At 65.4% G+C, this 47,632-nt stretch carries 40 protein-coding genes, 1 tRNA gene and 3 rRNA genes (1 of these 44 cut by a window edge); 31 read left to right on the plus strand and 13 right to left on the minus strand.

Annotated features, from left to right (window positions below):
* From atpB to AWC17_RS14860, 9 genes are all read left to right on the plus strand, one after another.
* Positions 1-345, plus strand: the final stretch of a protein-coding gene (atpB, locus tag AWC17_RS14820) for a F0F1 ATP synthase subunit A (RefSeq protein ID WP_046182640.1). 411 nt of this gene lie to the left of the window's left edge; 345 of the gene's 756 nt are visible here — the last part of the coding sequence; its start codon lies beyond the left edge, outside the window; it ends in the stop codon at positions 343-345.
* 84 nt (positions 346-429) lie between these two features.
* Positions 430-678, plus strand: coding sequence for a F0F1 ATP synthase subunit C (locus tag AWC17_RS14825; RefSeq protein ID WP_024636915.1), 249 nt, complete (start codon positions 430-432; stop codon positions 676-678).
* Positions 679-687: 9 nt separating this feature from the next.
* Complete coding sequence (locus AWC17_RS14830) at positions 688-1,218, plus strand: F0F1 ATP synthase subunit B (RefSeq protein ID WP_046182641.1); 531 nt, start codon at positions 688-690, stop codon at positions 1,216-1,218.
* 7 nt (positions 1,219-1,225) lie between these two features.
* Positions 1,226-2,566 (plus strand): F0F1 ATP synthase subunit B/delta, encoded by a 1,341-nt coding sequence (locus AWC17_RS14835; RefSeq protein ID WP_046182642.1) that lies wholly within the window; start codon positions 1,226-1,228, stop codon positions 2,564-2,566.
* Between the two features lie 58 nt (positions 2,567-2,624).
* A complete protein-coding gene (atpA, locus tag AWC17_RS14840) occupies positions 2,625-4,283 on the plus strand; it encodes a F0F1 ATP synthase subunit alpha (protein WP_046182643.1) in 1,659 nt (552 codons plus the stop codon).
* 6 nt (positions 4,284-4,289) lie between these two features.
* Complete coding sequence (locus AWC17_RS14845) at positions 4,290-5,201, plus strand: F0F1 ATP synthase subunit gamma (RefSeq protein WP_046182644.1); 912 nt, start codon at positions 4,290-4,292, stop codon at positions 5,199-5,201.
* Between the two features lie 21 nt (positions 5,202-5,222).
* Positions 5,223-6,689: a F0F1 ATP synthase subunit beta gene (gene atpD / locus AWC17_RS14850; RefSeq protein WP_046182645.1), complete on the plus strand. Its 1,467-nt coding sequence runs from the start codon at positions 5,223-5,225 to the stop codon at positions 6,687-6,689.
* A 23-nt stretch (positions 6,690-6,712) separates the two neighbouring features.
* The gene (locus AWC17_RS14855) at positions 6,713-7,078 is read left to right on the plus strand and encodes a F0F1 ATP synthase subunit epsilon (RefSeq protein ID WP_046182646.1); all 366 of its coding nucleotides are present in this window, start codon (positions 6,713-6,715) and stop codon (positions 7,076-7,078) included.
* Between the two features lie 6 nt (positions 7,079-7,084).
* A complete protein-coding gene (locus tag AWC17_RS14860; RefSeq protein WP_046182647.1) occupies positions 7,085-7,528 on the plus strand; it encodes a DUF2550 domain-containing protein in 444 nt (147 codons plus the stop codon).
* Positions 7,529-7,543: 15 nt separating this feature from the next.
* On the opposite strand, the gene AWC17_RS14865 is transcribed toward AWC17_RS14860, so the two are convergent.
* A complete protein-coding gene (locus tag AWC17_RS14865; RefSeq protein ID WP_046182658.1) occupies positions 7,544-8,128 on the minus strand; it encodes a cob(I)yrinic acid a,c-diamide adenosyltransferase in 585 nt (194 codons plus the stop codon).
* A gap of 82 nt (positions 8,129-8,210) precedes the next feature.
* On the opposite strand from AWC17_RS14865, the gene murA reads away from it, so the two are divergent.
* The 4 genes from murA to rrf all read left to right on the plus strand — a co-directional run bounded on the left by murA (position 8,211) and on the right by rrf (position 14,950).
* Complete coding sequence (gene murA, locus AWC17_RS14870) at positions 8,211-9,464, plus strand: UDP-N-acetylglucosamine 1-carboxyvinyltransferase (protein WP_046182648.1); 1,254 nt, start codon at positions 8,211-8,213, stop codon at positions 9,462-9,464.
* Between the two features lie 371 nt (positions 9,465-9,835).
* Positions 9,836-11,366 (plus strand): 16S ribosomal RNA (locus AWC17_RS14875).
* Between the two features lie 280 nt (positions 11,367-11,646).
* Positions 11,647-14,744, plus strand: a 23S ribosomal RNA gene (locus tag AWC17_RS14880).
* A 93-nt stretch (positions 14,745-14,837) separates the two neighbouring features.
* Positions 14,838-14,950, plus strand: a 5S ribosomal RNA gene (rrf, locus tag AWC17_RS14885).
* The 16S, 23S and 5S rRNA genes sit together here, the layout of an rRNA operon.
* A 62-nt stretch (positions 14,951-15,012) precedes the next feature.
* Here the strand turns inward: rrf and AWC17_RS14890 are convergent.
* From AWC17_RS14890 to AWC17_RS14905, 4 genes are all read right to left on the minus strand, one after another.
* Positions 15,013-15,516, minus strand: a complete 504-nt coding sequence (locus AWC17_RS14890) for a methylated-DNA--[protein]-cysteine S-methyltransferase (protein ID WP_046182649.1) — start codon at positions 15,514-15,516, stop codon at positions 15,013-15,015.
* On the minus strand, positions 15,513-17,009 hold the full coding sequence (locus AWC17_RS14895; protein ID WP_046182650.1) for a DNA-3-methyladenine glycosylase 2 family protein: 1,497 nt from the start codon (positions 17,007-17,009) through the stop codon (positions 15,513-15,515). Before AWC17_RS14895 ends, AWC17_RS14890 begins: the two co-directional genes overlap by 4 nt.
* 115 nt (positions 17,010-17,124) lie before the next feature.
* The gene (locus AWC17_RS14900; protein ID WP_046182651.1) at positions 17,125-17,499 is read right to left on the minus strand and encodes a hypothetical protein; all 375 of its coding nucleotides are present in this window, start codon (positions 17,497-17,499) and stop codon (positions 17,125-17,127) included.
* Positions 17,500-17,570: 71 nt separating this feature from the next.
* The gene (locus AWC17_RS14905) at positions 17,571-19,196 is read right to left on the minus strand and encodes an adenylate/guanylate cyclase domain-containing protein (protein ID WP_046182652.1); all 1,626 of its coding nucleotides are present in this window, start codon (positions 19,194-19,196) and stop codon (positions 17,571-17,573) included.
* A 45-nt stretch (positions 19,197-19,241) separates the two neighbouring features.
* Between AWC17_RS14905 and nucS the strand changes: the two genes are divergently transcribed.
* Together nucS and AWC17_RS14915 are read left to right on the plus strand one after the other, a co-directional pair.
* A complete protein-coding gene (gene nucS / locus AWC17_RS14910; protein WP_046182653.1) occupies positions 19,242-19,913 on the plus strand; it encodes an endonuclease NucS in 672 nt (223 codons plus the stop codon).
* A 22-nt stretch (positions 19,914-19,935) separates the two neighbouring features.
* On the plus strand, positions 19,936-20,232 hold the full coding sequence (locus tag AWC17_RS14915) for a hypothetical protein (protein ID WP_082122900.1): 297 nt from the start codon (positions 19,936-19,938) through the stop codon (positions 20,230-20,232).
* Positions 20,233-20,243: 11 nt separating this feature from the next.
* Here AWC17_RS14915 and mce read toward each other — a convergent pair whose 3' ends face one another.
* Positions 20,244-20,711 carry a methylmalonyl-CoA epimerase gene (gene mce / locus AWC17_RS14920; protein ID WP_082122901.1) on the minus strand — a complete coding sequence of 156 codons (468 nt, stop codon included), beginning with the start codon at positions 20,709-20,711 and terminating at the stop codon, positions 20,244-20,246.
* 89 nt (positions 20,712-20,800) lie between these two features.
* On the opposite strand from mce, the gene AWC17_RS14925 reads away from it, so the two are divergent.
* Positions 20,801-21,982, plus strand: a complete 1,182-nt coding sequence (locus AWC17_RS14925) for an acetyl-CoA C-acetyltransferase (RefSeq protein ID WP_046182655.1) — start codon at positions 20,801-20,803, stop codon at positions 21,980-21,982.
* A gap of 191 nt (positions 21,983-22,173) precedes the next feature.
* Entirely contained in the window at positions 22,174-23,091 is a 918-nt protein-coding gene (locus tag AWC17_RS14930) for a tetratricopeptide repeat protein (RefSeq protein ID WP_046182659.1), read from the plus strand.
* A gap of 82 nt (positions 23,092-23,173) precedes the next feature.
* Here the strand turns inward: AWC17_RS14930 and glgB are convergent, their stop codons facing one another.
* Both glgB and AWC17_RS14940 read right to left on the minus strand, forming a co-directional pair.
* Positions 23,174-25,369 (minus strand): 1,4-alpha-glucan branching protein GlgB, encoded by a 2,196-nt coding sequence (glgB, locus tag AWC17_RS14935; protein ID WP_046182660.1) that lies wholly within the window; start codon positions 25,367-25,369, stop codon positions 23,174-23,176.
* Positions 25,370-25,392: 23 nt separating this feature from the next.
* Complete coding sequence (locus AWC17_RS14940) at positions 25,393-27,486, minus strand: alpha-1,4-glucan--maltose-1-phosphate maltosyltransferase (protein WP_047322145.1); 2,094 nt, start codon at positions 27,484-27,486, stop codon at positions 25,393-25,395.
* Positions 27,487-27,713: 227 nt separating this feature from the next.
* Here AWC17_RS14940 and glgP point away from each other — a divergent pair, with 227 nt between their 5' ends.
* Complete coding sequence (gene glgP / locus AWC17_RS14945; protein WP_046186854.1) at positions 27,714-30,359, plus strand: alpha-glucan family phosphorylase; 2,646 nt, start codon at positions 27,714-27,716, stop codon at positions 30,357-30,359.
* Between the two features lie 12 nt (positions 30,360-30,371).
* Here glgP and AWC17_RS14950 read toward each other — a convergent pair whose 3' ends face one another.
* Positions 30,372-32,369, minus strand: coding sequence for an ATP-dependent DNA helicase (locus tag AWC17_RS14950; RefSeq protein ID WP_141224638.1), 1,998 nt, complete (start codon positions 32,367-32,369; stop codon positions 30,372-30,374).
* A 34-nt stretch (positions 32,370-32,403) separates the two neighbouring features.
* The gene (locus tag AWC17_RS14955) at positions 32,404-33,717 is read right to left on the minus strand and encodes a nicotinate phosphoribosyltransferase (RefSeq protein ID WP_046186557.1); all 1,314 of its coding nucleotides are present in this window, start codon (positions 33,715-33,717) and stop codon (positions 32,404-32,406) included.
* Between the two features lie 67 nt (positions 33,718-33,784).
* Between AWC17_RS14955 and clpS the strand changes: the two genes are divergently transcribed.
* From clpS to rdgB, 9 genes are all read left to right on the plus strand, one after another.
* Complete coding sequence (clpS, locus tag AWC17_RS14960) at positions 33,785-34,090, plus strand: ATP-dependent Clp protease adapter ClpS (RefSeq protein ID WP_046186558.1); 306 nt, start codon at positions 33,785-33,787, stop codon at positions 34,088-34,090.
* A gap of 25 nt (positions 34,091-34,115) precedes the next feature.
* Positions 34,116-34,703 (plus strand): oxidative stress transcriptional regulator AosR, encoded by a 588-nt coding sequence (gene aosR / locus AWC17_RS14965; RefSeq protein ID WP_046186559.1) that lies wholly within the window; start codon positions 34,116-34,118, stop codon positions 34,701-34,703.
* Positions 34,700-35,743, plus strand: coding sequence for a P1 family peptidase (locus AWC17_RS14970; protein WP_047322143.1), 1,044 nt, complete (start codon positions 34,700-34,702; stop codon positions 35,741-35,743). The genes aosR and AWC17_RS14970 overlap by 4 nt, the downstream gene beginning before the upstream one ends.
* A gap of 36 nt (positions 35,744-35,779) precedes the next feature.
* Positions 35,780-36,454, plus strand: a complete 675-nt coding sequence (locus tag AWC17_RS14975) for a rhomboid family intramembrane serine protease (protein ID WP_046186500.1) — start codon at positions 35,780-35,782, stop codon at positions 36,452-36,454.
* The gene (murI, locus tag AWC17_RS14980) at positions 36,451-37,266 is read left to right on the plus strand and encodes a glutamate racemase (protein WP_046186499.1); all 816 of its coding nucleotides are present in this window, start codon (positions 36,451-36,453) and stop codon (positions 37,264-37,266) included. Before AWC17_RS14975 ends, murI begins: the two co-directional genes overlap by 4 nt.
* A gap of 72 nt (positions 37,267-37,338) precedes the next feature.
* Positions 37,339-38,121, plus strand: a complete 783-nt coding sequence (locus tag AWC17_RS14985) for a cyclic nucleotide-degrading phosphodiesterase (protein ID WP_046186498.1) — start codon at positions 37,339-37,341, stop codon at positions 38,119-38,121.
* Between the two features lie 34 nt (positions 38,122-38,155).
* Entirely contained in the window at positions 38,156-38,935 is a 780-nt protein-coding gene (gene rph / locus AWC17_RS14990; RefSeq protein ID WP_046186497.1) for a ribonuclease PH, read from the plus strand.
* Between the two features lie 321 nt (positions 38,936-39,256).
* Entirely contained in the window at positions 39,257-39,856 is a 600-nt protein-coding gene (locus tag AWC17_RS14995; RefSeq protein WP_244193498.1) for a DUF4395 domain-containing protein, read from the plus strand.
* Positions 39,857-40,560: 704 nt separating this feature from the next.
* Entirely contained in the window at positions 40,561-41,163 is a 603-nt protein-coding gene (gene rdgB / locus AWC17_RS15005) for an RdgB/HAM1 family non-canonical purine NTP pyrophosphatase (protein ID WP_244193499.1), read from the plus strand.
* A gap of 180 nt (positions 41,164-41,343) precedes the next feature.
* On the opposite strand, the gene AWC17_RS15010 is transcribed toward rdgB, so the two are convergent.
* Positions 41,344-41,694, minus strand: a complete 351-nt coding sequence (locus AWC17_RS15010) for a DUF3817 domain-containing protein (protein WP_046186441.1) — start codon at positions 41,692-41,694, stop codon at positions 41,344-41,346.
* Complete coding sequence (locus AWC17_RS15015; protein WP_046186442.1) at positions 41,691-42,071, minus strand: hypothetical protein; 381 nt, start codon at positions 42,069-42,071, stop codon at positions 41,691-41,693. Before AWC17_RS15015 ends, AWC17_RS15010 begins: the two co-directional genes overlap by 4 nt.
* Positions 42,072-42,168: 97 nt before the next feature.
* On the opposite strand from AWC17_RS15015, the gene AWC17_RS15020 reads away from it, so the two are divergent.
* Together AWC17_RS15020 and AWC17_RS15025 are read left to right on the plus strand one after the other, a co-directional pair.
* Positions 42,169-42,252, plus strand: a tRNA-Leu gene (locus AWC17_RS15020).
* A gap of 76 nt (positions 42,253-42,328) precedes the next feature.
* Positions 42,329-42,610: a hypothetical protein gene (locus AWC17_RS15025; RefSeq protein WP_231588676.1), complete on the plus strand. Its 282-nt coding sequence runs from the start codon at positions 42,329-42,331 to the stop codon at positions 42,608-42,610.
* A gap of 16 nt (positions 42,611-42,626) precedes the next feature.
* Here AWC17_RS15025 and AWC17_RS15030 read toward each other — a convergent pair whose 3' ends face one another.
* The gene (locus AWC17_RS15030) at positions 42,627-43,052 is read right to left on the minus strand and encodes a thiol-disulfide oxidoreductase DCC family protein (RefSeq protein ID WP_046186443.1); all 426 of its coding nucleotides are present in this window, start codon (positions 43,050-43,052) and stop codon (positions 42,627-42,629) included.
* A 214-nt stretch (positions 43,053-43,266) separates the two neighbouring features.
* On the opposite strand from AWC17_RS15030, the gene AWC17_RS15035 reads away from it, so the two are divergent.
* Together AWC17_RS15035 and AWC17_RS15040 are read left to right on the plus strand one after the other, a co-directional pair.
* Positions 43,267-45,852 (plus strand): ABC transporter ATP-binding protein/permease, encoded by a 2,586-nt coding sequence (locus AWC17_RS15035; protein ID WP_046186444.1) that lies wholly within the window; start codon positions 43,267-43,269, stop codon positions 45,850-45,852.
* The gene (locus AWC17_RS15040) at positions 45,849-47,627 is read left to right on the plus strand and encodes an ABC transporter ATP-binding protein (RefSeq protein ID WP_085164840.1); all 1,779 of its coding nucleotides are present in this window, start codon (positions 45,849-45,851) and stop codon (positions 47,625-47,627) included. Before AWC17_RS15035 ends, AWC17_RS15040 begins: the two co-directional genes overlap by 4 nt.
* The last annotated feature ends 5 nt before the right edge of the window (positions 47,628-47,632 follow it).

Raw genomic sequence — 47,632 nt, forward strand, 5'->3', positions numbered from 1 at the left:
CTCTTCGTGTTCGTCTGCTATCACGTGGCCGGCATCTGGCGCCGCGGCATCGTCGGACACCCGCTCGCCGTCCTCAAAGGCCACGTGGCGTTCTTGGCGCCGATCAACCTCGTCGAAGAGCTCGCCAAGCCGATCTCGTTGTCGCTCCGACTTTTCGGCAACATCTTCGCCGGCGGCATCCTGGTCGCACTGATCGCGCTCTTCCCGCCCTACATCATGTGGGCGCCCAACGCGATCTGGAAGGCCTTCGACCTGTTCGTCGGGGCGATCCAGGCCTTCATCTTCTCGATCTTGACCATCCTCTACTTCAGCCAAGCCATGGAGATCGAGGAACACCATGACTGAGACCGCCATGAATTGCTTTGTCCAACACACCATTACAGAGGCCTGGTAGACCGCTACCAGCTATCAAGGAGGATAAGAATGGCTCTGGACCCCCAAGTCGCTGCCGCTGCTCTCATCGGCGGTGGACTCATCATGGGCGGTGGCGCGATCGGCGCCGGTATCGGTGACGGTATTGCCGGTAACGCGCTGGTCTCCGGCATCGCCCGGCAACCCGAGGCGCAAGGCCGGCTGTTCACGCCGTTCTTCATCACCGTCGGTCTGGTTGAGGCGGCCTACTTCATCAACCTGGCGTTCATGGCGCTGTTCGTCTTCGCCACACCCGTCGGCACCTAATTCGCTGTGATGGGTGACGCGAGCCTGAGCGTTCTGGCATCCAGCCAGGTGATTGCCGAGGGAGGCAACAACTTCCTCGTTCCGAACGGCACTTTCTTCTTCGTGCTGGCGATCTTCCTGATCGTGCTGGCCGTCATCGGCACGTTCGTCGTGCCGCCCGTCATGCGGGTGTTGCGCGAGCGTGACGCCATGGTCGCCAAGACGGTCGCCGACAACAAGAAGGCGGGCGAGCAGTTCGAAGCGGCCAAGGCCGACTACGAAGAAGCCCTGACGGAAGCCCGGGTTGAGGCGTCGTCCTTGCGCGACAATGCCCGTGCTGAAGGTCGTAAGGTGGTGGAAGACGCGCGCGCCCGTGCCGAGCAACAGGTGATGTCGACGTTGCAAATGGCATCCGAGCAATTGAAGCGGGAGAGGGACGCCGTGGAACTGGATCTGCGCGCCAACGTGGCCACCATGTCGGCGACGCTGGCCAGCCGGATCCTCGGTGTCGAGGTTGCCCCCGTCGCTGCTACATCCGCATCAGGGAAGTCCGGACGGTAATCGCGAAATGTCGACATTCATTGGGCAGTTGGTGGGATTCGCGGCCATCGTATTCCTGGTGGTGCGCTACGTAGTGCCGCCGGTGCGTCGCCTGATGGCCGCTCGGCAAGACACCGTGCGCCAACAGCTGAAAGATGCTGCGACGGCGGCCGATCGGTTGACCGAGTCCACCACGGCTCACAGCAAGGCTGTCGAAGCCGCCAAGTCGGAAGCCGAACGGGTCGTCGAGGAGGCGCAGACGGATGCAGGCCGCATCCTCGAACAGTTACGGGCCCAAGCCGACGTCGACTCCGAACGCATCACCGCACAGGGAAGCCGCCAGGTCGACCTGCTGCGGACACAGCTGAGCCGACAGCTTCGTCTGGAACTCGGCCACGAAGCGGTGCGCCAGGCGGGCGAGTTGGTGCGTAGCTACGTCGCCGACTCGGCACAGCAGTCGGCCACCGTCGATCGCTTCCTCGAAGATCTCGATGAGATGGCGCCGGGGCCCGCCGAGGTCGAGTATCCGCTCTTGACGAAGATGCGCTCGGCCAGTCGCCAGGCGGTGGTCAGCCTGGTCGAGCGGTTCGGCGACCTGGCGAAAAACCTTGACAACAAAGACCTTTCCTCGCTTTCCAGCGAGCTTGTCTCGGTGGCCGAAATGCTGGACCGCGAGATCGTTGTCACCCGGTATCTCACCGTGCCCGCCGAGGATGCGGCGCCCCGGGTGCGGTTGATCGAGCGGCTGGTCTCCGGCAACGTCTCCGACGCCGCACTCGACGTTCTCCGGCTGGCCGTCTCGGAGCGCTGGTCGGCCAACTCCGATTTGATCGATGCCATCGAGCACATCTCGCGGCAAGCGCTGCTCGAAGTTGCCGAACGCGAGAACAAGGTCGACGACGTCGAAAACCAGTTGTTCCGGTTCTCCCGCATCCTGGATGCGCAGCCGCGACTTGCCATCCTGTTGGGCGACTATGCCCTGCCAGTGGAAGGCCGAGTTGGTCTGCTGCGCAACGTACTTGACAGCGCAAGCGGCAGGTTCAACCCGATTGTGGTGTCGCTGCTGACCCAGACTGTCCAACTGCTCAGAGGTCAGTCGGCCGAGGATGCCGTTCAGTTCTTGACAGAAGTCGCGGTGGCACGCCGCGGTGAAATCATCGCGCAGGTCCACGCGGCGGCCGAACTCAGCGATGACCAGCGGTCTCGTCTCACCGACGTGCTCGGCCGTATCTACGGTCATCCGGTGACGGTGCAGCTGCAGATCGATGCCGAACTACTGGGCGGCCTGCTCATCTCCGTGGCCGACGAAGTGATTGACGGGACACTCGCTTCTCGCCTTGCCGCGGCCGGGGCTCAATTGCCCGACTGACACCAACCAATCAGCACAACCACACGCGAACCAAGATCAAGTAGGAAGACGAAACGCCATGGCCGAGTTGACAATCTCCGCTGATGACATCCAGAGCGCCATCGAGGAGTATGTGGGCTCTTTCACCTCCGACACCTCCCGCGAAGAGGTGGGCACCGTCGTCGACGCCGGGGACGGCATCGCGCACGTCGAAGGGCTGCCCTCCGTCATGACCCAGGAACTGCTCGAGTTCCCGGGCGGTGTCCTCGGCGTAGCGCTGAACCTCGACGAGCACAGCGTCGGCACGGTGATCCTCGGCGACTTCGAGAAGATCGCAGAGGGCCAACAGGTCAAGCGCACCGGCGAAGTCCTGTCGGTCCCCGTTGGCGACGGGTTCCTGGGGCGTGTTGTCAACCCACTCGGGGTGCCCATCGACGGCCGGGGAGACATTGACACCGACATCCGCCGCGCACTGGAGATCCAGGCGCCCTCGGTGGTGAACCGGCAAAGCGTCAAGGAGCCGCTGCAGACCGGGATCAAGGCCATCGACGCGATGACGCCGATTGGCCGCGGCCAGCGGCAACTGATCATCGGTGACCGCAAGACCGGCAAGACCGCAGTCTGCGTCGACACCATCCTCAATCAGCGGGAAAACTGGGAGAGCGGCGACGAGCGCAAGCAGGTGCGCTGCGTGTATGTGGCGATCGGACAGAAGGGCACCACGATCGCTTCGGTTCGGCGAGCGCTCGAAGAGGGCGGCGCAATGGACTACACCACCATCGTCGCGGCCCCGGCGTCGGACTCTGCCGGCTTCAAATGGCTTGCGCCGTACACCGGTTCGGCGATCGCCCAGCATTGGATGTACGACGGCAAGCACGTGCTGATCGTCTTCGACGACCTGAGCAAGCAGGCCGAGGCGTACCGCGCCATCTCGCTGCTGTTGCGCCGGCCGCCCGGCCGTGAGGCCTATCCGGGTGACGTGTTCTACCTGCACTCGCGGCTGTTGGAGCGCTGCGCAAAGCTGTCCGACGATCTCGGTGGCGGCTCGCTGACGGGGCTGCCGATCATCGAGACCAAAGCGAACGACATCTCGGCCTACATCCCGACCAACGTCATCTCGATCACCGACGGGCAGTGCTTCCTGGAGTCCGACTTGTTCAACCAGGGTGTGCGGCCGGCCATCAACGTCGGTGTGTCGGTGTCCCGCGTGGGCGGTGCCGCGCAGATCAAGGCCATGAAGGAGGTGGCCGGCTCGCTGCGCCTGGACCTGTCGCAGTACCGCGAATTGGAATCGTTTGCGGCCTTCGCTTCGGACCTGGACGCCACGTCCAAGGCACAGCTGGAACGCGGTGAGCGGCTGGTCGAACTGCTCAAGCAACCGCAGTACCGGCCGATGCCGGTTGAGGAGCAGGTGGTTTCGATTTTCCTGGGCACCGGCGGGCACCTGGACTCCGTGCCCGTCGAGGACGTCAGGCGCTTCGAAACCGAGTTGCTGGACCACATGCGGGCCTCCGAGGAGAAATTCCTGGCCGGCATCCGCGACACCCAGAAGCTCTCGGAGGAAGGCGAGAACCAGCTCACCGAGATCATCAATCACTTCAAGAAGGGCTTCGCGGCCGCGGGCGGCGGATCGGTGGTCCCCGATGAGCACGTCGAGCCGCTCGACGAGGAGGACCTGGAAAAGGAATCGGTGAAGGTGAAGAAGCCGGCGCCGGAGAAGAAGAAAGAGAAGAAGTAGCAACCGATGGCTGCCACACTTCGTGAATTGCGTGGGCGGATCCGCTCGGCTGGGTCGATCAAAAAGATCACCAAGGCCCAGGAGATGATCGCGACATCGCGCATCGGCAAGGCGCAGGCTCGCCTGCAATCCGCGCGGCCTTACGCGTTCCAGATCACCGCAATGCTCACCACTCTCGCCACCGAAGCCGCTCTGGATCATCCGTTACTGGTGGAGCGAGAAGAACCCAAGCGGGCCGGCGTCCTGGTGGTCTCATCCGACCGTGGTTTGTGCGGCGCGTACAACTCCAGCATTTTCCGTCGCTCCGAGGAGTTGATCTCCTTGCTGCGGGAGGAAGGCAAGACACCGGTGGTGTACACGGTGGGCCGTAAGGGGCAGAACTACTTCAGGTTCCGCAACTGGGACATCACCGAGTCTTGGACGGGTTTCTCGGAGCAGCCCCAATACGAGAACGCCGCGGAGATAGCTGACACTTTGGTCGAGACCTTCATGAAGGGGGCCGGCGACAGCGAGCAGTCACAGGACGACCAGGGCGTCGACGAACTGCACATCGTGTACTCGGAGTTCAAGTCGATGATGTCGCAGGCGGCGGTGGCTCACCGGATTGCTCCGCTGGTCGTGGAGTACGTCGAGGACACCGAGGAACTCCACACGCTTTATTCGTTCGAGCCGGACGCGACAACGCTTTTCGGGTCGCTGCTGCCGCGGTATGTGACGACCCGCGTCTACGCGGCGTTACTTGAATCGGCGGCGTCGGAGCTGGCGTCGCGGCAAAGGGCGATGAAGTCCGCAACCGACAACGCGGACGACCTGATCAAAGAGCTGACGCTGATGGCGAACCGCGAGCGGCAGGCCCAGATCACCCAAGAGATCAGCGAAATCGTCGGCGGTGCAAACGCACTCGCCGACGCTAAGTAGCACACGAGGAAGCGAAAAATTATGGCTGCTACTACTGAAACAACCGAAAAGACCGACAAGTCCTCCAACTCCGAGACCAGCGGTCGCGTGGTACGAATCACCGGCCCCGTGGTTGACGTCGAGTTCCCGCGCGGCTCCGTGCCGGAGCTGTTCAACGCGCTCAACGCGGAGATCACGTTCGAGGAGCTCAAGAAGACCCTCACGCTGGAGGTCGCACAGCACCTCGGCGACAGCCTGGTTCGCACCATTTCGATGCAGCCCACCGACGGCCTGGTCCGCGGCGTCGAGGTGACGGACAGCGGCAAGCCGATCTCGGTGCCGGTCGGCCAAGAGGTCAAGGGTCACGTCTTCAACGCGCTGGGAGCCTGCCTGGACAAGCCGGGATACGGCGAGGACTTCGAGCACTGGTCGATTCACCGCAAGCCGCCGGCCTTCGAAGAGCTCGAGCCACGCACCGAGATGCTCGAGACCGGACTGAAGGTCGTCGACCTGCTCACCCCGTACGTGCGTGGCGGCAAGATCGCGCTGTTCGGCGGTGCCGGCGTGGGCAAGACGGTGCTGATCCAGGAGATGATCAACCGTATTGCCCGAAACTTCGGGGGTACTTCGGTTTTCGCTGGCGTGGGTGAGCGCACCCGTGAGGGCAACGACCTCTGGGTCGAGTTGCAGGAAGCCGACGTCCTCAAGGACACCGCGCTGGTATTCGGTCAGATGGACGAACCGCCCGGCACCCGTATGCGAGTGGCGCTTTCTGCGCTGACGATGGCCGAGTGGTTCCGCGATGAGGCGGGCCAGGACGTGCTGCTGTTCATCGACAACATCTTCCGGTTCACCCAGGCCGGATCCGAGGTGTCCACGCTGCTCGGTCGTATGCCGTCCGCGGTGGGGTACCAGCCCACGCTGGCCGACGAGATGGGCGAGCTGCAGGAGCGCATCACCTCGACGCGTGGTCGGTCGATTACGTCGATGCAGGCGGTTTACGTGCCCGCCGACGACTACACCGACCCGGCGCCGGCGACGACCTTCGCGCACCTGGACGCCACCACCGAGCTGTCGCGATCGGTGTTCTCCAAGGGCATCTTCCCCGCGGTGGACCCGCTGGCCTCGAGCTCGACCATTCTGGACCCCAGTGTCGTCGGTGACGAGCACTACCGCGTCGCGCAGGAAGTCATCCGAATCCTGCAGCGGTACAAGGATCTGCAGGACATCATCGCCATTCTGGGTATCGACGAGTTGTCCGAAGAGGACAAGCAGCTCGTTCAGCGCGCGCGGCGCATCGAGCGCTTCCTCTCGCAGAACATGATGGCGGCCGAACAGTTCACCGGCCAGCCGGGTTCGACGGTGCCGGTGAAGGAGACCATCGAGGCGTTCGACCGACTGACTAGGGGCGACTTCGACCACGTACCGGAGCAGGCGTTCTTCTTGATCGGTGGCCTCGACGACCTAGCCAAGAAAGCCGAAAGCTTCGGCGCCAAGTTGGATTCCTGAGCTAAGTCGAAAGGCGCTGTGGCATGGCCGAATTGAACGTTGAGATAGTCGCCGTCGACCGAAAGATCTGGTCGGGCGAGGCGACTTTCCTGTTCACCCGCACCACCGTCGGCGAGATCGGCATCCTGCCGCGGCACATCCCGCTGGTAGCGCAGTTGGTCGACGACGCGATGGTGCGCGTCGAACGAGAAGGCGAAGACGATCTGCGGATCGCGGTGGACGGCGGTTTTCTGTCGGTCACCGAGGAAGCGGTCACCATTCTTGCCGAGTCCGCCGAATTCGAGTCGGAGATCGACGAGAGCGCCGCCCGAGAGGCTTCTGAGTCGGACGATCCTCGTGTCGCCGCCAGGGGGCGCGCAAGGTTGCGCGCCGTCGGCGCGATCGACTAACCGCCGATGAGCGCGCCCATGATTGGCATGGTCGTGCTCGTCGTTGTCCTAGCGGGCGCGGTCGTCGCGCTGAGCTATCGGTTGTGGAAACTGCGCCAGGGCGGGACGGCGGGGATCATGCGAGACATTCCCGCGGTCGGAGGTCACGGCTGGCGTCACGGCGTGATTCGTTACCGCGGAGGTGAGGCCGCGTTCTACCGGCTCTCCAGCCTGCGTTTGTGGCCGGACCGTCGGCTCAGCCGCCGGGGAGTGGAGATCGTGGCCCGGCGTGCACCGCGCGGCGACGAATTCGACATCATGACCGACGAGATCGTCGTGCTGGAGCTGCGTGACACGACGCAGGACCGTAGGACCGGTTACGAGATCGCACTGGACAAGGGCGCTTTGACGGCATTCCTGTCTTGGCTGGAGTCTCGCCCGTCGCCGCGGGCTCGTCGTCGCAGCATTTAGGTCTTGCGCCGCAGGTTAACTCGGGTTCGGTGCGCCGCCGCCTGGTTTCCAAAGTACGTCGCCGTCGGGGTTGGCCGCGCGCGCCAGGATGAACAGCAGATCCGAGAGGCGGTTCAAGTATTTCGCCGGAAGGACGTTGATCTGCTGGGGCGCGGCATCGACCGCCGCCCACGCCGAGCGTTCCGCTCGACGGACGATCGTACGGGCGACGTGCAGCAGCGCCGACAAGGGCGAACCGCCTGGGAGCACAAAAGAATTCAGCGCCGGCAGGTTCTCGTTATATTTGTCACACCAGCCCTCGAGCCGATCGACGTAGGGCTGGGTGACTCGCAGCGGGGGATATTGGGGGTTTTCCACCACCGGGGTCGACAGATCCGCGCCGGCGTCGAACAGGTCGTTCTGAATCTGCCGCAGCACCCCGGCCGTTTCCTCGTCGGGCTGACCCAGGGCGATCGCGACGCCGATCGCCGAGTTGGCCTCGTCGCAATCCGCGTAGGCGACCAGGCGGGGGTCGTTCTTGGAGACCCGTGAGAAGTCACTCAATCCCGTCGTGCCGTCGTCACCGGTTCGCGTATAGATGCGGGTCAGGTGTATCGCCATGAGCAAAACGGTACTGCGGCGCATGGAAGGACCGAGCCTCGGCTGACTGACAAGCCGATACCGCTTCACTAGACTGACGCAGGTGGCTGAGCGATTCGTGGTGACCGGCGGCAACCGGTTGTCCGGCGAAGTCGCAGTCGGGGGCGCCAAGAACAGCGTGCTCAAGCTGATGGCCGCGACGCTATTGGCCGAAGGCACCAGCACCATCACCAATTGCCCCGACATCCTTGATGTGCCGTTGATGGCCGAGGTGTTGCGTGGCCTGGGCGCCACCGTCGAACTCGACGGCGACGTCGCCCGCATCACCTCTCCCGATGAGCCCAAGTACGACGCTGACTTCGCGGCGGTGCGGCAGTTCCGCGCGTCCGTCTGCGTGCTGGGACCGCTGGTCGGCCGGTGCAAGCGAGCCAGGGTCGCGCTCCCAGGTGGCGACGCGATCGGGTCTCGTCCCCTCGACATGCACCAGGCGGGGCTGCGCCAGCTGGGCGCGCAGTGCAACATCGAGCACGGCTGCGTGGTCGCCCACGCCGACACGTTGCGCGGCGCGGAGATCCAGCTGGAATTTCCCTCGGTGGGAGCCACCGAGAACATCCTGATGGCCGCGGTCCTGGCCGAGGGTGTCACCACGATCCACAATGCGGCGCGCGAACCCGATGTCGTCGATCTGTGCACCATGCTGAACCAGATGGGCGCGCAGGTCGAAGGTGCCGGCTCGCCGACCATGACCATCACCGGTGTCCCGCGGTTATACCCCACCGAGCACCGCGTGATCGGGGACCGCATCGTCGCCGCCACCTGGGGCATCGCCGCCGCGATGACCAGGGGCGACATCTCGGTGACAGGCGCCGACCCGGCCCACCTGCAGGTGGTGCTGCACAAGCTGCACGACGCCGGCGCAACGGTCACCCAAACGGACAACAGCTTTCGGATCACCCAGTACGAGCGCCCCAAGGCCGTCAACGTCGCAACGCTGCCGTTCCCCGGGTTCCCGACTGACCTGCAGCCGATGGCTATCGCCCTGGCGTCGATCGCCGACGGCACGTCGATGATCACGGAAAACGTTTTCGAGGCGCGCTTCCGTTTCGTCGAAGAGATGATCCGGTTGGGCGCCGACGCCCGCACCGACGGCCACCACGCCGTCGTGCGAGGTCTGCCGCAATTGTCGAGCGCCCCCGTGTGGTGTTCGGACATCCGGGCCGGTGCCGGCCTGGTGTTGGCGGGCCTCGTCGCCGACGGTGACACCGAGGTTCACGACGTTTTCCACATTGATCGCGGCTATCCGTTGTTCGTGGAGAACCTGGCGATTTTGGGAGCGGAGATCGAGCGGGTAGAGTAACCAAAGTCAGTGCCCCGCAGGGCCGGTCGCCACACCAGGCGGCCGACACCCCGGGCCCTTGACTCCCTCGCTGGATTGGTACTAGCCTGGCACGGCTGCTCCCGAAACGGTCTTTTGAAGACCAAGACTGGGAGTTGACTCCACTGCCGGACTTGTATTAAGCTGGCAGGGTTGCCCCAAAACGGGCGAAAACAAGTGTTGTTTGAGAACTCAATAGTGTGTTTGGTCTTTTTTATTTGTTGTTGTTTTTTTGGCCATACCTAGCACTCCCCGTGTGTGGGTATGGCAACTTTTGATGCCAGTTATTTGGTGTCTTTTTGTTAGGTCAGATTTTCTCTGATTGTAAATTCACCTCGTTCGCGAGGAGTTTTTGTTTGGAGAGTTTGATCCTGGCTCAGGACGAACGCTGGCGGCGTGCTTAACACATGCAAGTCGAACGGAAAGGTCTCTTCGGAGATACTCGAGTGGCGAACGGGTGAGTAACACGTGGGTAATCTGCCCTGCACTTCGGGATAAGCCTGGGAAACTGGGTCTAATACCGAATAGGACCACTTGGCGCATGCCTTGTGGTGGAAAGCTTTTGCGGTGTGGGATGGGCCCGCGGCCTATCAGCTTGTTGGTGGGGTGATGGCCTACCAAGGCGACGACGGGTAGCCGGCCTGAGAGGGTGTCCGGCCACACTGGGACTGAGATACGGCCCAGACTCCTACGGGAGGCAGCAGTGGGGAATATTGCACAATGGGCGCAAGCCTGATGCAGCGACGCCGCGTGGGGGATGACGGCCTTCGGGTTGTAAACCTCTTTCACCATCGACGAAGGTCCGGGTTTTCTCGGATTGACGGTAGGTGGAGAAGAAGCACCGGCCAACTACGTGCCAGCAGCCGCGGTAATACGTAGGGTGCGAGCGTTGTCCGGAATTACTGGGCGTAAAGAGCTCGTAGGTGGTTTGTCGCGTTGTTCGTGAAATCTCACGGCTTAACTGTGAGCGTGCGGGCGATACGGGCAGACTAGAGTACTGCAGGGGAGACTGGAATTCCTGGTGTAGCGGTGGAATGCGCAGATATCAGGAGGAACACCGGTGGCGAAGGCGGGTCTCTGGGCAGTAACTGACGCTGAGGAGCGAAAGCGTGGGGAGCGAACAGGATTAGATACCCTGGTAGTCCACGCCGTAAACGGTGGGTACTAGGTGTGGGTTTCCTTCCTTGGGATCCGTGCCGTAGCTAACGCATTAAGTACCCCGCCTGGGGAGTACGGCCGCAAGGCTAAAACTCAAAGGAATTGACGGGGGCCCGCACAAGCGGCGGAGCATGTGGATTAATTCGATGCAACGCGAAGAACCTTACCTGGGTTTGACATGCACAGGACGCGTCTAGAGATAGGCGTTCCCTTGTGGCCTGTGTGCAGGTGGTGCATGGCTGTCGTCAGCTCGTGTCGTGAGATGTTGGGTTAAGTCCCGCAACGAGCGCAACCCCCGTCTCATGTTGCCAGCGGGTAATGCCGGGGACTCGTGAGAGACTGCCGGGGTCAACTCGGAGGAAGGTGGGGATGACGTCAAGTCATCATGCCCCTTATGTCCAGGGCTTCACACATGCTACAATGGCCGGTACAAAGGGCTGCGATGCCGCAAGGTTAAGCGAATCCTTTTAAAGCCGGTCTCAGTTCGGATCGGGGTCTGCAACTCGACCCCGTGAAGTCGGAGTCGCTAGTAATCGCAGATCAGCAACGCTGCGGTGAATACGTTCCCGGGCCTTGTACACACCGCCCGTCACGTCATGAAAGTCGGTAACACCCGAAGCCAGTGGCCTAACCCTTGGGAGGGAGCTGTCGAAGGTGGGATCGGCGATTGGGACGAAGTCGTAACAAGGTAGCCGTACCGGAAGGTGCGGCTGGATCACCTCCTTTCTAAGGAGCACCACGAAAGCACTCCAATTGGTGGGGTGCGAGCCGTGAGGGGTTCTCGCCTGTAGTGGGCGAGGGCCGGGTGCACAACAGCAAATAATTGCCAGACACACTATTGGGCCCTGAGACAACACTCGGCCAGTCCGTGTGGTGTCCCTCCATCTTGGTGGTGGGGTGTGGTGTTTGAGTATTGGATAGTGGTTGCGAGCATCTAAACGATGCGTTGCCGGCAACGGTGGCGTTTTCGTTAAAATGTGTAATTTCTTTTTTGATTTTTGTGTGTATGTAAGTGTCTAAGGGCGCATGGTGGATGCCTTGGCATCGAGAGCCGATGAAGGACGTGGGAGGCTGCGATATGCCTCGGGGAGCTGTCAACCTAGCATTGATCCGAGGATTTCCGAATGGGGAAACCCAGCACGAGTGATGTCGTGTTACCCGTATCTGAATATATAGGGTGCGGGAGGTAACGCGGGGAAGTGAAACATCTCAGTACCCGTAGGAGAAGAAAACAATTGTGATTCCGTTAGTAGTGGCGAGCGAACGCGGAACAGGCTAAACCGCACGCATGGGTAACCGGGTAGGGGTTGTGTGTGCGGGGTTGTGGGATTGATATGTCTCAGCTCTACCTGGCTGAGGGGTAGTCAGAAAGTGTCGTGGTTAGCGGAAGTGGCCTGGGACGGCCCGCCGTAGACGGTGAGAGCCCGGTACGCGAAAACCCGGCACCTACCTTGTATCAACTCCCGAGTAGCAGCGGGCCCGTGGAATCCGCTGTGAATCTGCCGGGACCACCCGGTAAGCCTAAATACTTCTCGATGACCGATAGCGGATTAGTACCGTGAGGGAATGGTGAAAAGTACCCCGGGAGGGGAGTGAAAGAGTACCTGAAACCGTGTGCCTACAATCCGTCAGAGCCTCCTTGTGGGGTGATGGCGTGCCTTTTGAAGAATGAGCCTGCGAGTCAGGGACACGTCGCGAGGTTAACCCGTGCGGGGTAGCCGCAGCGAAAGCGAGTCTGAATAGGGCGCATCCCCTTTGGGGTGTAGTGGCGTGTTCTGGACCCGAAGCGGAGTGATCTACCCATGGCCAGGGTGAAGCGCGGGTAAGACCGCGTGGAGGCCCGAACCCACTTAGGTTGAAGACTGAGGGGATGAGCTGTGGGTAGGGGTGAAAGGCCAATCAAACTCCGTGATAGCTGGTTCTCCCCGAAATGCATTTAGGTGCAGCGTTACGTGTTTCACCACGGAGGTAGAGCTACTGGATGGCCGATGGGCCCTACTAGGTTACTGACGTCAGCCAAACTCCGAATGCCGTGGTGTATAGCGTGGCAGTGAGACGGCGGGGGATAAGCTCCGTACGTCGAGAGGGAAACAGCCCAGATCGCCGGCTAAGGCCCCTAAGCGTGTGCTAAGTGGAAAAGGATGTGCAGTCGCAGAGACAACCAGGAGGTTGGCTTAGAAGCAGCCACCCTTGAAAGAGTGCGTAATAGCTCACTGGTCAAGTGATTGTGCGCCGATAATGTAGCGGGGCTCAAGCACACCGCCGAAGCCGCGGCAACCGCAAGGTTGGGTAGGGGAGCGTCCCCCATGCAGCGAAGCCATCGGGTAACCGGTGGTGGAGTTTGGGGGAGTGAGAATGCAGGCATGAGTAGCGATAAGGCAAGTGAGAACCTTGCCCGCCGTAAGACCAAGGGTTCCTGGGCCAGGCCAGTCCGCCCAGGGTGAGTCGGGACCTAAGGCGAGGCCGACAGGCGTAGTCGATGGACAACGGGTTGATATTCCCGTACCCGTGTTTGGGCGTCCCTGACGAATCCATTCTGCTAACCACCCAAATGGTGGTCTATCAATCCCTTCGGGGTGCGAGGACTACCGGCTGCGTGGGACCCGGGTGGGTAGTAGTCAAGCGATGGGGTGACGCAGGAAGGTAGCCGTACCAGTCAGTGGTAATACTGGGGCAAGCCTGTAGGGAGAGCGATAGGCAAATCCGTCGCTCATTAATCCTGAGAGGTGATGCATAGCCGATTGAGGTGAATTCGGTGATCCTCTGCTGCCAAGAAAAGCCTCTAGCGAGCACACACACGGCCCGTACCCCAAACCGACACAGGTGGTCAGGTAGAGCATACCAAGGCGTACGAGATAACTATGGTTAAGGAACTCGGCAAAATGCCCCCGTAACTTCGGGAGAAGGGGGGCCGGAAAACCGTGAACACCCTTGCGGTGGGAGCGGGATTCGGCCGCAGAAACCAGTGGGTAGCGACTGTTTACTAAAAACACAGGTCCGTGCGAAGTCGCAAGACGATGTATACGGACTGACGCCTGCCCGGTGCTGGAAGGTTAAGAGGACCCGTTAACCGTAAGGTGAAGCGGAGAATTTAAGCCCCAGTAAACGGCGGTGGTAACTATAACCATCCTAAGGTAGCGAAATTCCTTGTCGGGTAAGTTCCGACCTGCACGAATGGCGTAACGACTTCCCAACTGTCTCAACCATAGACTCGGCGAAATTGCACTACGAGTAAAGATGCTCGTTACGCGCGGCAGGACGAAAAGACCCCGGGACCTTCACTACAACTTGGTATTGGTGTTCGGTACGGTTTGTGTAGGATAGGTGGGAGACTGTGAAACCTCAACGCTAGTTGGGGCGGAGTCGTTGTTGAAATACCACTCTGATCGTATTGGACACCTAACGTCGAACCCTTATCGGGTTCACGGACAGTGCCTGGCGGGTAGTTTAACTGGGGCGGTTGCCTCCTAAAATGTAACGGAGGCGCCCAAAGGTTCCCTCAACCTGGACGGCAATCAGGTGTTGAGTGTAAGTGCACAAGGGAGCTTGACTGCGAGACTTACAAGTCAAGCAGGGACGAAAGTCGGGACTAGTGATCCGGCACCTCTGAGTGGAAGGGGTGTCGCTCAACGGATAAAAGGTACCCCGGGGATAACAGGCTGATCTTCCCCAAGAGTCCATATCGACGGGATGGTTTGGCACCTCGATGTCGGCTCGTCGCATCCTGGGGCTGGAGCAGGTCCCAAGGGTTGGGCTGTTCGCCCATTAAAGCGGCACGCGAGCTGGGTTTAGAACGTCGTGAGACAGTTCGGTCTCTATCCGCCGCGCGCGTCAGAAACTTGAGGAAACCTGTCCCTAGTACGAGAGGACCGGGACGGACGAACCTCTGGTATACCAGTTGTCCCACCAGGGGCACCGCTGGATAGCCACGTTCGGACAGGATAACCGCTGAAAGCATCTAAGCGGGAAACCTTCTCCAAGATCAGGTTTCTCACCCTTTTAGAGGGATAAGGCCCCCCGCAGACCACGGGTTCGATAGGCCAGACCTGGAAGCTCAGTAATGAGTGCAGGGAACTGGCACTAACCGGCCGAAAACTTACCAACACACAATCGCAACCACTTTTCAGTTTCAGTGACTATTTGTCGCTGGACGCTCTGAATACCACACCCCCCACCGATACCAAATTTAAATAGAGTTACGGCGGCCACAGCGACAGGGAAACGCCCGGTCCCATTCCGAACCCGGAAGCTAAGCCTGTCAGCGCCGATGATACTGCCCATCCGGGTGGAAAAGTAGGACACCGCCGAACATACACAAAAACACCCCCGGCAACGGGGGTGTTTTTGCATTCACTGCGTGCCGGCGCATTTCCTAATCGAATAATGTCAAAGCCGCATTCGCCGATGCGCGTTTCTTCTCCAATGCGAGCAGGATGCGCTTTCGGTCCAGACCGCCACCGTAACCGGTAAGGCTCCCGTTGGCGCCGATTACGCGGTGGCAGGGAACGACGATGGCGATGGGGTTGTGGCCGTTCGCCAGTCCCACGGCGCGTGCGGAACCGGGAGCGCCGATCTGTTCCGCGATTTCTCCGTACGATCTGGTTTCGCCGTATGGAATTGTCATCAGCGCCTTCCACACTCGCCGCTGAAATTCGGAGCCGCGCAGATCGAATTCGAAATCGAACTCGGTTAATTCGCCCGCGAAATAGGCGTCGAGTTGTTCGGTGGCCTCGTTGAATGCGGCCGGATTCGGTGCCCAGCCGGTGCGGCTCGGTTCGTAGGTCTGGTCGACCATTCGAAGCATCGTCAGAACCGAGTCCTGGCCGGCTAGGGTCAGCGGCCCGATCGGGCTGTCGATGGTGCGGTACTCGATCATGCGACCTCCTGTGGTGGCCATTGGTTAACCGGGTGCTCGAGGGTGGTCCATAGGTATTGGGTGGCGTAGGAGCGCCAGGGGCGCCACCGGGCGCCGTGCGTGACCAGGGTCCGTTCGTCACTCGGCAGGCCCAGCTGCTTCGCGGCCAGGCGAAGGCCAAGATCGGTGGCCGGGAAGGCGTCCGGGTCTCCGAGGCCGCGCATCGCAATCACCTCTGCGGTCCAGGGACCTACTCCGGGCAGTTCCAGCAATTGTCTGCGGGCGGCCTCCCAGTCGCTCCCGCTGTCCAGGACGACACTGCCGTTGGCAAGGCCGGCAACCAATGCGCTCAGCGTCCGCTGCCGGGCCTTGGGGACCGCCAAGTGGACGGGGTCGATCTCCGCGAGCTGCTCCACCGACGGGAAAGTATGGGTCAGGCCGCCGTCAGGGTCCGCGACCGGCTGCCCGTAGGCCGCGGCCAGGCGGCCGGCGTGGGTTCTGGCCGCCTTGGTCGACACCTGTTGGCCCAGTACCGCCCGCACGGCCAGCTCCGCCTCGTCGACGGTGCGCGGAATGCGTTGTCCGGGAGCCTTTGTCACCACGGAACCCAGGTGGGGGTCACCGGCCAGCGCGTCGTCCACCGCTTCGGGGTCGGCGTCGAGATCCAGGAGGCGCCGGCAGCGGGCGATCGCCGTCGTCAGGTCACGAAAGTCGTCGAGCACGAGCACGCAGCGCACATGATCGAGGGCCGGTTTCAGACTGACGACTGCGCTGCCGAACGGAAGGCGCAGGCTGCGTCGGTACGCACCGTCGCGGACCTCCTCGCAGCCGGGCACGGTGCCGGCGGCCAGATGGCCGAACACACCCTCATAGGCGAACGGGGTGCGTACCGGCAATCGAAGGGAGACCGTCCCAGCCGAAGCGGCTCCCGATTTCAAGTCTCCGGACGGATCCGTTGCACGCCGGCGCAGCTCCGTCGGTGTGTTCTCGAACACCAAGCGCACGGTGTCGTTGAACTGGCGAATGCTGGAAAACCCCGACGCGAACGCGATGTCCCCGAACGGCAGGTCCGTGGTCTCGACGAGCAGGCGGGCGGTCTGCGCTCGTTGGGCGCGGGCCAGCGCGAGTGGGCCGGCGCCGACCTCGGCCTGCAACAGCCGCTCCAGCTGGCGGGTGGTGTAACCGAGGTGGGCCGCCAGGCCGCCGACGCCTTCGCGATCCACGGTGCCGTCGGCGATCAGGCGCATCGTCCGCGCAACGACGTCACCGCGCACGTTCCATTCCGGCGAACCCGGAGACGCGTCGGGACGACACCGCTTACATGCCCGGAATCCCGCCCGCTGAGCGGCGGCGGCGGTCGGATAAAACCGCACGTTGCGAGCGAACGGCGGTCGCACCGGGCAGCTCGGCCGGCAATAGATGCGGGTGGTCAGTACCGCCGTGACGAACCAGCCGTCGAACCGGGCGTCCTTGGACTGGACGGCGCGGTAGCAGCGTTCGAAGTCGTCATGCACACTTCAAGACTTACACCCGCCAACCGACAAAACTGGCGGAAAACCGACATGGTAGTGAGTGGGCGGATCAAGCAGGCGCTATGACGCCGGGGATCCCGACGTCATAGCTGGACGGCTACGGGCCGGGAGGGGTTCCGGCGCAGATGCCGCCGGCGCAGGCGCCCGCGCCGCCGGGCCCGGCGGAAGCCCCGGCACCCGGCACACCCGCGCTCGCCCCACCGGGCCCGGTACCGGCTCCGGAACCACCCGGTCCGGCGGTCGTGGCGCCACCCGGTCCGGTTTCGGGACCGCCCGGTCCGGCAGGAGTTGTCGCCGCCGGGGCCGTCGTTGTGACGCTGGCCGGCGTCGTGACAGTGGTGGTGACGGTCGAAGTCGTCGGGTTCTTGTTGTTGTTGCCTGAGCCGCAGCCCGCGGTCAACGAGCTCAAGGCGATCGCCGCGGCGATCCCCGCAGCGACCGAAACACGGCGGGCAGTTGCGCTACCGGTCATGTCAACACCAATCTCTTTAAGGGGCGATGTCCTTAAAACCCCTTACCCACTGAGATCGGAGATCGATCGCATCAGGCCGACTGGTCGGCGGCCTCGGACGGCGAAGCGAGCCGAGTGGGGCGCTCGTGGCCGCGAAGGGTCAGGGTCTCGCCCAAAGACCAATGGCCGCGCTCGTTCTCGCTCGCGCCTTCCAGCGCGTCGGCCGTCGCAAGCAGCCGGCCCGGGTACGACTTGGCGAGCTCGCACAGGCGGGAGGCCTCGTTGACCGGCCCACCGATGACGGTGTACTCGAAGCGCTCCCTGGCACCGACGTTCCCGGCGACGACTTGCCCCGCCGCCACGCCAATACCGGCCTGGCACTCCGTCATTTCGTTGTTCAGCCGCTCGGCGATACTGCGCGCGGCGGCCAGCGCCTCTTCTTCCGGACGCTCGAGACGATTCGGAGCCCCGAACACGGCCAGCGTCGCATCACCCTCAAACTTGTTGACCAGCCCGCAGTGTCGGTCCACCTCTTCCACCACGACGCCGAAGAATTGGTTGAGCAACTGCACGATCTCTGCCGCGGGCCGGCTCGTCACCAGCTTGGTCGACTCGATGATGTCGATGAATACGACTGCCACATGGCGTTCTTCGCCGCCCAGCTTCGGTCGCTCGCGTTCGGCGGCCAGCGCGACCTCGCGTCCGACATGCCGGCCGAAGAGGTCGCGAACCCGTTCGCGCTCGCGCAGTCCGTCGACCATCGTGTTGAAACCGCGTTGCAGCTCACCAAGTTCGGTGCCGTCGAAAACGACGAGTTCGCCCCGCAGATCACCTCGCTCGACGCGCCGCAGCGCCGCCCGGACCACCCGGACCGGTGTCGTCGTCAGCCACGCCAGTATCCACATCAGGACGCACCCGAAGATCAGGGTGGCGAACGACAAGATCAGCACGCCGACCGCGAACTCGGTCTCGGTCAGGTTCCGCATCAGGATCTGAAACATTGCCAGCAGGCCGATGCCGATAACGGGCACACCGGAACCCAGGAACCAGACCACCATGGTTCGGCCCATGATCCCGGCCGACAACCGCCGTGGCGGCGGCCCCGCCTCCAGCGCCTGGGCGGCGACCGGGCGCAGCGCGAACTCGGCGAGCAGATAGCTGGCGGTGGCGACCAGAACGCCGCAGAAGCTCACCACGAGGAGGAACCGCGGGATGAACACTGTGTTGGCCAGACCGTACAGCGTCGTGTACAGCACCGTCCCGATACCCCACAGGATGAGGTCATACATCGCGAGTCGCCACGGGGCCAGGAAGGTGTTGCGCTCGTCTTCGGCAGTCGGCGGGCGCTCCTCGATCGCCCAGCGCAACGAGAGCACCGTCCGGCGGGTGATCCAATACGTGCCCACCGCCAGGGCCAACACGATGTAGGCCGGTGAAGCCCCGAACGTAATCCAGGCCGGCGCGTCATGGAAGATGCTCGGCTGGGGAATGGCGACTATCACCAACAGCAGCGCGACGGCGATGCCGAGCAAGTTCGCGCCCAGGACCAGCACGGTCAAAATGATCTGGATGCGGATGCGGCGACGTCGTTGGCTTTCGGAGACCCGTCCCAGCAGCAGGGAGCCATACGCGGGCGTTTCCGGTAGCCGGCCGCTCTGACGGGTGACCGTCTCGAGCACCCGGCCGATGCGTTTTGCCAAGCTCTGGTTGGCCGACATGGTGGCGTCAGCCTAATTTGTCGGCCACGCTCTAAGGTGAGTCGGGTGCGTCTAGTGATCGCCCAATGCACTGTCGACTATGTCGGCCGGCTCACCGCGCATCTTCCGTCGGCCCGCAGGCTGCTGCTGTTCAAGGCCGACGGATCGATCAGCGTGCACGCCGACGACCGCGCCTACAAGCCGCTGAATTGGATGAGTCCGCCCTGCTGGCTGACCGAGGAACCCGGTGATCAGGCGCCCGTGTGGGTGGTGCAGAACAAGGCCGGCGAACAGCTGCGCATCACCGTCGAGGAAGTCGAGCACGACACCAGCCACGATCTGGGCGTTGACCCCGGGCTGGTCAAGGACGGCGTCGAAGCCCACCTGCAGGCGTTGCTCGCCGAGCACGTGCAACTGCTCGGCGAGGGCTACACGCTGGTTCGTCGCGAATACATGACCGCCATCGGGCCCGTCGACCTGCTCTGCCGCGACGAGCAAGGCGGTTCCGTCGCGGTGGAGATCAAACGGCGAGGCGAGATCGACGGCGTCGAGCAGCTCACCCGCTACCTCGAATTGCTCAACCGCGACAGCGTGCTCGCCCCGGTGAAGGGAGTGTTCGCGGCCCAGCAGATCAAGCCGCAAGCGCGCACCCTGGCTGCCGACCGCGGGATCCGTTGCATCACACTGGATTACGACAAGATGCGTGGGATGGACAGCGACGAATACCGGCTTTTCTGAGCTGCGCGGCTAGGCTGGCGGTATGGCTCGGCGCCGCACACCGCCCCGTCGGCAGCGGCAGTCATTGCCGCCACCGGTGCCGCGCCGGGTGGAGATCGGCCCCGACGGCCACGAGTACGAAGTCCGTCCCGTACCGGGGGCCCGCGCGGTCAAGACCTACCGTTGTCCCGGTTGTGACCACGAAATACGTGTGGGCACCGCACATCTGGTGGTGTGGCCGGCCGATCCGACCCTCGGGGGAGCAGACGATCGGCGGCATTGGCATGGCCCGTGCTGGACCCACCGCTCCACGCGCGGCCCGACCAGGAAGTGGTCGTGATCGGCCGGGTCTCAGGCGGCCGGTTCGACCAGCTCGATGAGAACTCCGCCGGCGTCCTTGGGGTGGATGAAGTTGATCCGCGAGTTTGCCGTGCCGCGGCGGGGCGCCTCGTAGATGAGCCGGATGCCCTGGGAGCGGAGGTGCTCGATCACGCTGTCGAGGTCGCTCACGCGAACCGCCATCTGCTGGATGCCGGGCCCGCGCTTGTCGAGGAACTTGGCGATGGTCGAGGACTCGTCGAACGGGGCCATCAGCTGGATCTGCGCGGTACCGGCCGGGGCGCCGCGCACGGCCAGCATGGCCTCGCGGATTCCCTGCTCCTCGTTGACTTCCTCGTGCACCAGGACCATGCCGAGGTGGTCGTGATACCAGGCGATTGCCGCGTCCAGGTCGGCGACTGCGATGCCGACGTGATCGATCGCCGTCACCAGCGCGCTGGCCAGGACCTGACGGGCGTCAACTTGATCGGTCGTCATCACATAAAGGTAACCTGGCGGCAAAGATTGCGCTTCTCCAGGAGTCCGAATCGGCCGTCCGGGAGCGCCTTAGTAGGCCTGAGGAGATTGTCATGACGACGTCAGTGATCGTTGCTGGAGCGCGGACGCCGATCGGCAAGTTGATGGGTTCGCTGAAGGATTTTTCGGCCAGCGATCTGGGTGCCATCGCGATCGCCGGTGCGCTGGAGAAGGCCAACGTACCCGCGTCGGCGGTCGAGTACGTGATCATGGGCCAGGTGTTGACGGCCGGGGCCGGCCAGATGCCCGCGCGCCAGGCGGCCGTAGCGGCCGGCATCGGCTGGGATGTTCCGGCGCTGACCATCAACAAGATGTGCCTGTCGGGCATCGACGCCATTGCGCTCGCTGACCAGCTCATTCGTGCCGGGGAGTTCGACGTCGTGGTGGCCGGTGGGCAGGAGTCCATGACCAAAGCGCCTCATTTGCTGATGGACAGCCGGGCGGGCTACAAGTATGGCGACGTGACGGTGCTGGACCACTTGGCCTACGACGGCCTGCACGACGTCTTCACCGACCAGCCGATGGGCGCGCTCACCGAGCAGCGGAACGACGCGGACAAATTCACCCGCCAGGAGCAGGACGAGTTCGCTGCGCGGTCGCATCAGAAGGCGGCCGCGGCGTGGAAGGACGGCGTCTTCGCCGACGAAGTGGTGCCCGTCAACATCCCGCAGCGCAAGGGTGATCCGCTGCAGTTCACCGAGGACGAGGGGATTCGCGCCAACACCACCGCCGAGTCCCTGGCCGGCCTCAAACCGGCCTTCCGTCGCGATGGCACCATCACCGCCGGTTCGGCGTCGCAGATCTCCGACGGGGCGGCGGCCGTGGTGGTGATGAACAAGGCCAGGGCGCAGGAGCTGGGGCTGACCTGGCTGGTCGAAATCGGCGCGCACGGTGTCGTGGCCGGACCGGACTCCACCCTGCAGTCGCAGCCGGCCAACGCGATCAAGAAAGCGCTCAGCCGCGAGGGCATCTCCGCCGACCAGCTCGACGTCGTGGAAATCAACGAGGCGTTCTCGGCGGTCGCGCTGGCCTCGACCCGCGAACTCGGGCTGGATCCCAAAATCGTCAATGTCAACGGTGGTGCGATCGCCGTCGGGCATCCGATCGGCATGTCGGGCGCACGGATCACGCTGCATGCGGCCCTGGAACTGGCCCGCCGCGGCTCCGGTTACGCCGTTGCGGCCCTGTGCGGGGCCGGTGGGCAGGGCGACGCGCTGATCCTTCGGGCAAACTAGCCGGACTCAACCGGATCGCGCTGACGCCGTCGTGAGGTTGCTGGCGCAACACACACGGGAATTTTTGTGATCTTCGTCATATGGCCCGCTCGCGGGCCGCTGTTGGGGCGATTGCCGGCCCGGCAAGCGGCGTCCTGGCGTGCGCGCCACCGGGTGGATGGGTCACCGACGCGCATGACAAACTTGACCACGTGACGCGTCCGCGACCCTCGATCGGCCCCGCGCTGGCTGGCGCGGTCGACCTGTCCGGTCTCAAGCAGCGGGCCCAGCAGCCGCCGCCCGGTGGGCCCGGCGGCGGCGTAACGGCCGGCGAGGGCGGTCCCGGAGTTTCCGCGATCACCGAGGCCAATTTCGAGACTGAAGTCCTGCTGCGGTCGGAAGAAGTGCCCGTCGTGGTGCTGCTGTGGTCACCGCGCAGCGACGCGTGTGTCCAGCTCGTCGATATCCTGTCCGGCTTGGCTGCCGAGGACAACGGCAAATGGTCCCTGGCGACCGTCAACGTCGACGTGGCGCCCAGGGTGGCCCAGATATTCGGTGTCGATGCGGTGCCGACCGTCGTGGCTCTGGCCGCCGGGCAGCCGCTGTCCAGCTTTCAAGGCATCCAGCCGCCTGACCAATTGCGGGGCTGGGTGGACTCGCTTCTGTCCGCGACAGCCGGGAAACTCAGGGGCCCAAGCGATTCCGCGGCTCCCGACGAGGTCGACCCCGAGCTGGCCGCGGCCCGCGAACAGCTCGAGACGGGTGATTTTGAGGTGGCCAGAGGGTCGTATCAGGCGATACTGGACGCCAATCCGGGCAGTGCCGAAGCAAAGGGCGCGATCCGGCAGATCGACTTCCTCATGCGCGCAACCGCCCATCCACCGGACGCCCTCGCCGCCGCCGACGTTGCACCGGGCGACATCGATGCGGCCTTCGCGGCTGCCGACGCGCAAATCCTCAACCAGGACGTGAGTGCGGCCTTCGAGCGCCTGATTGCCTTGGTGCGCAGCACATCGGGGGACGAGCGCACCCGGGTACGCACCCGGTTGATCGAGCTTTTCGAATTGTTCGATCCCGCAGACCCCGAGGTCATCGCCGGACGACGCAACCTCGCCAACGCGCTCTACTGAGGTTCTCGGTCGGCGAGCAGACGCACAATCGCACAGATCCTGGTGTTGCAGAGCGATTTTGCGTCTGCTCGCGGCAAGGGGTCTACTCAGGCTCCAGCCACAGGGCCGAGTTGGGGGGCAGCACCAGCACCGCCGATGCGGGCCGGCCATGCCACGGGTCCTCGGTGGCATCGACGCCGCCCATGTTGCCGATCCCGGTGCCGTTGTAGTCGGTGGCGTCGGTGTTGAGCACCTCGCGCCAGCGGCCGGCGGATGGCAGGCCGAGCCGGTAGCCGCTGTGCTCGTTGCCCGCGAAGTTGAACACACAGGCCATGACCGAGCCGTCGCTGCCATACCGCAGGAAGCTCAACACGTTGTTGGCCGAGTCGTTGGCGTCGATCCAGGAGTAACCGTCGGGGATGGTGTCCTGGCTCCACAGCGCCGGGTGGCTGCGGTAGATGTCATTGATGTCGCGCACCAGACGCAGGACGCCGTTCGAGAACCCTTGCTCGTCGAGCTGCCACCAATCCAGGCCGTATTCCTCGGACCACTCGGCGCGCTGGCCGAACTCCTGGCCCATGAACAGCAATTGCTTGCCGGGATGTGCCCACTGGTAGGCGAGCAGGCTGCGCAGCCCGGCGGCCTTGACGTGGTTGTTGCCCGGCATCCGCCCCCACAGCGTGCCCTTGCCGTGCACCACCTCGTCGTGACTGATCGGCAGCACGTAGTTCTCGCTGAACGCGTAGAGCATCGAGAACGTCATCTCGCCGTGGTGGTAGCTGCGGTAGATCGGGTCGCGGCTGATGTAGTCGAGCGTGTCGTGCATCCAGCCCATGTTCCACTTCATCGAAAAACCCAGGCCACCAAGGTTTGTCGGACGCGTGACCCCGGGCCACGACGTCGACTCCTCGGCGATGGTGACGATGCCGGGGGCCGACTTGTGCACCGTGGCGTTCATCTCCTGGAGGAACTGCACGGCCTCCAGGTTCTCGCGCCCGCCGTAGATGTTCGGTGTCCAGCCGCCCTCGGGGCGCGAGTAGTCCAGGTACAGCATGGAAGCAACCGCGTCCACCCGTAACCCGTCGACGTGGTACTCCTCGAGCCAATACAGCGCGTTGGCCACCAGGAAGTTACGCACCTCGTTCCGGCCGAAGTCGAATACGTAAGTGCCCCAGTCGAGTTGCTCGCCCCTTTTGGGGTCGGAGTGTTCGTACAGCGGGGTGCCGTCGAACCGTCCCAGCGCCCAGGCGTCCTTCGGGAAGTGCGCCGGCACCCAGTCCACGATGACGCCGATGCCGGCGTCGTGCAGCGCATCAACCAGCGCCCGGAATTCGTCGGGCGTGCCGAACCGCGATGTCGGCGCGTAGTACGACGTCACCTGGTAGCCCCACGATCCGGCGAACGGGTGCTCGGCGACGGGAAGCAACTCGACGTGGGTGAACCCGTGCTCCACCACGTAATTGGTCAAGTCCTCGGCAAGCTGCCGGTAGCCGAGTCCGGGGCGCCACGAACCGAGGTGAACCTCGTAGGTACTCATCGGCTCGAACACCGGATTGCGTTGGGCGCGCTGCTGCATCCACTCGGCGTCCTGCCAGGTGTATTTGCTGCGCGTCACGCGGGAGGCGGTGTGCGGCGGCACCTCGGTGGCGAAGGCCATGGGATCGGCCCGCTCGGTCACCACGCCGTCGGCGCCATGCACGCGGAACTTGTACAGGCCGTCCGCGGGGAAGTCGGGCCAGAACAGCTCCCACACTCCGGAGGAGCCCAGCGACCGCATCGGAGCGTCGCTGCCGGTCCAGCCGTTGAACTCGCCGATCAGGCTGACGCCCTTGGCGTTGGGCGCCCACACCGCGAACGACACCCCGTTGACGACACCATCGGCTGTGGTGAACGAGCGAGGGTGCGCGCCAAGGACTTCCCAGAGGCGCTCATGACGACCCTCGCCGAACAGGAAGAGGTCGACCTCGCCCAGGGTGGGCAGAAACCGGTAGGCGTCGGCGACCGTGTATGGGTCGGACCCCTCGTATTTCACTTCCAGCCGGTAGTCGATCAGGTTGACGAACGGCAATGCCGCGGCGAACAGGCCGGATTCGACGTGCTGCAGCGGATACCTGTCCTCGCCGACGAGCGCGACAACCTCGGCCGCATGCGGGCGGAACGCCCGGACGACGGTGTGGTCGGAGTACTCGTGGGCCCCCAGTATGCCGTGCGGGTTGTAGTGCGTGCCAGCCAGCAGGCGCGATAGGTCGGCCGGATCGGGCGCCAGGTGCGTCCTGGCGAGTTGGTCGGCTTGGCTCATGTCCTTTTCACCTCCGGTCCGTTTCATCGCCTGCGCAGCAACGTCATTCGAGACTCATACGGTATGAGTGGCATGTTGATGACATGCGCCACCGCTCGCGCAGGGTCGATGCGAACGTAATTTGCTTGCCCCCATTGGAATTCCTGGCCGGTGATTTCATCGCGCACCCAGAAACGCTCATAAGGCTCCATACCCAAAGCCGCCATATCCAAAAACAGCGTGGCTTCCTCGGGGTCGTACGCGTTTAGCGTCACCACCACCAGTACGCAGTCGCCGGTCGCCGGGTCGAACTTGCTGTAGGCGAGCAGTGCATCGTTGTCCACGGCGTGGAAATGAATGGTGCGCAACTGCTGCAGCGCGGGATGCAGCCGGCGGATCGAGTTGAGCAGCGTGATGAACGGCTCGAGCGACCGCCCCTCCGCCAGAGCACCCGCGAAATCACGAGGCCGCAATTGGTACTTTTCGGAGTCCAGATATTCCTCGCTGCCCTCCCGCACCGCACGGTGCTCGAACAGCTCATAGCCCGAGTACACGCCCCAGGCGGGGCCCATGGTCGCCGCCAGCACCGCGCGGATGGCGAACATCCCGGGCCCGTTGTGCTGCAGGATGGCGTGCAGGATGTCGGGTGTGTTCACGAACAGGTTCGGTCGGCGGAAGTCGGCGAGCGCGGCGATGTCATTGCCGAACTCGGTCAGTTCCCACTTCGCCGTGCGCCAGGTGAAGTAGCTGTAGGACTGCGTGAATCCGAGCTTTGCCAGCCCGTACTGGCGGGCCGGCGGGGTGAAGGCCTCCGAGAGGAAAAGCACATCGGGGTCGATGCTCTTCGCTTGGGCGATCAGCCACGCCCAGAAGTTCGGCGGCTTGGTGTGCGGGTTGTCGACCCGAAAGAACTTGATGCCGTGGTCCATCCAGTGCCGGACGACCCGTAGCACTTCGTCGTAGAGGCCTGCCGGGTCGTTGTCGAAGTTGAGCGGATAGATGTCCTGGTATTTCTTGGGCGGGTTCTCCGCGTAGGCGATCGTGCCGTCGGGCAATTCGGTGAACCACTCGCGATGATCGCGCGCCCACGGATGGTCCGGCGCGCACTGCAACGCCAGGTCCAGCGACACCTCCATGCCCAGCTCGCGCGCCGCGGCAACAAAGGCGTCGAAGTCCTCGATGGTGCCCAGGTCCGGGTGGACGGCATCATGGCCGCCCTCGTCGCTGCCAATTGCCCACGGAGAACCCACATCTCCGGGGGCGGCGGTGGGAGAGTTGTTGCGGCCCTTGCGATGTACCTTGCCGATCGGATGGATCGGCGGCAGATACACGACGTCGAATCCCATTGCCGCGATGCGCGGAAGCTGGGCGGCCGCCGTGGCGAACGTGCCGTGCACCGGCTTGCCCTTGGCGTCCCACCCGCCGGTCGAGCGGGGAAACATCTCATACCAGGAACCGAAGCGGGCCAGCGGGCGGTCCACCCAGACTCCGTATTGATCGCCGCGGGTGACCAGGTCGCGCAACGGATACTCGGCCAGGATTTCGTCGATTTCCGGCGCCAGTGCCAACGCGGTGCGGGTGACCGGGTCCCCGGCGCTCCGCAACGCCGCGGCGGCCGCCAGCAGCGGGTCGCGCAGCGCGCGCGGCACCCCCGTGGCGGCGCGCTCGAACAGCGCGGCCCCGAGCAGGAGGTCGTTGGACAGTTCCGTCTCGCCCTGGCCGGCCTCGAGCTTGGCAACCACGCCGTGCCGCCAGGAGTGGATCGGGTCACCCCAGCCGTCGACCCTGAAGGTCCACAGCCCGACCCGGTCGGGCGTGAATTGCCCGTGGAAGACGTAAGGCTCGAGGCCCATCGTCATCGGCAGCAGCAGCGGCTTGATCCGTTGCCGGTCCACACCGCCGTCGACGTCGGTTGCGACCTTTACGGGAGCCTGAACCGCTTTGATTCGGCGGGTTTCCATTGGTTGCGGATAATGCGGCCCGAGATAGCGCACGACCAGGGTCGCCGCGACAGCCTCGTGGCCTTCCCGCCATACCGCCGCGCTGACCGGGATGGTCTCACCGACCACGGCCTTGGCGGGGTACGCGCCGCAGGAGACGACGGGTTGGACGTTATCGATCTCGACACGACCAGGCACAACACTCCGTTCCGATTGTGTGCGGCCAAACCGCGGTGTGCTCCGTCGCGGAATGCCTCTCGTCTGGCGAAACTTCCTGTCGTGGGGAACTTCCTCTGCGGGGAAGCACCGTTGCGGCCCCAATAACTAACCGATACCCACCCTAGTGTCCGGCCACACCCTTGGCGGGAAAAGCGGTCTTCACCGCCGCCGTGCGCGGGGCGAAATCCTCAGTAAGGTAAGGACGCGTGAAAGCCCTCCGCCGCTTTACCGTCCGTGCGCACCTTCCCGAACGACTGGCCGCGCTGGACCAGCTGTCGACCAACTTGCGATGGTCATGGGACAAGCCGACCCAGGACTTGTTTGCGACCGTCGACGTGGACCTGTGGGAACGGTGCGGCTCTGATCCGGTGGCGTTGCTGGGCGCGGTGAATCCGGCACGGCTCGATGAGTTGGCGCTCGACGGGACGTTCCTTGGCCGGCTCGATCAGTTGGCCGCCGACCTGAACGATTACCTGAGCCGTCCGCTGTGGTACCAGCAGCAGCAAGCCGAAGGTATGGCGATGCCGACGGCCATCGCCTATTTCTCAATGGAGTTCGGCGTGGCCGAGGTGCTGCCCAATTACTCGGGCGGTCTGGGCATCCTCGCCGGGGACCACCTGAAGTCGGCCTCCGATCTTGGGGTGCCGCTGGTGGCCGTGGGCCTCTACTACAGGTCCGGGTATTTCCGCCAGTCGCTGACCGCGGACGGCTGGCAAAACGAGACGTACCCGTCGCTGGATCCGCAGGGGCTGCCGTTGCGGCTACTCACCGACGCCGCTGGCGATCCCGTGCTGGTCGAGCTGACGCTTCCCGACTCCGCCCAGCTGCATGCGCGGATCTGGGTCGCGCAGGTGGGCCGGGTTCCGCTGCTCCTGCTCGATTCCGACGTCCCCGAGAACGAGCACGACCTGCGGAGCATCACCGACCGGCTGTACGGCGGTGACCAGGAGCACCGGATGAGGCAGGAGCTGCTGGCCGGCATCGGCGGGGTGCGGGCGATCCGCGCGTTCACCGCCATCGGAGGGCTGCCCGCGCCCGAGGTGTTCCACATGAACGAGGGGCACGCCGGGTTCCTCGGAGCCGAACGCATCCGCGAGCTGATGACCGATGCCGGATTGGACTTCGACACCGCGCTGGCCGTCGTGCGATCCAGCACCGTGTTCACCACCCACACTCCGGTGCCCGCCGGTATCGACCGGTTCCCGATCGACATGGTGCAGCTCTACTTCGACGGGCATGTCGAGCACGATCCCGGTAAGAAAAGCGAGAAAACCGGCGGCAAGAGCGCTCCCGCGTTGTTGCCGGGCGTGCCGACCGCCCGGATTCTCGCGCTCGGCGCCGAGGACGATCCGACCAAATTCAACATGGCGCACATGGGTCTGCGGCTGGCGCAGCGGGCCAATGGAGTCTCGCTGCTGCACGGCGAGGTGAGTCGGGCCATGTTCAACGAGCTGTGGCCCGGGTTCGATGCGGGTGAGGTGCCGATCGGGTCGATCACCAATGGCGTTCACGCGCGCACCTGGGCGGCGCCGCAATGGTTGCAGTTGGGGCGTGAGCTGGCCGGCTCGGATTCGTTCGGCGATCCCGGTGTCTGGCTGCGACTGAACCAGGTTGATGCGGGCCATCTCTGGTGGATCCGCTCCCAACTCCGCTTGCTGCTGGTCGAGGACGTCCGGCGAAGGCTGCGCAAGTCATGGCTGGAACGCGGTGCCTCGGACGCCGAATTATGTTGGATAACAACGGCTTTCGATCCAAACGTGCTCACCATTGGGTTTGCCCGGCGGGTGCCCACGTACAAGCGGTTGACGCTGATGCTGCGCGACCCCGAGCGGCTCGAACGCCTGCTGCTCGATGAGGACAGGCCGATTCAGCTGATCGTCGCCGGGAAGTCGCACCCGGCCGACGACGGGGGTAAAGCGTTGATCCAGCAAGTGGTGCGCTTTGCCGATCGGCCGGAGGTGCGGCACCGCATCGCGTTCCTGCCCGACTACGACATGTCCATGGCCCGGCACCTGTACTGGGGGTGCGACGTCTGGCTGAACAACCCGCTGCGGCCGCTGGAGGCCTGTGGCACCTCCGGAATGAAGAGTGCGCTCAACGGCGGGCTGAACCTGTCCATCCGCGATGGCTGGTGGGACGAATGGTACGACGGCGAAAACGGTTGGGCGATACCGTCTGCCGACGGCCTGGCGGACGAGGGCCGTCGGGACGACCTGGAAGCCAGCGCGCTCTACGACCTGCTGGAACAGGCCGTGGCGCCCAAGTTCTACGAACGTGACGAACACGGAGTGCCGCCACGGTGGATCGAGATGGTGAGACACACCTTGCAGACGCTCGGCCCGAAGGTGCTGGCTTCGCGCATGGTGCGCGACTACGTGGAGCAGTACTACACGCACGCGGCCCAGTCGTTGCGCAGGACCGTGGGGCCCGCCGAGGACGGTGAGGACGGCCGTGAGTTCGGCGCGGCGCGCGAGGTGGCCGCCTACCGGCGGCGCGCCGAAGAGGCATGGCCCAAGATCACCATCACCGACGTGGACAGCACCGGGCTGCCGGACACGCCCGTGCTGGGCTCCAAGCTGACCCTGACCGCCACCGTGGCGCTGGCCGGGCTCGCGCCCGACGAGGTCACGGTCCAAGGGGTGGTGGGCAGGGTGGACGCCAGCGACGCGCTGCTGGACCCGATCACCGTCGAGATGTCGTACACCGGGACCGCCGAAGGCGGCAACCAGGTGTTCTCGACGACGCTGTCGCTACCGCTGGCGGGGGCGGTCGGGTACACGGTGCGCGTGCTGCCCCACCACCCGATGCTTGCCGGCAGCACCGAGCTGGGTCTGGTCACTCTGGCGCGCTGAGGCCCGCTGACCTCAGGAGGGCAGGCCCTCCGACGTTGTGCGCAGCCGCTCCAGTGCGGCGCGGACCTGCGCCGGGTCGGCGGTCTGCCAGAACGGCGGCAGCGAGGCGCGCAGGTAGCCGCCGTAGCCGGCGGTCACCATCCGGGAGTCGAGGACCGCGACGACGCCGCGGTCGGTGACGCGGCGCAGCAGCCGGCCCGACCCCTGCGCCAGCAACAGCGCGGCATGGTTTGCGGAGACGGCCATGAAGCCGTTGCCGCCGCGCGCGGCCACCGCGCGCTGCCGCGCGCCCAGCAGCGGGTCGTCGGGCCGCGGGAACGGGATGCGGTCGATCAGCACCAGCGACAGCGACGGCCCCGGCACGTCGACGCCCTGCCACAGCGACAGGGTGCCGAACAGAGACGTCTGCGGCTCGGCGCTGAACTGTTCGACCAGCGCGGAGGTGCTGTCGTCGCCCTGACACAGCACCGGCGTCGACAACCGTTGGCGCATGGCCTCCGCGGCGGCCCGCGCGGCCCGCATCGACGAGAACAACCCCAGGGTTCGCCCACCCGCCGCGGTGATGAGCTCGGCGATTTCGGTCAGCTGCTCGGCCGACCCGGTGCCGTCCCGGCCCGGTGGTGGCAGGTGGGCGGCGACGTAGAGGATTCCGGCCTTGGCGTGGTGGAACGGCGAGCCGACGTCGATACCCCGCCAGGCGGCGGGCTCCTCGGAGTCCGTTCCCGCCAGGCCCCAGGCCGCGGCCATGGCGTCGAAGGACCCGCCGATCGCCAGCGTCGCCGACGTCAACACCGTCGTCGAACGCGAAAACACCTCGTTGCGCAGCAAGCCCGCGACCGACAGCGGCGCCACCCGCAACACGGGCCGCACCGAACCCCGGTTGTCCTCGTGATCGAGCCAGACCACGTCGGTGCGATCGGGAATTGCCGGGGCGAACGACGTGAGGACCCGAGAGGCGGTATCGGATATCTCGCTCAGTGCCGCTACCGCTTCGGCGCGTGCCGCGGCCGCTTTCGCGTCGCTCGTGGTGTCGATCGCCGAGCGTGCCGCGCTCGCCGCGTCGCGCAGGGCGGTCAGGTATGTCGCCAGCTCCTCGTCGAGGCGGTCGATGCGGCCCGGTATGGCGTCATGGATCGCCGCGGCGAAGTTGGCCGTCGCTGCGTCCAGCCGCTGGGTCAGTTCGGGATTCACCAATCTTGCGATCCGCCGGGCCGCGACGCCCAGGGTGGCCGGCGTCAGCTCCGCGGTGGCCACCGACGTCACCCGGTCGACCAATTCGTGAGCCTCGTCCACCACCAGCAGCGCGTGTTCGGGAAGCACCAACGAGTCGGCGACGGCGTCGATGGCAAGCAGTGCGTGGTTGGTGACCACGATGTCGGCCGCGCCGGCCCGGCCGCGCGCCCGTTCGGAGAAGCACTCGGAGCCAAACGGGCAGCGGGCAACGCCCAGGCATTCCCGGGCCGAAACGCTGACCTGGGACCAGGATCGTTCTGGCACACCGGGTTTCAGGTCGTCGCGGTCGCCGGACTCGGTCGTCGACGCCCAGGCGGTGAGCCGTTGGACGTCGCGGCCCAGGGCGGTGGCCGCCATCGGATCGAAGAGCTCCTCCTGCGGTCTGTCGCCAGCGTCTTCTTCGGTCTCGGCCCCGCCATTGTGAATCTTGTTCAGGCACAGATAGTTTCGGCGTCCTTTGAGCAGCGCGAACTGCGGGCGGCGCGGCAGGGCGTCGGCGATCGAGTCGATCAGCCTGGGCAGATCGCGATCGACGAGCTGCCGCTGCAGCGCGATGGTGGCCGTGGACACGACGACGGGTGAGTCGTCATCGATGGCGCGGACGATCGCGGGCACCAGGTAGGCCAGTGACTTTCCGGTGCCGGTACCGGCCTGCACGACGAGATGCTCACCGGTTGCGAACGCCTGTGCGACGGCGTTGGCCATCTCGAGCTGGCCGTGGCGCTCGCTGCCGCCGAGCGCGGCCACGGCGACGGCCAGCAACTCGGGCACGGACACTTCGGACGTGGTTACCCTCTTCTGCTCTGCGGTGCTATCGGCGGCCGGCGGGGATCAGCGTCGTCGGGATCGCGGGCTCGCCCTGCGACAGGTTCAAACCCTCCCACGGCAGACTGCGCAGCCCGGAAGCTACCAGCTCGCGTGCCGCGGCCACATTCGGTTTGGACACCACTTCGCCGCCGCTGACCAGCGGGACGGTCAACACCCGAGACGGCTCGCTGACCGTGGGCCGGCGGCCCACCGGATAGACCACCTCCTCGGTGACGGTGCCGGACGTACGCGTGAGGCGCAGCGCCTCCTTGCGGCCGCCGCGGGTTTCCTTGTGGCTGCTGCGCTTTTGCACCGGCATCCCGTCCACTTCGACCAGTTTGTAGACCATGTTCGCCGTCGGTGCGCCCGACCCCGTCACGAGCGACGTGCCGACGCCATAACTGTCCACCGGTTCGGCACCCAGCGCGGCGATAGAGAACTCGTCAAGGTCACCGGAGACCACGATGCGGGTCCTGGTGGCTCCCAACCGGTCGAGCTGCTCGCGGACTTGGCGGGTCAGCACGCCCAGCTCGCCGGAGTCGATGCGGACCGCACCGAGCGACTTCCCGGCGGCGGCCACGGCATTGGCCACACCGGTCGTCACGTCATAGGTGTCCACCAGCAGCGTGGTGTCAACGCCGAGCGCGTCGACCTGGGCGCGGAATGCGGCCAGTTCGGTCACTTCAGCGGGTTCCTCGCTCGCGTGCAGCATGGTGAACGCGTGCGCCGAGGTGCCCTCCGCGGGGATTCCGTATCGGCGCTGCGCCTCGAGGTTGGAGGATGCGGTGAAGCCGGCGATATAGGCGGCGCGCGCGGCGGCAACCGCGGCGTGTTCGTGGGTCCTCCGTGATCCCATCTCGATCAACGGACGGCCCCTGGCCGCAGACACCATTCGCGCCGCTGCCGACGCTACCGCGGTGTCGTGATTCAAGATCGACAACGCCAGCGTCTCGAGCACCACACATTCGGCAAAGGTGCCGGTCACCGACAGCACCGGGGAGCCCGGGAAGTACAGCTCACCCTCGGCGTAGCCGTCGATATCGCCGCGGAACCGGAAATCGCGCAAGTACCGCAACGCATCTGGATCGAGGAATTGCGCCAGTAACTCGCACGCCTCGTCGTCGAAGCCGAACTGGGGCAATGCTTCGAGCAGCCGGCCGGTCCCGCAGACCACGCCGTAACGGCGGCCCTCCGGGAGCCGGCGCGCGAACAACTCGAAGGTCGTCGGGCGATTGGCGGTGCCGTCTCGCAGCGCCGCAGCCAGCATCGTCAACTCGTACTTGTCGGTAAGCAGCCCAGTTACGACCGGGTCGTTCATTCCATAACGGTATCGGCTGCCATCAGGGGCTCGGAAACCTCACCGGTCCCTCGGTATCGTGTAGGCCATGGTTGTTATGTCAGCGCCCACCAAGCCGGGCACTACAGGACAACGCGAGTCCGCTCCGGTAGACGTCACGACGAGTCCGTGGGTCACGATCGTGTGGGATGACCCGGTCAACCTGATGACCTACGTGACGTATGTATTCCAGAAGTTGTTCGGCTACAGCGAGCCGCACGCCACCAAGCTGATGTTGCAGGTGCACAACGAAGGCAAGGCGGTGGTGTCGGCCGGCAGCCGGGAGTCCATGGAAGTCGACGTGTCCAAGCTGCATGCCGCCGGGTTGTGGGCGACGCTGCAGCAGGACCGCTGATCTTCGAGGGCCGCGGCGATCACCTGTGCGCAAATGGAAGCGCGTCGAGACCGCGGACGGTCCCCGTTTTCGGTCCGCCCTGGCGTCTCACGAGGCCGCCCTGCTGAGAAACCTCGCGACCGCCATGGTCGGGTTGCTCGATGAGCGTGAATCTTCCTCGCCCGCAGACGAACTCGAGGAGATCACCGGCATAAAGACCGGTAACAGTGATCCGCCGAAGGATCCGACCCTGCGCCGGCTGTTACCCGACTTCTTCCACTACGACGCCAACGACCCGTCGGCTCCCGACGCCGCCGATAGCCTCAACGCCGCGCTGCGCAGCCTGCACGAGCCCGAGATCATCGACGCCAAACGCCTTGCCGCGCAGCGGTTATTGGACACCGTTCCGGGTGACGGCGGCCGGTTCGAGCTGACCGAGGAGGACGCGAACGCCTGGGTCGCGGCGGTCAACGACATCCGGTTGACGCTGGGAGTCATGCTCGAGGTCGGGCCGGAGGGGCCGGAGCGCCTGCCCGCCGACCACCCGCTGGCCGTGCACTTCGACGTGTACCAGTGGCTGACCGTCTTGCAGGAATACCTCGTGCTGGTGCTCATGGGAAAGCCGGCCGGATGAATGCCATTACCGACGTCGGGGGCATCCGCGTCGGTCACCATCATCGACTCGACCCCGATGCGACCATGGGCGCCGGATGGGCCCGAGGCGTCACCGTTGTACTGACCCCGCCCGGGACCGTGGGCGCGGTCGATTGCCGCGGTGGCGCGCCCGGCACCCGGGAGACCGACCTACTGGATCCAGCCAACACCGTCCGGTACGTCGACGCGGTGTTGCTCGCGGGCGGCAGCGCCTACGGTCTGGCCGCCGCCGACGGCGTCATGCGCTGGCTGGAAGAACGAGAACGCGGCGTGGCGATGGACGGCGGGGTGGTGCCCATCGTGCCCGGGGCGGTGATCTTCGATCTGCCGGTCGGCGGCTGGGACTGTCGCCCGACGGCCGAGTTCGGCTACCTGGCCTGCGAAGCCGCCACCGGAGGCGAGGGTCCGCCGGCCGTCGGGTGCGTCGGCGCCGGCGTCGGGGCGCGGGCCGGGGTGTTCAAGGGTGGTGTCGGGACGGCCGCGACGGCGCTGCCGTGCGGCGTGTCCGTGGGCGCGGTGGCGGTGGTGAACTCCGCCGGCGAAGTCGCCGACCGGACCACCGGCCTGCCATGGATGGCGGACCTGATCCAGGAGTTCGGGCTGCGGCCACCGCCGGCGGAGCAGGTCGACGCCTTCGCGCAGTTGCCCACCGCGGCGAGCCCGCTGGAGAACCCGCTCAACACGGTCATCGGGGTGGTGGCAACCGACGCGGCGCTGAGCCCGGCCGCGTGCCGGCGCATCGCCGTCGCCGCGCAGGACGGCCTGGCCCGTGCCATCCGCCCGGCGCACACCCCGTACGACGGCGACACTGTCTTCGCGTTGGCGACCGGGGCGGTAGAGGTGCCACCCGCGGCCGACGCACCCGCCTCGTTTTCGCCGGAGATGCGGCTGGCCGCGGAGGTCGGCGCCGCGGCGGCCGACTGCCTGGCGCGCGCGGTGCTGGTCGGCGTGTTCGCCGCGGACTCGGTGGCGGGCATACCGACCTACCGCGACGTGTTGCCCGGGGCGTTCGCCCGATGAGAAGTTCACCGCTGTCCGCGCCGGTAACCTGCAGCTATGGGTAAGACCACGGGACACCCCGGCACACCGGCGACCCAGGCAAAGCGGCCCGGGTGGATGGTGGGCGGGGCCACGATCCTGACCTTCGTCGCGCTGCTCTACCTGATCGAGCTGATCGACCAGCTGACGCGGCATTCGCTGGACGCCAACGGCATCAGACCCCTCGAGGCCGACGGCCTGTGGGGGATCGTCTTCGCCCCGGTCTTGCACGCCAATTGGCAGCATCTGATGGCCAATACGATTCCGCTCTTGGTGCTGGGTTTCCTGATGACGCTGGCCGGACTGAGCCGCTTCGTCTGGGCCACCGCGATCGTGTGGATCGTGGGCGGATTCGGCACCTGGCTCATCGGCGACTTGGGCAGCTCCTGCGGGCCCACCGATCACATCGGGGCCTCCGGCCTGATCTTCGGCTGGCTGGCCTTCCTGCTCGTGTTCGGGATCTTCGTGCGCAGGTTCGTCGACATCGTGATCGGGCTGGTGGTGTTGTTCGCCTACGGCGGCGTGCTGCTGGGCGCCATGCCGGTCCTGGGCAGATGCGGTGGCGTGTCCTGGCAGGGGCACCTGTGCGGTGCGATCGCCGGCGTCGTCGCCGCATATTGGTTGTCCGCGCCGGAGCGCAAGTCCCGCGCGAAGAGAAAAGCCGGCACCGCCACGCCGCGTCCGAAGATATGAGCTCGCCGTTGGCGCCCGTCGGGATCTTCGACTCCGGCGTCGGGGGATTGACCGTAGCGCGGGCAATCATCGACCAATTGCCCGACGAGGACATCATCTACGTCGGCGACACCGGCCACGGGCCGTACGGTCCGCTCACCATTCCCGAGGTCCGCGCGCACGCGTTGGCCATCGGGGACGACCTCGTCGGGCGCGGCGTCAAGACGTTGGTGATCGCGTGCAACACCGCGTCCGCGGCTTGCCTGCGGGACGCGCGCGAGCGCTACGACGTACCGGTTGTCGAGGTGATCCTGCCGGCGGTGCGTCGTGCCGTGGCGACGACGCGCACCGGTCGTATCGGTGTCATCGGCACGCAGGCGACCATCACATCGCACGCGTACCAGGACGCGTTTGCCGCCGCGCGTGACACCGAGATCACCGCCGTGGCCTGCCCGCGCTTCGTCGACTTCGTGGAGCGCGGCGTGACCAGTGGCCGTCAGGTGCTCGGGCTGGCCGAGGGCTACCTCGAGCCGTTGCAGCGCGCCCAGGTCGACACGCTCGTGCTCGGATGCACGCACTACCCGCTGCTGTCCGGGCTGATCCAGCTGGCGATGGGTGACGACGTGACGCTGGTGTCGAGCGCCGAGGAAACCGCAAAGGAAGTGCTTCGGGTGCTCACCGAGCGCGACCTGCTGCGCCCGCATGACGCGGCGCCCGCGACCCGGGTCTTCGAAGCCACCGGCGACCCCGAGGCATTCACCAAGTTGGCGGCGCGATTCCTGGGCCCCGCGGTCACCGGTGTGCAACCCGTTCACCACCTGCGGATCGACTAGCGTGCCGACGAGATTCTCATCACACGAATGCGGCGATGTTTTCGTCACGGTCGTATCGGGCATGGCACAGTAGTGTCCGTGCGAATAACCGTGCTCGGCTGCTCGGGCAGCGTAGTGGGGCCGGATTCGCCCGCGTCGGGTTATCTGCTCCGGGCACCGGACACTCCGCCGTTGGTCCTCGACTTCGGCGGGGGTGTGCTGGGCGCGCTTCAGCGCTATGCCGATCCCGCCTCCGTGCACGTGCTCTTGACGCATCTGCACGCGGATCACTGCTTGGATTTGCCCGGCCTGTTCGTGTGGCGGCGATACCACCCGTCGCGCCCGGACGGTAAGGCGTTGTTGTACGGCCCCGGCGACACCTGGTCCCGATTGGGGGCTGCGTCGTCGCCGTACGGCGGCGAAATCGACGACTGCTCAGACATTTTCGACATTCGGCACTGGGTCGACGGCGAACCGGTCACGTTCGGGTCGCTCACGGTGACGCCGCGGGTGGTGGCCCACCCGACGGAGTCCTACGGCATGAGGATCACCGATTCGACCGGTGCCTCGTTCGTCTACAGCGGTGATACCGGCGTCTGCGACCAGCTCGTCGAGTTGGCCCGGGACGCCGACGTCTTTCTCTGCGAAGCCTCCTGGACGCACTCGCCGGACCGCCCGCCCGCCCTGCATCTGTCAGGTACCGAGGCCGGCCGGACCGCGGCGCAGGCCGGCGTTCGCGAGCTGTTGCTGACCCACATCCCGCCGTGGACCTCACGTGAGGACGTGATCAGCGAGGCCAAGGCCGAATTCGATGGTCCCGTGCATGCGGTGGTGTGCGGCGAATCTTTCGATATCCGCCGCTCTGAAAGGGTCTGAGCATCCCACGTTAGGGTTGGCCTAGGGTTATTGGGTGACCAGACGAGAAGACGGCCGCCTCGACGACGAGCTTCGCCCCGTAGTCATCACCCGAGGGTTCACCGACCACCCTGCGGGGTCGGTACTCATCGAATTCGGGCACACCAAGGTCATGTGCACCGCCAGCGTCACCGAGGGGGTGCCGCGCTGGCGCAAGGGATCCGGCCTGGGATGGCTGACCGCGGAGTACGCGATGTTGCCGTCGGCCACCCACACGCGCTCCGATCGCGAAGCGGTGAAAGGACGCCTATCCGGGCGCACCCAGGAGATCAGCCGGCTGATCGGCCGGTCGCTGCGGGCCTGCATCGATCTGGCGGCGCTGGGGGAGAACACCATCGCCGTCGACTGCGACGTGCTGCAGGCCGACGGTGGCACCCGCACCGCCGCCATCACGGGCGCCTTCGTGGCGCTGGCCGACGCCGTGACTTACCTGGCGGCGGCGGGCAAGCTGTCCGATCCCCGACCGTTGTCGTGTGCCATCGCGGCGATCAGCGTGGGGGTCGTCGACGGCAGGGTCCGGGTGGATCTGCCCTACGAGGAAGACGCACGCGCCGAGGTCGACATGAACGTCGTCGCCACCGACACCGGGACCCTCGTGGAGGTTCAGGGGACCGGCGAGGGGGCGACGTTCCCGCGTTCGACGCTGGACAAGCTGCTCGACGTGGCGCTGGCAGCCTGCGACAAGTTGTTCGCCGCCCAACGTGACGCGCTGGCCCTGCCCTACCCGGGTGAGCTGCCCGAGGGGGCTACTCCGCCGAAGGCGTTCGGCAGCTGACCCGGCTGCTGGTAGTCCACCCAGACGGAACACCGCCGGCCTGCGGATCACCCTGACCGGGTCGATGATGCCGTCGGCAAGCAAGGCGCCATAGCTGAGCTTGTCATCGTGTGCTTCGGCTAGCGGATCGGGTCAAGCAGTTCGAGTCCGCGGGCGCTGTCGTGTTGGTCCCAGGGTGGGGCATTGGTCGGCCGCAGCTTCGCCATTCGTCGTCGACTCAAAGTGGCTGGCCAGAGTCGTGCACAATACCGTTATGGTAAACTCTCGACGTCCATTGAGTTTTGTCAAAACAATGTTTTGCCACGTTTTTAGGATCATTTGATGGTGAGTCGGCCAGTCCCACTTGAACATGCTTTTCTCAATACGCCGTGGTGGGCAATGGGGCAGATGACGCATACACATGCGGAACCGCGCATCAACGAAGTTGCGACCCGCGCAAGGGCAGGTTTGCTAAATATTATCTCGGCAATCACGATCGCATTATTGCTTTTGCGTCCGGAAACCGATCCGGTGATCATTGTTGGTCCGCTCGTTCTTTTTGATATGTTGGCTGCGGCGGCTACCGGCTTAACTCCGTTCAGCCCCACCGGTATTCTGGGCACAGCGTTAACAATGCACATTCGTCCGGTGTGGAAACCAACCCGGCCGAAACGGTTTGCATGGTTGCTCGGTGCCGGTCTAGCGGCGACGTGTCTTGCCATGCGCCTGTTCGGGGCGTCGCCCGTAGCGATGGCGGCTGTTGTTGCGGTCTGTTTTGTCCTGACGTGGTCGGAGGCCACGCTGGGATTTTGTGTGGGCTGTTACATGCACAAATTGATTTGGGGTTGTGAAGAATGCGAAGTCCCTTATGTCAGGGGAATAGCACCCCGACCGGCAATAAACGAGGAAAGTCCAGCAATAAACTTGGAAAGTCGCGCGTAGGCCCGGGACCGCAGCCGGTGCGGCTTAGTCGGTCCGGGCAGTGACGACGATGCTGAGGATTCGACAACTGCCCGCGATGCAAGCCGAGATGGTTCCTGTAGAGGTGATGACCATGTTTCGGATTGATTGGTGACCCAGCTGCCGTTCGCCAGCCGCTTGCGGCGAACCCGTCAACGCCTACTCAGAGGCCCCCGCACTGTGCAGGGCCACTGAAGATCGTGGCCCAGGGAGGGCAACTAGGGTCACGCGGCGCCGGGCCTGTTTCTGCTTGCATGTGCGGCCCAGGCGGGTAGTCCTGATCGGAGAAGTGGTAGTCGTGGCAGGCGTTCATGTCCCAATCGCCTACTACATTGCCGCCAGCGGGCAGGCGTTGCCCTGGGCACCAACATGCCGAGTATTGACCGCAACCGGGGGGGTTGGCCTGAGCGGCACCTGCGCCCAGTCCCAGACCAGCCAGCCCTAAGCCCCCGGACATCAACGTCGCTGCCCACCCCGCGGTGAGTCGCTTCATAAACCCGCATTGTCCGCGATTCCATCCGGCCTGTACAGGGGCCGGTGCTGGCCACCCCATTGGTACAGGCACAGCCGGACAACGGAGACCCGACGCCCACCCACGCATCGCCTAGCGATGTACTTAGGCATGTTCGCCATCGTCCCGAGCCCATCATGAGCCGGCCTTGCCGCCACGAGATGTATTGGAGTGATTGGTGACCCGGCTCCTGGTCGCCAGCCGCAACCGCAAGAAGCTCGCCGAATTGCGCCGGGTCCTCGACGCGGCTGGCTTGACGGGCCTGACGTTGGTGTCTTTGCATGACGTGCCCCCCTTCGACGAGGCGCCCGAAACGGGCGCGACCTTCGAGGACAACGCGTTGGCCAAGGCGCGGCATGCGTTCGCCGCGACGGGCCTGGTCTCGGTGGCCGACGACTCCGGTCTGGAGGTGGCCGCACTCAACGGCATGCCCGGCGTGCTGTCGGCGCGCTGGTCGGGCAATCACGGCGACGACGCCGCCAACACCGCGTTGCTGTTGGCGCAATTGGGTGACGTGCCCGACGAACGGCGCGGCGCGGCGTTCGTGTCCGCCTGCGCGCTGGCCGGGCCGTCCGGCGAGATCGTCGTCCGCGGCGAGTGGCCCGGCAGGATCGCCCGGGAACCGCGGGGTGACGGCGGCTTCGGCTATGACCCGGTCTTCGTTCCGAACGGTTCGGACCGCACCGCGGCGGAGCTCAGCCCCGAGGAGAAGGACGCCGTCTCCCATCGCGGTCGCGCTCTCGCGCTGCTGTTGCCGGCGCTCAAAGTGCTTGCCTAACAGGGCGCTTCGTGACTCGTTTGGGCGGTTGAGCCACACTGGCCGCGCCCGTCTCCGCGGCGAGGGGGACCGACGACGTGCCCACCTCCGAGCGACAATCGGCGACGCGACTGAGGTTGTCGCTCAGAGGCGGGCACCACGGGTGCCGCGTCTGGGAGAGATGCGTGTGGCGGATGGGGGTTAAAGCCCGAAGCGAGCCTTGACGTCCCTGGTCTGGAAGTGCTCGACGATGATGCCCAGCAGCGGGATTGTCCCGGCGAGCAGGACACCGATCGTCTTGGGAATCGGCCACCGCACCTTGACCGCCAGATTGAAAGCGGTCAGGACATAGATGAAATACACCCAACCGTGGACCACCTCGATCCAACGGATCTCGTGGTGGAAGGCGAGATGCGAGACGATCTCGTAGCAAAGCGCGACCAGCCAGAGGCCCGTCGTCCACGCCATGACCCGATAGCCGAGCAACGCAGTCCGGATCTTCTCGACGGGGAATGCTGACGCTGGCGCTCCGGGTGGCTCCGGTGTGGTCATGCGGTCGTCCTGTTCTGTTTGTCGGTGTCTTGTTTGGCAAGCTCGGCGAGGTAGGCGTTGTACTCCGCCAGCGCGGGATCGTCGGACGGCCGTTGCATCGGCTTGGGGCGCTCGGGCAGCAAGCCGGCGGGAATCTCGGTGAGGGCGGCGTCCTGCCGAGGCTCCGGCGGCATCTCTTCGTAGCGCACGTACTTGCGGTACGCGTACACGCAGAACCAGGCGAACAGCGGCCACTGCAGCGCGTAGCCGAGGTTCTGGAACGTGCCCGAGACCGACTGGAACCTTGTCCACTGCCACCAGCCCAGCGCCAGGCAGCCGCAGGCCGCGACGATCACCAAGGCGATCAGCGCGGGCCTGCGACGGCGTGTAGTGGACACCCCATGAAGGTACCGCTCACGATTTGGGTCCGACGAATTCGTCGAGGCGCGCCACCGACAGGTCCGTCCGCGAACTGAGCGGTACGATCGGCACGCTGCGGGCGTGGTGGAATTGGCAGACACCCCGGCTTTAGGTGCCGGTGCTCGAAAGAGCGTGGGGGTTCGAGTCCCTCCGCCCGCACTGTTATTGCGCCTTCGCGAAGCATCAAGTTCCCTTTGCGGGGTATATGCACTGCACTGCACACGGGGGAGACGCCATGGCCACCGGAAACCAGTCATGCGAGGAAGACGCCGAGCTCGTAGAACGCAGAGCTGCGGAGGCTCGCGAACGTGCCGCGAACGCGGGGCTCTCGGCCGCGCGCAGCTTCGAAGTATCGGCCGTCAAACACGAACAAGTCGCACGGGTGCAAGACCGGACCGTCGAACAAGGCGTGTCTCATGTGGGCGTACACCGCGAATCAGCGGCTCACCATCGCGAATTCGCGGCCGAAGACCGAAAGCTGGCCGAGCTGAGCGCATTGAGTCCGAGGCCGACCTAGCCGTCGACGCCGAAAGCTAGGCGTCCAGGAAGCGAGCGCGAACCTCCGGCGGCGGCAGCGGACACGTGTCGTATTTGCCGAAAATGCGATAGCGGACGTCGGCGACCCTGTCGTAGAGCCAGTCGCGCAGGGGAGCGGGGATGATGCGGGCAACCTCGAGCAGCTTCCACGGCCCGCCGAGGTAATCCACCACCCGCAACGCGGCGGCCGACCGGACCGCGACGCGTTCTCCGGGCTGTTCGGGTGAGTCGACGAACACCACGGAGTCCACGTCTTTGATGGTTGGGTGCCGCGCAAAGACCGCTTGGGCGAAGTCGCTGTCTAACGCCGCGAAGCGCAGTGCGCCGTGGGGATCGAACCGAAGTATCGTCCGCACCGCGGAGTTGCAGACGCCGCAGACCCCGTCGTAGAGCAACACGGGCGGCACCGATTCAGCGCTCACGCCTCCAGGCTACTGGCGATCCCGAGCACCCAGGTTGACCTTTGGTAAGGCAACCCTTAGTTTGTGTGGTGACTTATCGAGCGGTGGGTCAGCGCGGACGCCAGGCTGCCGATCAACCCCGCCGCTCGATCCGGGGGCTGGTGGCGCCGATTCGGCCGGGCCGCCCGTTCGGTGACGTCGCCGCCGAGTTGAGCGCCGCGAGAAAGGACCGCCGATGGCACGCGGATTCTCCGGTGTGATGTTGCGAAGCTTCGGCGCGCGCGACCACACCGCAACGGTGATCGAAACCGCCGAGATCGCACCGCATTTCGTGCGGGTACGGATGACGTCACCGACGTTGTTCGAAGACGTGGACGCCGAACCCGCCGCGTGGTTGCGGTTCTGGTTCCCGGACCCGGAGGGGTCCAATACCGAATTCCAGCGCGCGTACACGATCTCCGAGGCGGACGTTCCGGCTGGCCGCTTCGCCGTCGACATCGTGCTGCACGAGCCCGCAGGCCCGGCGTCGAAGTGGGCGCGCACTGTTCAGCCCGGCGCCACGATCGCCGTCATGGCGCTGATGGGCTCGTCGCGATTCGACATGCCCGACGAACAGCCGGCCGGTTATCTGCTGATCGGTGACTCGGCGTCGATCCCGGGCATGAACGGGATCATCGGGGTCGTCCCCAATGATGTGCCGATTGAGATGTATCTCGAGCAGCACGACGACAACGACGTCCTGATCCCGCTCGCGCAGCACCCCCGGCTGCAAGTGCACTGGGTCGCCCGGCGCGACGAGAAATCCCTTGCCGCGGCGATCGACAACCGGGACTGGTCAAACTGGTACGCGTGGGCGACGCCCGAGGCCACGGTGCTCAAGCACGTGCGCACGCGGCTGCGCGACGAGTTCGGTTTCCCCAAGTCGGAGATACACGCCCAGGCGTACTGGAGTGCCGGGCGTGCGATGGGTACCCGCCGCGGCGACGAGCCGGTGCCCGCGAATGACGTTGCAGAAGAGCAAGTTCCGACGCCGCAACCTCCCGGCAAGACGGCCGCCCCAGCGGCGCCTGGCCGTTGGCGCGCCCAGGCCGCCGGCCGGTTGCTCGCGCCGCTGCGCTCGGCGCTGATCCTGTCCGGTGTGTTGCAGGCCGTCATCACGGTGGTGCAGCTGGCGCCGTTCGTGCTACTCGTCGAGCTGGCCCGGCTACTGGTGGCCCGGGCGCCCGCACCACGACTCTGGGACGTCGGGATCGCAGCCGTCGCGCTGCTGGGAACGGGCACCGTGCTCGGTGCGGCCCTCACGCTATGGCTGCACGTCGTCGACGCGCGGTTCGCCGCCGACCTGCGTTCGCGGCTGTTGCGCAAGCTATCTCGATTGCCGCTGGGCTGGTTCACCGCGCGCGGATCGGGCTCGATCAAGCAGCTGCTGCAGGACGACACGCTGTCACTGCACTATTTGGTCACCCACGCCATCCCCGACGGGGTTGCGGCGATCATCGCGCCGGTGGCGGTGCTGGTCTACCTGTTCGTCGTCGACTGGCGGGTGGCGCTCGTGTTGTTCCTGCCCGTTGTCGTGTACCTGGTGTTGACGTCGTCGCTCACGATTCAGTCGGGCCCGCGCATCCCGCAATCGCAGCGCTGGGCCGAGAAGATGAGCGGCGAGGCCGGCGCCTATCTGGAGGGCCAGCCGGTGATCCGCGTCTTCGGTGGTGCGGCCGCATCGAGCTTCCGCCACCGCCTGGACGAGTACGTCGAATTCCTCGTCTCCTGGCAGCGCCCACTGGCCGGCAAGAAGACGCTCATGGACCTGGTCACCCGGCCCTCGACGTTCCTGTGGCTCATCGCGCTCACCGGCACCCTGCTGACCGTCACCGGGCGGATGGATCCGGTGAACCTCTTGCCGTTCCTGTTGTTGGGCACCACCTTCGGTGCGCGGCTGCTCGGTATCGCGTACGGGTTGGGCGGTATCAGCGCCGGCATGTTGGCCGCCCGGCGCCTGCAGAACACCCTCGACGAGCCCGAGCTCGAAGTGAGAGCGCGAGATCAGTTTGGAGATTCGTCGGCGACTGTGGTGTTCGACGACGTCAGCTTCGGCTATCGCCCGGGTGTGCCGGTGATCGGGGGCGTGTCGCTGACGCTGCGCCCCGGCACGGTGACCGCGCTCGTCGGCCCGTCCGGGTCCGGAAAGTCGACACTGGCCGCGCTGCTGGCCCGGTTCCACGATGTCGAACAGGGCGCGATACGCATTGGCGGGCAAGATATCCGGTCGATGACCGCCGACGAGCTCTACGCGAAGGTCGGCTTCGTCCTGCAGGAAACGCAGCTGGTGCACGGCACCGTTGCGGACAACATCGCGCTGGCCGTCCCCGATGCCACCGCGGCGCAGATCCAGGAGGCGGCGCGCCAGGCGCAAATCCACGACCGCATCATGCGAATGCCGGACGGCTACGACACGGTGCTGGGCGCGGGAACCGGCCTTTCCGGCGGGGAACGGCAGCGGCTCACCATCGCGCGTGCGATCCTGGCGGACACCCCGGTGCTGATCCTCGACGAGGCCACCGCGTTCGCCGACCCTGAATCGGAATACCTTGTGCAGCAGGCGCTTAACCGGTTGACCCAGGATCGCACCGTCTTGGTGATCGCCCATCGATTGCACACCATCACCGGAGCCGACCAGATCGTTGTGCTCGACCACGGCCGGATCGCCGAACGCGGCACGCACGACGAGCTGCTGGCCGCCGACGGCCGGTACCGACGGCTGTGGGAGGGCGGCCGGCGGGACCCGGTGGCCGCCATAACGGCTCAGGACGGGGCGCGATGATTCGCACGTGGTTGGGCCTGGTGCCTGCGGATCGCCGAGCCAGGGTCATTGCCTACGCCGCGCTCGCGTTGCTCTCCGTGGTGGTGCGGGCGGTGGCCACCGTCCTGCTTGTGCCCTTGGTGGGCGCTTTGTTCGGCGACGCCCCGGACCGCGCGCTGGTGTGGTTGGGCTGGCTCACCGCCGCCACCGTGATCGGATGGGCGATCGACACCGCGACGGCGCGCATCGGCTTCGATCTGGGCTTCGCCGTGCTCGACCACAGCCAGCACGACGTGGCGGACCGGTTACCCGGCGTGCGGCTCGACTGGTTCACCGCCGAGCACACCGCGACGGCGCGGCAGGCGATCGCCGCCACCGGGCCGGAACTGGTCGGTCTCGTCGTCAACCTGCTGACACCGCTGCTCTCCGCCGTCCTGCTGCCCGCGGCCATCGCGGTGGCCTTGCTCCCCCTCTCGTGGCAGCTCGGAGTGGCCGCGCTGGGCGGTGTGCCGCTGCTGCTGGGGGCGCTGTGGGCATCGGCGCGATTGGCGCGGCGCGCCGATGCCGCGGCCGACGAAGCCAACAGTGCGCTCACCGAGCGGATCATCGAGTTCGCCCGCACTCAGCAGGCGTTGCGGGCCGCGCGGCGGGTAGAACCGGCGCGCAGCCTGGTCGGCGATGCGCTGGCCGCGCAGCACGGGGCGACCATGCGGTTGCTGTCCATGCAAGTTCCGGGCCAGCTGCTGTTCAGCCTGGCCAGCCAGCTGTCCCTCATCCTGCTGGCCGGGGCGACCGCGGCGCTGACGGTGAACAAAACGGTGACGGTGCCCGAAGCCATCGCCTTGATCGTCGTGATCGTGCGCTACCTAGAGCCGTTCACCACGATCAGCGAACTGGCGCCGGCCTTGGAAAGCACCCGCGCCACGCTCGACCGCATTCGCTCGGTCCTCACCGCGCCGCTGATGAACGCCGGGACCGCCACGTTGTCCGCCGGCGCGGCGCCCCGCATCGAGTTCGACGACGTCGCGTTCCGCTATGACGGCGCGACCCTACCGGTGCTCGACGGGGTGAGCTTCACCCTGGCGCCGGGCAGCACGACGGCGATCGTTGGACCGTCCGGATCGGGCAAGAGCACCATCCTGGCGCTGATTGCCGGGCTGCACGAACCCACCCGCGGCCGGGTGCTGATCGACGGCGTCGACGCGGCGACGCTGGACGCCGACGCCCGGCGGGCGGCAAGCAGCGTCGTGTTCCAACACCCGTACCTGTTCCACGGGTCCATCCGTGACAACGTTTGCGCCGGGGACCCCGGCGCCGGCGATGGCCAGCTCAAGCGGGCCGTGGCCCTCGCCCGCGTCGACGAACTCATCGGCCGGCTGCCCGACGGCGCCGACACGATCGTCGGGGAAGCCGGCTCGGCGCTGTCCGGCGGCGAACGCCAACGGGTCAGCATCGCGCGGGCGCTGCTCAAACCGGCGTCCATCCTGCTGGTCGACGAGGCCACCAGCGCTCTGGACACCGAAAACGAGGCCGCGGTGGTCGACGCGCTGACGCTGGACCCGCGGTCGCGCACCCAGGTGATCGTCGCGCATCGATTGGCCAGCATCAGTCACGCCGACCGCGTGCTGTTTCTCGACGACGGCCGAGTGATCGAGGACGGAACGGTCGGCGAATTGCTCGCGGCGGGTGGGCGTTTCGACGAGTTCTGGCGGCAGCAGCATGAGCCCGGATTTTTCGTGGATTATTGTGAGTGTCGGGGTGTAGATACGCGAAAGTGCCTGTCCTGCAAGGGATAATTGGA

This window comes from Mycobacterium nebraskense, assembly GCF_002102255.1.
GTDB classification, from domain to species: Bacteria; Actinomycetota; Actinomycetes; order Mycobacteriales; family Mycobacteriaceae; genus Mycobacterium; species Mycobacterium nebraskense.

Coding starts and splice junctions, on each gene's coding strand:
- AWC17_RS14830 (WP_046182641.1), top strand. CDS start 688: ATGGGTGACGCGAGCCTGAGCGTTCTGGCATCCAGCCAGGTGATTGCC.
- AWC17_RS14835 (WP_046182642.1), top strand. CDS start 1,226: ATGTCGACATTCATTGGGCAGTTGGTGGGATTCGCGGCCATCGTATTC.
- atpA (WP_046182643.1), top strand. CDS start 2,625: ATGGCCGAGTTGACAATCTCCGCTGATGACATCCAGAGCGCCATCGAG.
- AWC17_RS14845 (WP_046182644.1), top strand. CDS start 4,290: ATGGCTGCCACACTTCGTGAATTGCGTGGGCGGATCCGCTCGGCTGGG.
- atpD (WP_046182645.1), top strand. CDS start 5,223: ATGGCTGCTACTACTGAAACAACCGAAAAGACCGACAAGTCCTCCAAC.
- AWC17_RS14855 (WP_046182646.1), top strand. CDS start 6,713: ATGGCCGAATTGAACGTTGAGATAGTCGCCGTCGACCGAAAGATCTGG.
- AWC17_RS14860 (WP_046182647.1), top strand. CDS start 7,085: ATGAGCGCGCCCATGATTGGCATGGTCGTGCTCGTCGTTGTCCTAGCG.
- AWC17_RS14865 (WP_046182658.1), bottom strand. CDS start 8,128: ATGGCGATACACCTGACCCGCATCTATACGCGAACCGGTGACGACGGC.
- AWC17_RS14890 (WP_046182649.1), bottom strand. CDS start 15,516: ATGATCGAGTACCGCACCATCGACAGCCCGATCGGGCCGCTGACCCTA.
- AWC17_RS14900 (WP_046182651.1), bottom strand. CDS start 17,499: ATGACCGGTAGCGCAACTGCCCGCCGTGTTTCGGTCGCTGCGGGGATC.
- AWC17_RS14905 (WP_046182652.1), bottom strand. CDS start 19,196: ATGTCGGCCAACCAGAGCTTGGCAAAACGCATCGGCCGGGTGCTCGAG.
- AWC17_RS14915 (WP_082122900.1), top strand. CDS start 19,936: ATGGCTCGGCGCCGCACACCGCCCCGTCGGCAGCGGCAGTCATTGCCG.
- AWC17_RS14925 (WP_046182655.1), top strand. CDS start 20,801: ATGACGACGTCAGTGATCGTTGCTGGAGCGCGGACGCCGATCGGCAAG.
- glgB (WP_046182660.1), bottom strand. CDS start 25,369: ATGAGCCAAGCCGACCAACTCGCCAGGACGCACCTGGCGCCCGATCCG.
- AWC17_RS14955 (WP_046186557.1), bottom strand. CDS start 33,717: ATGAACGACCCGGTCGTAACTGGGCTGCTTACCGACAAGTACGAGTTG.
- clpS (WP_046186558.1), top strand. CDS start 33,785: ATGGTTGTTATGTCAGCGCCCACCAAGCCGGGCACTACAGGACAACGC.
- AWC17_RS14970 (WP_047322143.1), top strand. CDS start 34,700: ATGAATGCCATTACCGACGTCGGGGGCATCCGCGTCGGTCACCATCAT.
- AWC17_RS14975 (WP_046186500.1), top strand. CDS start 35,780: ATGGGTAAGACCACGGGACACCCCGGCACACCGGCGACCCAGGCAAAG.
- murI (WP_046186499.1), top strand. CDS start 36,451: ATGAGCTCGCCGTTGGCGCCCGTCGGGATCTTCGACTCCGGCGTCGGG.
- AWC17_RS14995 (WP_244193498.1), top strand. CDS start 39,257: ATGGTGAGTCGGCCAGTCCCACTTGAACATGCTTTTCTCAATACGCCG.
- AWC17_RS15010 (WP_046186441.1), bottom strand. CDS start 41,694: ATGACCACACCGGAGCCACCCGGAGCGCCAGCGTCAGCATTCCCCGTC.
- AWC17_RS15025 (WP_231588676.1), top strand. CDS start 42,329: ATGGCCACCGGAAACCAGTCATGCGAGGAAGACGCCGAGCTCGTAGAA.
- AWC17_RS15035 (WP_046186444.1), top strand. CDS start 43,267: ATGGCACGCGGATTCTCCGGTGTGATGTTGCGAAGCTTCGGCGCGCGC.
- AWC17_RS15040 (WP_085164840.1), top strand. CDS start 45,849: ATGATTCGCACGTGGTTGGGCCTGGTGCCTGCGGATCGCCGAGCCAGG.